This is a genomic window from Natronorubrum halophilum (assembly GCF_003670115.1).
GTDB lineage: Archaea > Halobacteriota > Halobacteria > Halobacteriales > Natrialbaceae > Natronorubrum > Natronorubrum halophilum.
In genome coordinates, this window is record NZ_QQTY01000005.1 from 1 (window position 1) to 57671 (window position 57671).

The 57671-nt window shown below is 63.9% G+C and carries 53 protein-coding genes (1 of these 53 running past the window's edge); 29 read left to right on the forward strand and 24 right to left on the reverse strand.

The genetic code is table 11. From position 1 onward, the window contains the following. Positions 1–126: 126 nt before the first annotated feature. A complete protein-coding gene (locus DWB23_RS18800; RefSeq protein ID WP_121744343.1) occupies positions 127–2064 on the reverse strand; it encodes a beta-CASP ribonuclease aCPSF1 in 1938 nt (645 codons plus the stop codon). Between the two features lie 329 nt (positions 2065–2393). Between DWB23_RS18800 and DWB23_RS18805 the strand changes: the two genes are divergently transcribed. After that, a complete protein-coding gene (locus tag DWB23_RS18805; protein ID WP_121744344.1) occupies positions 2394–2876 on the forward strand; it encodes a hypothetical protein in 483 nt (160 codons plus the stop codon). A gap of 14 nt (positions 2877–2890) precedes the next feature. Here DWB23_RS18805 and DWB23_RS18810 read toward each other — a convergent pair whose 3' ends face one another. After that, entirely contained in the window at positions 2891–3526 is a 636-nt protein-coding gene (locus DWB23_RS18810) for a hypothetical protein (RefSeq protein WP_121744345.1), read from the reverse strand. 146 nt (positions 3527–3672) lie between these two features. Between DWB23_RS18810 and nucS the strand changes: the two genes are divergently transcribed. Next, positions 3673–4443, forward strand: a complete 771-nt coding sequence (gene nucS / locus DWB23_RS18815) for an endonuclease NucS (protein WP_238717501.1) — start codon at positions 3673–3675, stop codon at positions 4441–4443. A gap of 227 nt (positions 4444–4670) precedes the next feature. Here nucS and mutS read toward each other — a convergent pair whose 3' ends face one another. From mutS to gvpA, 5 genes are all read right to left on the reverse strand, one after another. After that, positions 4671–7454 carry a DNA mismatch repair protein MutS gene (mutS, locus tag DWB23_RS18825; RefSeq protein WP_121744346.1) on the reverse strand — a complete coding sequence of 928 codons (2784 nt, stop codon included), beginning with the start codon at positions 7452–7454 and terminating at the stop codon, positions 4671–4673. Between the two features lie 168 nt (positions 7455–7622). Beyond that, complete coding sequence (locus DWB23_RS18830) at positions 7623–7961, reverse strand: CHY zinc finger protein (protein WP_121744347.1); 339 nt, start codon at positions 7959–7961, stop codon at positions 7623–7625. Positions 7962–8154: 193 nt separating this feature from the next. Next, a complete protein-coding gene (gene gvpO, locus DWB23_RS18835; protein WP_121744348.1) occupies positions 8155–8694 on the reverse strand; it encodes a gas vesicle protein GvpO, halophile-type in 540 nt (179 codons plus the stop codon). An 81-nt stretch (positions 8695–8775) separates the two neighbouring features. Beyond that, on the reverse strand, positions 8776–9813 hold the full coding sequence (gene gvpN / locus DWB23_RS18840) for a gas vesicle protein GvpN (RefSeq protein WP_121744349.1): 1038 nt from the start codon (positions 9811–9813) through the stop codon (positions 8776–8778). Between the two features lie 6 nt (positions 9814–9819). Next, entirely contained in the window at positions 9820–10107 is a 288-nt protein-coding gene (gvpA, locus tag DWB23_RS18845) for a gas vesicle protein GvpA (protein WP_121744350.1), read from the reverse strand. 376 nt (positions 10108–10483) lie between these two features. On the opposite strand from gvpA, the gene DWB23_RS18850 reads away from it, so the two are divergent. From DWB23_RS18850 to gvpM, 8 genes are all read left to right on the forward strand, one after another. Next, positions 10484–11107: a GvpL/GvpF family gas vesicle protein gene (locus tag DWB23_RS18850; protein WP_121744351.1), complete on the forward strand. Its 624-nt coding sequence runs from the start codon at positions 10484–10486 to the stop codon at positions 11105–11107. A gap of 2 nt (positions 11108–11109) precedes the next feature. Beyond that, entirely contained in the window at positions 11110–11364 is a 255-nt protein-coding gene (gene gvpF / locus DWB23_RS18855; protein WP_121744352.1) for a gas vesicle protein GvpF, read from the forward strand. After that, positions 11364–11939 (forward strand): Hsp20/alpha crystallin family protein, encoded by a 576-nt coding sequence (locus tag DWB23_RS18860; protein ID WP_121744353.1) that lies wholly within the window; start codon positions 11364–11366, stop codon positions 11937–11939. Before gvpF ends, DWB23_RS18860 begins: the two co-directional genes overlap by 1 nt. After that, the gene (locus DWB23_RS18865) at positions 11936–12841 is read left to right on the forward strand and encodes a hypothetical protein (protein ID WP_121744354.1); all 906 of its coding nucleotides are present in this window, start codon (positions 11936–11938) and stop codon (positions 12839–12841) included. Before DWB23_RS18860 ends, DWB23_RS18865 begins: the two co-directional genes overlap by 4 nt. An 83-nt stretch (positions 12842–12924) precedes the next feature. Next, positions 12925–13509, forward strand: coding sequence for a gas vesicle protein GvpJ (gvpJ, locus tag DWB23_RS18870; RefSeq protein WP_394341760.1), 585 nt, complete (start codon positions 12925–12927; stop codon positions 13507–13509). Then, a complete protein-coding gene (locus DWB23_RS18875; protein ID WP_121744355.1) occupies positions 13506–13850 on the forward strand; it encodes a gas vesicle protein K in 345 nt (114 codons plus the stop codon). The genes gvpJ and DWB23_RS18875 overlap by 4 nt, the downstream gene beginning before the upstream one ends. After that, positions 13847–14758, forward strand: coding sequence for a gas vesicle protein GvpL (gene gvpL / locus DWB23_RS18880; protein ID WP_121744356.1), 912 nt, complete (start codon positions 13847–13849; stop codon positions 14756–14758). The genes DWB23_RS18875 and gvpL overlap by 4 nt, the downstream gene beginning before the upstream one ends. Then, positions 14755–15114, forward strand: coding sequence for a gas vesicle protein GvpM (gvpM, locus tag DWB23_RS18885; RefSeq protein WP_121744357.1), 360 nt, complete (start codon positions 14755–14757; stop codon positions 15112–15114). The genes gvpL and gvpM overlap by 4 nt, the downstream gene beginning before the upstream one ends. Positions 15115–15202: 88 nt before the next feature. On the opposite strand, the gene DWB23_RS18890 is transcribed toward gvpM, so the two are convergent. The 3 genes from DWB23_RS18890 to DWB23_RS18900 all read right to left on the reverse strand — a co-directional run bounded on the left by DWB23_RS18890 (position 15203) and on the right by DWB23_RS18900 (position 18507). Next, positions 15203–15418, reverse strand: coding sequence for a hypothetical protein (locus DWB23_RS18890; protein WP_121744358.1), 216 nt, complete (start codon positions 15416–15418; stop codon positions 15203–15205). 373 nt (positions 15419–15791) lie between these two features. Then, on the reverse strand, positions 15792–16808 hold the full coding sequence (locus DWB23_RS18895; RefSeq protein WP_121744359.1) for a Gfo/Idh/MocA family protein: 1017 nt from the start codon (positions 16806–16808) through the stop codon (positions 15792–15794). A 637-nt stretch (positions 16809–17445) separates the two neighbouring features. After that, positions 17446–18507, reverse strand: a complete 1062-nt coding sequence (locus tag DWB23_RS18900; RefSeq protein WP_121744360.1) for a zinc-dependent alcohol dehydrogenase family protein — start codon at positions 18505–18507, stop codon at positions 17446–17448. Between the two features lie 236 nt (positions 18508–18743). Here DWB23_RS18900 and DWB23_RS18905 point away from each other — a divergent pair, with 236 nt between their 5' ends. The 3 genes from DWB23_RS18905 (at position 18744) to DWB23_RS23165 (ending at position 22950) form a co-directional block, all read left to right on the forward strand. Continuing rightward, complete coding sequence (locus DWB23_RS18905; protein ID WP_121744361.1) at positions 18744–20567, forward strand: aldehyde ferredoxin oxidoreductase family protein; 1824 nt, start codon at positions 18744–18746, stop codon at positions 20565–20567. A gap of 875 nt (positions 20568–21442) precedes the next feature. Next, complete coding sequence (locus DWB23_RS18910; RefSeq protein WP_121744362.1) at positions 21443–22693, forward strand: acyl-CoA dehydrogenase family protein; 1251 nt, start codon at positions 21443–21445, stop codon at positions 22691–22693. An 86-nt stretch (positions 22694–22779) separates the two neighbouring features. Beyond that, on the forward strand, positions 22780–22950 hold the full coding sequence (locus DWB23_RS23165; protein WP_162989870.1) for a hypothetical protein: 171 nt from the start codon (positions 22780–22782) through the stop codon (positions 22948–22950). A 129-nt stretch (positions 22951–23079) separates the two neighbouring features. Here DWB23_RS23165 and DWB23_RS18915 read toward each other — a convergent pair whose 3' ends face one another. Then, positions 23080–24249, reverse strand: coding sequence for a thiolase family protein (locus tag DWB23_RS18915; RefSeq protein ID WP_121744363.1), 1170 nt, complete (start codon positions 24247–24249; stop codon positions 23080–23082). Further along, complete coding sequence (locus DWB23_RS18920; RefSeq protein ID WP_121744364.1) at positions 24246–24455, reverse strand: hypothetical protein; 210 nt, start codon at positions 24453–24455, stop codon at positions 24246–24248. Before DWB23_RS18920 ends, DWB23_RS18915 begins: the two co-directional genes overlap by 4 nt. Between DWB23_RS18920 and DWB23_RS18925 the strand changes: the two genes are divergently transcribed. Further along, positions 24454–25251, forward strand: coding sequence for an enoyl-CoA hydratase/isomerase family protein (locus DWB23_RS18925; RefSeq protein ID WP_121744365.1), 798 nt, complete (start codon positions 24454–24456; stop codon positions 25249–25251). The two genes, DWB23_RS18920 and DWB23_RS18925, sit on opposite strands and share 2 nt — an antisense overlap. Positions 25252–25789: 538 nt before the next feature. Here the strand turns inward: DWB23_RS18925 and DWB23_RS18930 are convergent. The 3 genes from DWB23_RS18930 to DWB23_RS18940 all read right to left on the reverse strand — a co-directional run bounded on the left by DWB23_RS18930 (position 25790) and on the right by DWB23_RS18940 (position 29652). Continuing rightward, positions 25790–26524: a 3-hydroxyacyl-CoA dehydrogenase family protein gene (locus DWB23_RS18930; RefSeq protein ID WP_121744366.1), complete on the reverse strand. Its 735-nt coding sequence runs from the start codon at positions 26522–26524 to the stop codon at positions 25790–25792. Between the two features lie 43 nt (positions 26525–26567). Continuing rightward, the gene (locus DWB23_RS18935) at positions 26568–27857 is read right to left on the reverse strand and encodes an MFS transporter (RefSeq protein ID WP_121744367.1); all 1290 of its coding nucleotides are present in this window, start codon (positions 27855–27857) and stop codon (positions 26568–26570) included. Positions 27858–28029: 172 nt separating this feature from the next. After that, on the reverse strand, positions 28030–29652 hold the full coding sequence (locus tag DWB23_RS18940) for a class I adenylate-forming enzyme family protein (RefSeq protein WP_121744368.1): 1623 nt from the start codon (positions 29650–29652) through the stop codon (positions 28030–28032). A 388-nt stretch (positions 29653–30040) separates the two neighbouring features. Between DWB23_RS18940 and DWB23_RS18945 the strand changes: the two genes are divergently transcribed. The 4 genes from DWB23_RS18945 to DWB23_RS18960 all read left to right on the forward strand — a co-directional run bounded on the left by DWB23_RS18945 (position 30041) and on the right by DWB23_RS18960 (position 32356). Beyond that, the gene (locus tag DWB23_RS18945) at positions 30041–31027 is read left to right on the forward strand and encodes an FAS1-like dehydratase domain-containing protein (protein ID WP_238717532.1); all 987 of its coding nucleotides are present in this window, start codon (positions 30041–30043) and stop codon (positions 31025–31027) included. Between the two features lie 110 nt (positions 31028–31137). After that, positions 31138–31275 (forward strand): hypothetical protein, encoded by a 138-nt coding sequence (locus DWB23_RS18950; protein ID WP_162989871.1) that lies wholly within the window; start codon positions 31138–31140, stop codon positions 31273–31275. Positions 31276–31404: 129 nt separating this feature from the next. After that, entirely contained in the window at positions 31405–31686 is a 282-nt protein-coding gene (locus DWB23_RS18955) for a hypothetical protein (protein WP_121744370.1), read from the forward strand. A gap of 94 nt (positions 31687–31780) precedes the next feature. Further along, on the forward strand, positions 31781–32356 hold the full coding sequence (locus DWB23_RS18960; RefSeq protein ID WP_121744371.1) for an RDD family protein: 576 nt from the start codon (positions 31781–31783) through the stop codon (positions 32354–32356). A 16-nt stretch (positions 32357–32372) separates the two neighbouring features. Here DWB23_RS18960 and DWB23_RS18965 read toward each other — a convergent pair whose 3' ends face one another. The 4 genes from DWB23_RS18965 to DWB23_RS18980 form a co-directional block, all read right to left on the reverse strand. Then, complete coding sequence (locus tag DWB23_RS18965; RefSeq protein WP_121744372.1) at positions 32373–33458, reverse strand: ABC transporter ATP-binding protein; 1086 nt, start codon at positions 33456–33458, stop codon at positions 32373–32375. 46 nt (positions 33459–33504) lie between these two features. Next, positions 33505–34377, reverse strand: a complete 873-nt coding sequence (locus DWB23_RS18970; RefSeq protein WP_121744373.1) for a carbohydrate ABC transporter permease — start codon at positions 34375–34377, stop codon at positions 33505–33507. Next, the gene (locus DWB23_RS18975; RefSeq protein WP_121744374.1) at positions 34374–35327 is read right to left on the reverse strand and encodes a carbohydrate ABC transporter permease; all 954 of its coding nucleotides are present in this window, start codon (positions 35325–35327) and stop codon (positions 34374–34376) included. Before DWB23_RS18975 ends, DWB23_RS18970 begins: the two co-directional genes overlap by 4 nt. A 103-nt stretch (positions 35328–35430) precedes the next feature. Beyond that, positions 35431–36840: an ABC transporter substrate-binding protein gene (locus DWB23_RS18980; RefSeq protein ID WP_238717502.1), complete on the reverse strand. Its 1410-nt coding sequence runs from the start codon at positions 36838–36840 to the stop codon at positions 35431–35433. Between the two features lie 404 nt (positions 36841–37244). Between DWB23_RS18980 and DWB23_RS18985 the strand changes: the two genes are divergently transcribed. After that, positions 37245–38180 carry a D-2-hydroxyacid dehydrogenase gene (locus DWB23_RS18985; protein WP_121744375.1) on the forward strand — a complete coding sequence of 312 codons (936 nt, stop codon included), beginning with the start codon at positions 37245–37247 and terminating at the stop codon, positions 38178–38180. Between the two features lie 25 nt (positions 38181–38205). Here DWB23_RS18985 and DWB23_RS18990 read toward each other — a convergent pair whose 3' ends face one another. Continuing rightward, complete coding sequence (locus DWB23_RS18990) at positions 38206–39204, reverse strand: MBL fold metallo-hydrolase (protein ID WP_121744376.1); 999 nt, start codon at positions 39202–39204, stop codon at positions 38206–38208. Between the two features lie 4 nt (positions 39205–39208). Next, positions 39209–40456, reverse strand: a complete 1248-nt coding sequence (locus DWB23_RS18995; RefSeq protein WP_121744377.1) for an acyl-CoA dehydrogenase family protein — start codon at positions 40454–40456, stop codon at positions 39209–39211. A 146-nt stretch (positions 40457–40602) separates the two neighbouring features. Between DWB23_RS18995 and DWB23_RS19000 the strand changes: the two genes are divergently transcribed. The 3 genes from DWB23_RS19000 (at position 40603) to DWB23_RS19010 (ending at position 45767) form a co-directional block, all read left to right on the forward strand. Next, positions 40603–41379 (forward strand): IclR family transcriptional regulator, encoded by a 777-nt coding sequence (locus DWB23_RS19000; RefSeq protein ID WP_121744378.1) that lies wholly within the window; start codon positions 40603–40605, stop codon positions 41377–41379. Between the two features lie 1137 nt (positions 41380–42516). After that, positions 42517–44775 (forward strand): glycoside hydrolase family 3 N-terminal domain-containing protein, encoded by a 2259-nt coding sequence (locus DWB23_RS19005; protein WP_121744762.1) that lies wholly within the window; start codon positions 42517–42519, stop codon positions 44773–44775. A gap of 83 nt (positions 44776–44858) precedes the next feature. After that, the gene (locus DWB23_RS19010) at positions 44859–45767 is read left to right on the forward strand and encodes a HEAT repeat domain-containing protein (protein ID WP_238717504.1); all 909 of its coding nucleotides are present in this window, start codon (positions 44859–44861) and stop codon (positions 45765–45767) included. A gap of 74 nt (positions 45768–45841) precedes the next feature. On the opposite strand, the gene DWB23_RS19015 is transcribed toward DWB23_RS19010, so the two are convergent. Beyond that, positions 45842–46075 carry a hypothetical protein gene (locus tag DWB23_RS19015; protein ID WP_121744379.1) on the reverse strand — a complete coding sequence of 78 codons (234 nt, stop codon included), beginning with the start codon at positions 46073–46075 and terminating at the stop codon, positions 45842–45844. A gap of 53 nt (positions 46076–46128) precedes the next feature. Then, positions 46129–48198, reverse strand: a complete 2070-nt coding sequence (locus DWB23_RS19020) for an alpha-glucuronidase family glycosyl hydrolase (RefSeq protein WP_238717505.1) — start codon at positions 48196–48198, stop codon at positions 46129–46131. 254 nt (positions 48199–48452) lie between these two features. Here DWB23_RS19020 and DWB23_RS19025 point away from each other — a divergent pair, with 254 nt between their 5' ends. The 7 genes from DWB23_RS19025 (at position 48453) to DWB23_RS19055 (ending at position 57286) form a co-directional block, all read left to right on the forward strand. Beyond that, positions 48453–50132, forward strand: coding sequence for an ABC transporter substrate-binding protein (locus DWB23_RS19025; protein WP_121744381.1), 1680 nt, complete (start codon positions 48453–48455; stop codon positions 50130–50132). A gap of 34 nt (positions 50133–50166) precedes the next feature. Beyond that, positions 50167–51165, forward strand: a complete 999-nt coding sequence (locus DWB23_RS19030; RefSeq protein WP_121744382.1) for an ABC transporter permease — start codon at positions 50167–50169, stop codon at positions 51163–51165. After that, a complete protein-coding gene (locus tag DWB23_RS19035; protein ID WP_238717507.1) occupies positions 51155–52168 on the forward strand; it encodes an ABC transporter permease in 1014 nt (337 codons plus the stop codon). Before DWB23_RS19030 ends, DWB23_RS19035 begins: the two co-directional genes overlap by 11 nt. Then, positions 52168–54390: an ABC transporter ATP-binding protein gene (locus DWB23_RS19040; protein WP_121744384.1), complete on the forward strand. Its 2223-nt coding sequence runs from the start codon at positions 52168–52170 to the stop codon at positions 54388–54390. Before DWB23_RS19035 ends, DWB23_RS19040 begins: the two co-directional genes overlap by 1 nt. Positions 54391–54487: 97 nt before the next feature. Then, entirely contained in the window at positions 54488–54856 is a 369-nt protein-coding gene (locus DWB23_RS19045) for a hypothetical protein (RefSeq protein ID WP_121744385.1), read from the forward strand. A gap of 1274 nt (positions 54857–56130) precedes the next feature. Next, positions 56131–56802 (forward strand): peptide-methionine (S)-S-oxide reductase MsrA, encoded by a 672-nt coding sequence (msrA, locus tag DWB23_RS19050; RefSeq protein ID WP_121744386.1) that lies wholly within the window; start codon positions 56131–56133, stop codon positions 56800–56802. A gap of 76 nt (positions 56803–56878) precedes the next feature. Beyond that, a complete protein-coding gene (locus tag DWB23_RS19055) occupies positions 56879–57286 on the forward strand; it encodes a hypothetical protein (RefSeq protein WP_121744387.1) in 408 nt (135 codons plus the stop codon). A 64-nt stretch (positions 57287–57350) separates the two neighbouring features. Here the strand turns inward: DWB23_RS19055 and DWB23_RS19060 are convergent, their stop codons facing one another. Next, positions 57351–57671, reverse strand: the 3' portion of a protein-coding gene (locus tag DWB23_RS19060; protein ID WP_121744388.1) for a MaoC family dehydratase. It continues 129 nt past the right edge of the window; only the last 321 of its 450 coding nucleotides appear in the window; its start codon lies beyond the right edge, outside the window — the gene reads right to left on this strand; the stop codon is at positions 57351–57353.

Genomic DNA, 57671 nt, shown 5'->3' on the forward strand with positions numbered 1-57671 from the left:
GACCGGAGCGCTGCAGGCGCTCCGGTAGACCTGAAAAGGCCGATCGGTGCGAGGTCGCGAAGCGACCTCGAAGCGAAGCGGCGAAGCCGCGGAGCGAGGCCTGCCAGGGCTCACCGAGGGCTTTCTTTAGAGGAACCGGAACGTCTCGAGGTTCTTCGGCGCGAAGGTCCGCATGTCGAAGTCGTGGTACAGCGCGCTCGAGAGATCCTGCGTGGAGCGTTCGTCGCCGTGAACGCAGAGCACTTTCTCGGGGCGCGGGTTCATCGTTTTGACGAAGTTCTCGAGGCCGGCGCGGTCGGCGTGGCCGGAGAAACCGTCGACGGTTTCGACGTTCATGTTCAGCGAGAGGGTGCCGCGACCGTTGCTGTTAGAGCCCATCGCACCGACCTCGCTGGTCGGGATTTCGTCCCAGCCGTTCTGGATGCGTCGACCGAGGGTTCCCTGGGCCTGGTAGCCGACGAAGACGAGCGTCGAGTCCGGGTCGGGGCCGATGTGGCCGAGCCAGGACATGATCGGCCCGCCGGTGACCATCCCGGACGTCGAGAGGATGATACAGGGGTCGCCGTCGGCGACCTCCTGTCGCTCTTCCTCGCCGGCGTCGATGTGGTTGAACTCCTCGGCGAGGAACGGGTTCTCGTCCTCGTGGAAGATCCGGTCCCGGAGGTTGTCGCGGAGGTACTCTGGGTAGGTCGTGTGGATCGCAGTCGCCTCCCAGATCATGCCGTCGAGGTGGACCGGCATCTCGGGAATTTTACCGTTGCGCATCGCCTCCTCGAGGACGAGCATGATCTCCTGTGACCGACCGACGGCGAAGGCGGGAATAACGACCTTGCCGCCCCGATCGTAGGTCTCCTGAATGACCTTCGTCAAGTTCTTCTCGGAGTCTTTCTGGTCGGTCTGGTAATCGTTGCGACCGCCGTAGGTCGACTCGAGGACGAGGGTCTCGACGCGCGGGAAGTCGTTGACGGCACCGTTGAACAGGCGGGTATCGTCGTAGTGAATGTCGCCGGAGAACGCGACGTTGTAGAGGCCGTCCCCGATGTGGAAGTGCGAGACGGCCGAGCCGAGGATGTGGCCCGCGTTGTGGAAGGTGAGCTTGACGTCCGGCGCGATGTCCGTCACGTCGCCGTACTCGAGCGGGATGCAGTGTTTGATCGCCTCGCGAACCTGTTCTGACTCGTACGGTGGCGCGCGCCCTTCCTTGGCGGCGACGTCGAGGTAGTCGAGCGTGAGCAGGCCCATCAGGTCACGCGTCGGCTCGGTGCAGTATATGGGGCCGTCGTAGCCGTACTTGAACAGGAGCGGGATGAGCGCGGAGTGGTCCAGGTGGGCGTGGGTGAGCACGACCGCGTCGATCGTCTGGGGACCGGCACCGAGCGCTTCCGGTGCGTGGAGGTAGGGTACCTCGCCCTCTGCACCGGGCTTGTCACCGCAGTCGACGAGGATCCGCGTTTCCGGCGTCGAGAGGATAAACGAGGCGCGGCCGACCTCTCGGCAACAGCCCAGCGTGGTGATCCGGACGTACTCGTCGTCGGACATCTCCTCGCGGTGGATCTGCCGGCCGACCTTCTCCAAGATATCTCGCCGTTCGTCGCGTTCTTGCTTCAGGAAGCTCCGGACGTTCGAGACCGTCGAGGACTCGATCGGGGGCGTGCGGACGACTTCGGGCGTCCAGCCAACGTTTTTGGTAATATCACGGAGGGTCGAGCCGTGGCGGCCGATAACCATGCCGGGCTTTTCGGCCTCGATGACGACCTCGCCGGTGTCGGCGTGGAAGTCGAGGTCGGTCACCCCCGCTTCTTCGGGGATGACGCCCATAATCTCTTCGCGGGCCTCTTCGGGCCGCGAGAGGACGCTCGGGTCCGGTCGGACGGTGATCCGCTTGCGAAGTTTACTCGCGAGTTTCCGAATGAGATCGCCCTTCTGGGCGAACTTCTTCGGATCGCGCGTGTAGACCACCAGTTCGGGGCCTTCGTATTTCACCGAGGAGACCGAGATATCGCTCGGTAGCTCGCTCGTGATCTCTGCTTTCAAGTCGTCGAGTTGCTGCTCTACAGTACTCATAATCGCCAATTGTGGCTTGCGTGAACTCGCCGCCGAGGGGCGAAGACGTCCAGCCGACAGTCTGCGGTCGGATACCGAGTTCGAGATCCAAACGGCAGCGGTCGAATCTCGGTGGTAAAGGGCGATGTCTTCGTGAGACAACGCCAGTCAGATGTTGTCCAGTATCCCAGACCATTGCATCGTGCCGTATTGTGACGAACACGCCCCCAGGTCGGTTATCCTGGTTCGTGCGGGAAGATTCCAGGGAGAACCCGCTTATTCGACGCTATTCTTTGCGTCGTATATAAGCCTTCGCAAAAAGCAGGACCGTGGAGCACGAAGTGGGGGGTATGCAGCTAACACCAAACCGCGTCGTCACGGAGCGAAACTGGGTCGCAGAGCGATCTGAGACCGTCGTCCCGATAATCAACGGTGTTCGCGACGATCTCGGCGACATTTTCGACACCGACGTCGATCACGTTACCGAATCGCAGTATCTCGAGGAAGTCGATGCCGTCTTCGCCGACGGCGATGTGGCCGTCAACGTCGCCGCGATGGTCGCGATCCTCCGGACGCTCGACGTCGAGGGCGACTATCCGGGCTTCGTCGTCGACGAACTCCTCGGTCGAGAACTGGCCGCGACGATCGCCGGCACCCAGCCCCTGCGGACGCTCGGCGAGGCGACCTTCCACTACGCGGATCTGCAGGTACACGGGAGCGAAGACGAGAACGCGGGCGTCGACGACTGCGAGGCGGCGCTCGCGGCCGGTTTTCAGGAACGGCTCCCCGGATGGAACTGGACCGAGCGCGAGAGTCCGTTCAGCGTCGAGTGAGCGGCGGAGCCCGATCAGGCGCTCGAGTCGGTGTCGTTCGCAGACTCGGAATCGGTATCGTTCGCGGACGCGGAATCGCCGTCGTCGGATTCGGTGTCGTTTCCTTCCTCCGGCGGTTCGTCGTCCGGTTCGGGTTCAGCCTCGGGGGCAGGCTGCTCCTGTGCCTGAAGCGCCGCCGCGTACTCTTCGCCGGGAAGAAGCCCGTCTGCGTCGCCGTCTCGAAGCGTGTCGAGTAGTCTCCCGTCGTCTCCCTCGAGCAGGAATGCGCCCCGTTCGCCGATTCCGGCTTCGATCGAGATGTCGTCCTCGTCCGCTATTTTCGATTCGAACTCCACCGAATACGACATGAACAGGTCCCCCTGTCGCTCTCGCAACTCCGCCTGGGCTTCCTGCCGATCGAGCTCCTCGTTCTCGACTTCGGTCATGATTTCCTGCTCGATAGCGTCGAGCTCTTCCCGAGACGGCTGGACGAACGCCGTGATCCCGGCTTCGGGGTCGATGTCCGGCTCGGAACCCACGTCGAGTTCGTCGCTCGAGTCGCTGTTTGAGTTGCCGTCCGAAACGTCGAATTGGCCACAGCCGGCGAGCGACGCCGTGGCGCCGACACCGGTAAGCGTGAGAACGCGACGACGAGTTGGATCGGGGGTCATCGTACCCGTGATTCACGGACGGGCGCGAATAAATCCTCGTGATACACGCTCGGTTCTCGCAACGTACGATCGGTCGCAACCGATCGCAGGTCGCCGCGAACCTCGGTCCGGACCGCTTTTATTCGCCCGATGGCTATCTCGTCGCAGTGACGTCCGGCACACCATCCACGAACTCCTCGCAGGCCATTACCCTCGAGCAGCCATCCCTCGAGGACGCCCGCGAGGCCATCGCCGACGGAATCGAGCGCGAGGCGCTCGTCACGATTTTCGGCCGCTGTGCGGTCGACTACGAGGGGCGCGCCTCGAGCACCCTCGAGGCCGGCGACCGCCACGTCATGCTCAAACCCGACGGTGCGACGCTGGTCCACACCGACGAGGGCCAGCAGCCGGTCAACTGGCAGCCGCCGGGCTGTGAACACGACGTCTTCTGCGACGCGGCGGACGACGACGGCGAGCGCGCGCTGGTACTCGAGAGCGTTCGGTCGACGCCGGACGAGCGACTCCGCGTCCGTTTTCAGCGGATTCTGCAAGTCTCTACGTTCTCCGGCTCCGACGAGAACGACCTCGCGCTCTCGGGATCCGAGGAGGACCTTCGCCGACGGATCCTCGAGGACCCCGACCTGCTCGAGGCGGGGTTTACCCCGCTCGCGACGGAACGCGACACGGCCGCGGGTGCCATCGACATCTACGGCGAGGACGCGGCGGGGCGGACGGTCGTCGTCGAACTCAAGCGTCGCCGCGTCGGCCCCGACGCGGTAAGCCAGCTACGGCGGTACGTCGACGCCCTGGGGCGCGACCTCCACGCCGACGCGTCGGTGCGCGGGATTCTGGTCGCCCCCTCGGTGACCGACCGCGCCGACCGGCTGCTCGTCGACCACGGCTTAGAGTTCGTCCCGCTCGAGCCGATCGGTGAGTGACCGAGTCGGCCACTGGAACTTCGCTCACTGCCGGAACACCGACGACCCGAAGCGAACCAACAGCAACAGATCCACGTCCTGAAGAACGCCGCGCTGTTCGGTTCCGTCCTCGCGTTCCCGAAGATTGGCCGGCGCGAGGAACGAGCTGCCGTATCGGGTGCGGTTCTCTCGAGAAGTTCGCTGAGGGCGCGTGTCTCAGTGGTGCAATTCGTCGGTCCTCTTGGCGTTCACTCCTCGAGCAGCCGTTTCAGCCGATCCAGCTCCGTCAGGGCCTCGACGGGCGTGAGGTGTGCGAGGTCGAGCGCGCGAAGTTCGGCGGCGACGTCGGTCGGGGTATCCCCGCCGTCAGCGGTCGCTGGACCGGTGACCGCCGAATCGTCGGTTACGTTCGCGTCTCGCTCGCCGGCGGTATCGCCCCGAGACGGATCGTCCCCGGCGGCTCCGTCGACTAGTTCCCTCGAGCGTTCGACGACCGGTTCGGGAACCCCCGCGGCGGTCGCGACTTCGACGCCGTACGATCCCGTCGCCGCGCCGGGGACGATCTCGTGGTGGAAGACGACCTCCTCGTCCTCCTGTCCGACCTCGAAGTGGAGCGTGAACGCCGTCTCGAGGTCGTCCGCGAGTTCGGTCAGGGGGTGGTGGTGGGTCGCAAAGAGCGTCGTCGCGCCGACCCGATCGTGGATGTGTTCGATGATCGCTCGCGCGATCGCGAGGCCGTCGGCCGTCGAGGTTCCGCGGCCGACCTCGTCCAGCAGGACCAGCGAGCGTCCGTCGGCTTCCCGAAGGATGGTCGCGAGTTCGTCCATCTCGACCATGAACGTCGATCGCCCGCCCGCGATGTCGTCGCTCGCGCCGACACGGGTGAAGATCCGATCGACGGGCGTCAGCCTGGCCGAGCGAGCGGGGACAAAACTGCCGACCTGCGCGAGCAGGACGATCTGGGCCACCTGCCGCATGTACGTCGACTTCCCGGACATGTTCGGCCCCGTGATGACCGCCAGTCGTCGGTCGTCCGTCAACCGGGCGTCGTTGGGGACGAACGACTCCTGCGTTCGCTCGACGACGGGGTGGCGACCGCCCTTGATGTCGATCTCGAGGGAAGCGTCGCCGTCGGGACCGGCACCGCCGTTACGCCCATCGCGTTCGAGCATCTCGGGCCGACAGTAATCGTACTGCGCGGCGACGGTCGCGAGCGAGACGAGGGCGTCGAGCGTCGCGAGCGCCTCGGCGAGTCCCTGCACCCGCTCGACCTCCTCGGCGATGTCTCGTCGGACGTCACAGAAGAGTTCGTACTCGCGCTCGTCGGCCCGTTCCTCTGCACCGACGATCTCGTCCTCGCGCTCTTTGAGCTCCGGCGTGACGAACCGTTCGGAGTTTTTGAGGGTCTGTCGGCGCTCGTAGTCGTCCGGCACCGCCTCGAGGTTCGGGTTCGTCACCTCGATGTAGTAGCCGTGGACCGAGTTGTAGCCGACTTTTAGCGAGCCGACGCCGGTGCGCTCGCGCTCGCGATCCTCGAGATCGTCGATCCACCGTTTGCCGTCGCGGGCGGTCGTCCGGAGGGTGTCCAGATCGTCGTCGTAGCCTTCGGCGATGATCCCGCCCTCGGTGATCTCGATCGGCGGATCGGTCACGATCGCGTCCTCGATCAGTTCCCGGACGTCGACGAGCGGATCGAGGGCGGCGTGCAGTTCCCGAAGCCGCTCGCACTCGGCCCCGGAGAGTTGATCGCGAACGTCCGGAACGACGGCCAACGTTTCGCGAAGCGAGCGCAGGTCTCGCGCGTTCGCCCGCTCGCGAGAGATGCGACCGATCAGCCGCTCTAAGTCGTACACGTCTCGCAACAGATCGTGGAGTTCCTCCCGACGCTGCACGCCAGCCGTCAGTTCCTCGACGGCGTCGAGCCGGGACTCGATTCTGACCGGCTCGAGCAGCGGCCGCCGGATCCAGTCGCGGAGTTTCCGACTGCCCAGTGCACAGGCCGTCTCGTCGAGCACGCCGACGAGCGTCGCGTCTTCGCTCCCGGTGACGGCCCGCGGTTCGAACAACTCGAGGCTCCGCAGGGCGACGGCGTCGAGCAGGAGGTACTCGCGGGGATCGTAGCGGGTGAGGTGCGTGATGTACTCGAGGCGGGCACCGTCGCTGTCGGCTCCGGCTTCGTCGCGGTCGCCGCCCGTATCGATTTCGTCGCGGTCGCCGTCGAGCGTCGCGTCGCGCTCGCCTTCGTGCTCGCCGCCCCGGACGTACTCGGCGTAGGAGAGCAGCGCGCCACAGGCCCGAATCTCGGCGTCGCTGGCGAGCAGCGCGTCGGGATTGCGGAAGTATCGCGAGACCGTTTCGCCGGCGTGATCGCGATCGAACGCCGCCGCCTCGAACGGCGTCACCATACAGCGCTCGGGAAAGAGCGCTGCGGACGCGTTCGGGCCGACGACCGCCTCCGCGGGGTCGAACCGGCTCACCTCGTCGGCGATAGCCTCGCTCGAGGTCGAACTCGTCGCGAGGAAGTCGCCGGTCGAGACGTCGAGCAGGGCGAGCGCGAGTCCCGAGTCGTCGTCGGGTCCCGTCGTGGAGCCGTTCCCGCGGGCCACCGCGGCGACGAAGTTGTTGTCGTCGCTCGCCAGCAACTCGTCCTCGGTGAGCGTCCCGGGCGTGATCACGCGCGTGACCGCGCGCTCGACGACGCCGGACGACTCGCCGGGTTCTTCGACCTGATCCGCGACGGCGACTCGGTAGCCCGACTCGAGCAACGTCTGGATGTACGACTCGGCGTTGTCGATCGGAATCCCGGCCATCGGGTACTCGCCGGTGCTGTCCTCGCGACTGGTCAGCGCGATCTCGAGCAGCCGCGCGGTGCGTTCGGCGGCCCCGCAGAAGGTTTCGTAGAAGTCGCCCACCTGAAAGAGGACGATCGCGTCGTCGTAGCGGGCACAGAGGTCGTGGTACTGACGCATCATCGGCGTCAGCTCGTCGTGTCTCTCGGCCATCTTTTCGGGAGGGCCAAGCGCCGGATCCATATGCAGAACCCGCCGTCGAATGCGGAAATAGCTTGCTGGATCGACCGCGCCGAACCGCTCGAGCCGTCGGCATCAGCGCCGGCGGACGACTGAGGACGGTACGTTTTCGGCGTCGAATCGAAACGGATCCGGGAACGGTCTCCGTTTCCGTCGAAGCACGTACGGACGTTACTGCAGCGATTCGTCGGTTTCGTAGTACCGTTCGGCGTGCGCACGACAGCCGGGATTAAACGCAGCGTCACATGAGGGGCAGCGATACTCGGCCTCGAGGTATTCTGGGACGGTGAGTTCGGTTTCACAGGCGCCACACAGGACCGACGGCTCGTCGAAGCGGTCTCGAGGCCACGGACTCGCGTCGTGGTCCGTCACCGCCTCGTGACACCGATAACAGGGATAGTACTGCTCGCAGCAGGCGAATTTGAAGGCGACGACGTCGAGGTCGGTGTGGTAGTGAGCGCACCGAGTATCTGAACCGACGTCGACGCCGCGAACGGGCGTTTCGGACACGGTGAGTGGGTGAATCGACGGTCGGACGCCCCTTCGAGGTTGTGGTTCGGGACGGGAGCCGATCGTCGACAGAAGCGTCAGCGGGGCCAGCGGACGTGAGTGGCCTAATCCCGGCGGCCCCGTGAGTGAGACGGCCGCTCGCGTCGCGACTCGAGCGGCCGCGATCGGGCCGGTCGCGACACGGGTGCGTTCGCTACTCGAACGCCGCCGTGTCGCCGCGGCGGTAGCGGTCGAGTCGGCGGTAGCCGTGGACGGTCGCGCCGTCGTCCAGTTCGATCTCGTAGCGGCCGATGATGTCCTGGGTGTCGGGAACGGCTCGCCGTTCGACGACTTCGACAACCGCACGCCAGCCGTCCTCAGTCGGAGCGATTTCGCTGACGGCGTCGAACTCCCTGCCGATGAGTTCGCCCGCCGTCGACCGGACCCGTTGTCGAACGGCGAGGACGCCTTCGATCTCGTCGTGATCGGTTTCGACGTCCGCATCGACGTCGTCGGGGTCCGACTTCTCTTCGGCGGTCATGTCGGCCGAGAGGTCTCGGCTCCGGGTTTCGTCGGTCGCCTGTTCGTCTTGTTCTTGTTCGTTTTCGGCTGTTTGACTGTCACTCACGGTTGAATCACTCTCATCGTGTTGGTAGCAAAAGCCGTCGTCTCGGGCTGGCCGTGAACAGCGCTCGCCGTCCTCGGTAAGCGCCTTGCACTGCTCCGCTGATTGCTGTGTATCGGCTTCAGCCATTGGCTTGAATTGGAACCTGTTATCGTTTCGTCGCTGGATTGCTGTGCTGGTATCGCGTGGCTGGACTCTGTCTCGACCGCGTCAGAGCGAGTCGGCGATCTGCGTCCGTAGCTGGGAGACGTCTTCGGGACCTTCGCCGGCGATCTTCGGCGAGAGAACGTCCGTGAAGACGTCTGCCAGCAGTTCGTCGTCGAACTGTCCGCTCTCGTGATCGCCGTTTTGCGTCCCGTCGAAGACGGCGAGCCCCTTTGCGGCCGTGATCGCCGCTCGCGTCCCGACGACCACGTCGAGTTCGTCGCGAAGCGCTCGCGTCGTCTCGACGATCACCTCGATGTCTTCCGCCGACATATCGACGTGGGACCGAACGATCTCGCGTTCGGTCTCGCCGTCGTAGTAGTCGATGTGAACGCCGACGAACCGATCGAGTAGCGCATCCTGTTGTCGGTGGACGCCGGCGTACTCGACGTCGTTCGAGGTCAGTATCGCCCGAAACTCGGGGTGGACGTCGATCGATCGATCCTCGCCGCGCTTGCCCGGTCGCTCGAGGACGCCTTCCTCGAAGACCGAGAGCAAGACGTTGTGGGCGGAGGGATCGCTGCGCGAGAACTCGTTGTAGACGAGCGTCGCGCCCTCTCTGACGGCGACCGAGAGCGGGTTGTCGACCCAGCGCTCGCGGACGATCTCCGTCTGTTTGCTGACGCCGCCGACGAACTGGTCGTTTTCCTTGTATCGCTCCCCGCCGGCGTGGGCACCGACGAGCGCGGCCGTGTCGACGGACTCGTCTCCGTTGAGCCAGACGACCGGACGGCCGCGCTCGGCGGCTGCCGACAGCGCAAGCGCAGTCTTCCCACAGCCCGTCGGGCCGATCAGGTGGACCGGCTGATCCGCTTCGAGCCAGCCGTTGATCCGGTCTCGGAGCGACGCAACGGCATCCGTCTCGACGAACGGCTCCGGAGCGACCGCTTCCGGGGCGGAGAGTGGACTATCGCCGTTCTTCTCGCCCGTTTTCGACGTTTTTCGGGCCAGTTCTTTCTTCGCTCGTCGCCCCTCTTTCTCCGAACGGTCGGTCGTGATCTTTCTTCCTCTGACCTTGCGCTTGCGGGAAGAATCGTCGGCCATGAAGTGTTATTCGGCGGATTGCGGTGACGATTCCGGACGCGGTTCGACCTCGAGCTCTTCGAGTTCTTCGAGGTCGCCCTCGGCCGTCGCTTGCTCAATTTTTGCGATCTCCTCCGCGTAGTGGAGGAAGGTGTCGACCGAGGCGACGACGACGCGGGCCTCGATCGTCAGCAGTTCGATTCCGACGACCGAAACCCGGGCCCAGACGTCGATGACGACGCCTTTGTCGAGGATACGATCCAGTACCTCTGCGAGACTCGAGGAATCGGGTCTTCGTCCTGATGGTGCTGCCATGATACACTGGTGGATTTATTCCCACTTCGTAACACGGCTTGCGCTGCGATTGCAAGCCGCTCCCGTAACCCGGTGGGACGTCGCGGACTGCGCCTGCAAGCATCATCATAACCCGTCGCGCTGTGAAATCTTCAGTGACGAGTTCCTCGAGTATCCGCGGACGGTCCTCCGGGTCGGAAATCGGCTCGGATACCGCCGACGGTAATCGACAGTCAGTTCCAATGATATCCGTTCGATCGATACGTCTCGTGGCCAGTGACGAATCGCGCCCGCGTTCGCGGGCACAAACAGCGCCATCGCCGACTGAAGCCGTCGCCGTACTACGGGAGTCGAACGTCCCGCCGACGCGGGATGCCGGACTCGAGGTGGTCGGACGATGACGAACCGGTACGTCTACGGCGTCATGACCGACGAGCCGATCGAGTTCGAAACCGACGCCGTCGGCGGAGAAACGCAGGTCTACACGATCTCGCACCGTCGTCTCAGCGCCGTCGTCTCTGACATCGATACCACCGATCCCGAGGAAACCGACGAGGACGCTCAGCGCCACGACGACGTCCTTCGGGAGATCATGGACCGCGACGGCGGTCGCACCATCGTGCCGATGCAGTTCGGAATGGCCTTCGAGAGCGATCGAGCCCTGAAGAACGTCCTCCGCGGCGCCAGACCGGCGTTCCGGCGCGCGATAAACGATATCGAGGGCCGGATCGAGCTCGGTCTCAAGGTCGTTCGCGAGGAGGACGCCGACGTCGACGCGGACGCGATCGAAGAGGCCGTCGCGGACACGCTCGAGCCGATCGCCGCCCAGTCGGTGCCCAACGACCTGTTCAGCGATCGACTCGTGCTCAATCGTTCGTACCTCGTCGAACGCGACGAACGCGAGGCGTTCGACGACGCGGTCGCCGAACTCGAGGAAACGCACGACGACCTCATCTTCCGGTACACGGGACCGTTCGCCCCGTACAGCTTCGTCGACGTCAAAATCGGAGCCCAACGCTAACCATGTTCATCCTCGACGACCTCCTGATCCGGCCGTTCGTCGGCATCGTAGACACGCTGCACACGATGGCGATCAGTGAGATGTACGATATCGAGGCGCTCGAGGACGAACTCAAGGAGAACCAGTTGCTGTACGAACTCGGCGAACGCTCCGACGAGGAGTACCGGCGACGCAAGGACGAACTCGAGGCCGAGCTCGAGATCGCCCGCGACGTTCACGAACGACTCGCGAGCGGCCGCGTGGAGGTGAAAAGCTAATGATACCAGACGATTCCGAACCGAACGACCGACGGGACGAACCGGCCGACGAGAACCACTGGCTCTCGAGCCTCTTATCGGCCCTGCAGTGGCTCGAAGACGACTCGGTGTCGGGACGAAAGCGAACCGATCGGACGGTTCTCGATTACGATATCTCGGTTCGAACGGGGGAGTCCCTGGACGACCAGACGCAGTTCGACCGACGGTCGGATACCGGCGACGACCGCGACCGCATCGATCACGATCGCCCCCGAACGCGACGGTACCGGCCCTCGTCGACCGCGCCGTCGGATGATCATCACCTGACGACGCGAGAAGCCGACGACGAGATGCTCGTCACTGCCGACGTCACCGGCACCGATCCGGACGACGTCACCGTCGGGTTCGACGAGACGATGCTCGTCATCGCCGTCTCCGGTCGCGAAATCGATCGAGTCGACGTTCCGTGGCGCGATCGAACGGCCGAAGCGACGATCAAGAACGGGATACTCTCCGTCCGGGTCACTCCGAACGAAGACGACCCTGAAGGTGACGAAGCGGCGAACGCGGACCCCGACGCGGAGGACGACCGATGAGCGACGACAGCGCCGATTCCTTCGAAACGCTGCTCGAGGACGCGACGGAGAGTCTCGATCGACTCGAGGACTCCCTCGGCGGCGTCGAGCAACTCGACGACCTCGACGACAGTATCGTCGAGTCGGTGCTCGGTGACGTCGAGACGCTCGCGAACGTCCTCACGGAGACCGACGAGTTGCTCGAGGAGATCGATTTTAGCGATCTTCCCGACGCCGTCGACGGCGACGAACTCCTCGAGGCGATCGAAACCGGCGAGATTCCGGACGTACTCGCGGACGAAGACGCGGGTGCGACGGATCTCGTCGACTTCACGCAACTCTTTCGGGCGATCGATCTGCTCTCCGCCTGGGACGCGACGGATCTCACCGATCTGTGGCAGGAAACGCGCGAACTCGAGGACGCGGTCGACGACCTCGACGATGGGGAGGACGCGGGGATGGTCGAAGATGCGATCTCGGATGTCGCGGACGACGACGGCGACGGCGACTTGATCGGCGACGACGACGATGACCTGATCGAGATGGATGCGGCCGACGCGAAGGAGGCGCTCGGCGATATCGACGTCGCGGAGGATCCAGAGGCGTATCAGGTTGCCATCCAGCAGCAGGCGATGGAAGGAATCGACGCCTTCCGGGAGGCGCTGCTCGAGACCCACGAGAAGTTCGAACGGCTCTACGAGTTCAACCGCGAGAAGATGCGCCGGCAGGATACCAGCACGAGCTCGCGGAACCCGACCGCGGCGTCGACGATCCAGACCGATCGCCGCGACCTCGGTGGGGGGGGCCGTCACTCAACGGTGCCCCAGGAAGTCAAACTCTCGACGGCGCCCAGCCGAAAGCGCATCTACGGGCGTCGATTCGAGATCGAACGGGAGAAAAAACGGAGGTCCAACAATGAGTGATCCACTACAGCACACGGCCGAGCGACGCCGAGTGAGCCAGACGACCGATTCGATCGCGGAGCCGGGACGGGCCGGCAAGGGAGGTGATCGCCGTGGTCGATGACTTCCAGCCGAGCCGGCAGAAGGCCGACCTCGCGGAGGTCGTCGAGATGCTGCTCGACAAGGGTATCGTCATCAACGCCGACATCGCCGTCTCGATCGGCGACACGCAACTGCTCGGCGTCCAGGTCCGGGCTGCGATCGCCTCCTTCGAAACCGCGGCGAAGTACGGCCTCGAGTTCCCCGAGGGGACCGACATGCGACGCGTCGCCGCGGCGGTCGACGAGCCAGAACTCGCGGAGATAGACCGGCCGAAGCCGCCGATCGATCCGACGCGGGGCGTCAACGTCACGCCCGACGAACGGTACGCGGACGAGACGCGCGAGGAGTTTTCGGACGAGGACGGCGAGAGCGGTGACTCGAGCGAGAACGACGACCAGTCCGAGCGAGGAACCGAACACATCGGCGCACGGCCGAATCCGGATCGACCGACGAGCGGCGGATTCGACCTGCTCAGCGACGAGACGGAGTCCGCGGACGACAGTGCGGACGCGGGCGACGGGACCGACGCCGAGGACGACGAAAACAACGCCGGTGAAACCACGGACGCGGAGGTCGAGGACGAATGAGCCAGATCGACGTCGGCGACGGTGAGGACGCGCGACAGGGGCTGATCACCCTCGTCATCACCGTCGTCGAGATCCTGATCGACGCCCTCGAGCGCGAGGCGGTTCGGCGCATGGAGTCGGGGAACCTGGCCGACGAGGAGATCGAACGGCTCGGCCAGCAACTCGCGACGATCGAGGACGAGATCGAACAGCTCAAAGACGACGAGGGGATCGAGGACGGCGTCGACGACCTTCGCGGCGACCTGGACGGACTGGTCAACGACGCGATCGAACAACTCCACGGCGACCCGAACGTCACCCACGCGCCCGGGTACTCCGTCTTCGGAGGTGACGAGGAATGAGTTCCGATCAACTCGACGATATCGAGGACCTCGACGACATCGAAGACGCCGTCGATCAGGCGGACGTCCCCGAAATCGACGAGGGGCGATACCTCTACTGTATCGTTCGGGCCGACGCCGGCGACACGCTCGAGACGACCGGGGTCGACGGCGAACCCGTCTCGGTCGTCGTCGAGGACGGCATCGGCGCGGTCGTCCACGAATGCGACGGGATCTACGACTCGGCGGATCTCACGGAGATCAGACGCTGGCTCGTCCGCCACCAGGTGGTCGTCGACGAGGCCGGCGAGGCCTTCGGCACGCCGATCCCGTTCCAGTTCGATACGATCCTCCAGAGCGACGACGACGGCGTTCGCGAGTGGCTTCGATCGGAGTCCGGCATGCTCGAGCGAGCGCTATCGGGGCTCGCGGACCACTGGGAGTACCGCGTCGAGGTCGTCGAAACCGACCCGATCAGCGACGACGCGCTGATCGAACGCGACGAGCGACTGAGCGAACTCGACGATCGGATCGGCGACTCCGAGGAGGGGACGGCCTTCCTGCTCGAGAAGAAATTCGAGCAACGGCTCACGGAACTGCGGGCGGCGCGTCGCGAGTCAATCACGGCCGACCTTCAGGACCGTCTCGACGAGCACGCACGGGAGGTTCACTCCCTCGAGCGCTCACCCAGTGCGTCGCTCTCGGACGAGATGGCCAACGAGGCGGACGCGGCGAGCGACGGCGAAACGCTCTCCCGACTCACGCTGCTCGCTCACGAGGACGACGAAGGGGCGATCGGATCCGTGCTCGACGACGTGGCGGCACACGACGGACTGGAGGTCAGATTCACGGGCCCCTGGCCGCCGTACACGTTCGCACCGGAACTGGGCGGTGACGAGGAGTCAGCGGGCGCACAGACACAGTCATGAGACCACAAAAAAACGAAGAGACGTTCGTCGACGTACTCGACGTACTGCTCCGGGATGGGGCGATCTTGCGCGCGGACGTCATCGTCTCGGTCGCGGAGATACCGCTCGTGGGGGTCAAACTCACGGCGGCCATCGCCGGCATGGAGACGATGAACGAGTACGGCCTCTTCGAGGAGTGGGATATCGAACGCCGGCGGACGGCGATCACCCGTCGCCAGCACAACCAACCCGGTCAACGGGAGAAACGTCTCCGTCGGCAGCGAGAACGCGACCGGAATCGCGAGTTCGACGGTCTCGACGAGATCACGGTCGACCCCGATCGGGATCGAGACCAGGGCGACGAGAAGTCGGCGTGAACGGGCGGTTGAGAAACCAGCACACGGAACGAGGCGCTCGAGCGGGCGAATCGGCCTTTTCCTCAACTCTGTCGATACCGGCGTGCTGTCAAGCGAACTTCGGTCGTTCCGTCGTGAGTTCGACGTCGCCGGTGACGGTCTCCTTGTCCCGATCCTCGTCGTAGATGTACTGGCCGTCTCCTCCGCAGAGCGTACACTCGTAGGTCTCGGAGATCTCGTTGATCATCTCTCCATCCTCGAAGTAGACGCGGCTCTGGGTGATCTGCAAGAATTGGGCAGTCTCGCAGTTACAGCAGGTGATCATACTCGACCGGTGGCGACGATCGGTTGTAGTTATCCGGCTTGTAACCGAAAGCGCGAGTAGACTATGGATTTCTTACCGTTCAGCCGGTTCTCCGTGACGAATCGGGTTCTCGCGAGAGCGCGTTGTACCAGGGTACGGCAAAGACGGGCGGAGTAAACGGTACATAACCGCACGATAGCGTTCGAATGTTTCCGAGCCGTCAGTACCGGATTAGCCGCCGAAAAACGGCCGGCGGTTCGTCGGTTCGCCGCGTTATTCGCTCACTTCTCGCGGGGGAATCGCCCCGATTCGTCGTTCAAATCGAGCGCCGTTCGGGGTGGACGATCGATCACGTCTCGCGTCGAAACGTCCGCCTGCCAGCGCGATTGTACAGTCAGCTTTCGGGCGCGACTCGAACCCGGTCCCCGGTTCGAGCGGACTCGTACGCTGCCGCCGTCAGCGCCGTCACCCGGAGGGCGTCTCGAGCGGTCGCCGGCGGTTCGGTCCCCGTTTGAACGCTTTCGAGGAAGGCCTCGGCCCGGGACTGTTCGACGCGAAAGTCGACGTACGGGCTGTACTCGCCGGCGTCGGAATCGATCTCGAAGACCTCCCGCGGTCCCCACTGTGTCCCCTCGAGGTAGACGGCTCCGTCGTCGTCCCAGCAGTGGATGTGTTCGCGGACCGCCGGGGCGTCGCCGTGAAACGAGAACGTCCCGGTCGCCCCGTTCGTAAACCGGACGTCGAGGTGCGCTCGTCGGTCGACCCGCTCCTGGTCGTCGTGAAAGTCCATGCTGGCGGCGACGGACTCCGGCTCGAGCCCGGTCGTCCAGAGCACGCCGTCGAGGACGTGACTCCCGGTATCGAACAGAAATCCGCCCCCGGAGAGGTTGGGATCGAGTCGCCACGTTCCCCTCGAGTCGTCGATCCAATCCTGCGTGATCGACGCGGTCAGCCAGTTCGGCGACCCGTCGGTAAAGCGCTTCCTAGCGGTTCGAAACGCCGTTTGCAGGTGGCGCTGATAGCCAACCATCAGCGTCTGTTGGCTCCGTTCCGCCCGGTCAGTCAGGTCTCGTGCGTGCTCGAGATCGGTCGCGAGCGGCTTATCACAGTAGACGTGACAGTCGTGTTCGAGCGCGTCGACGACCTGCTCGTAGTGAAGCGTGTGGGGCGTTCCGACGAGGACGGCGTCGAGCGGTTCGTCCTCGAGCATCGCCGCGTAGTCGGTGTACTGGCGCTCACGCGTTACGCCGAACTCGGCACCCGCTTCCGCGAGTCGATCCGTCTCGAGATCACATATCGCCCGGACGGTCGCATCCGGATGCCGGTGAAACTGTCCGCCGACGGTCGTCCCGATGTATCCCAGTCCGACGATACCGATCTGTACTGACCGCTCGGAACTATCCTCGTGCATGAACTACTAGAGGAGAGACACGCCCATCACTGTGGGGGTGTCACAGGCAAGGCCTCGACCTGACACTTTCCGTGAACGACGATATCGAGTTCGGGCGGCCGCTGTCGATCGGATACTGTCAGTATCCGTCGTTGTGTGATTCGTCGCGAACGGTCCGACGAAGTACGTCACAGGCTACCACCCGACAGCTAGCGGTTCGAAGGGGGAACCAACCGGTCCTCAGCCACGCCCTGTCGTCGGGTTAGCGGCTGCCTGTCAGCGGTGGGCCGACGCTATCGCCGCCCAAACGGCTGCATAACAATGGGTGGGACGTGCATCGTTGCAGGTGCGGGGATCAAACGCCCCGTCGGGTACACGCTCCAATAGACCACGACGCGCTGATTGCGTGCGTTCGTGCCCGGATCGCTCGCAAGTGGACTCGCCCCCGCTTCGAGTTAGCTCATGTCTCTCACGCCAGGGCGGGCTCCCGCCCCCGCCCAGGTTATCAACCCTGACTCGTCCCCACATCGTGGCTGCAGTCCCTGTCAGGACGGGACGAGTCAGGTATCCTGTCACCGAATCGTCCGTCGCGAGCCCCGAGAGAGGGAAACACGCGTTCTACGGGTCGAATCGATCGAGCGCTGAGAGAGAGTGCCGATCAGAACTCGGTGATGACGGGAATGCCGACCGTCTCGTACTCGTCCATCGATCCCAGCGTCTCCGGCAGTTCGTCGAGCGAGAGCGTCTCGCCGATGATCTTGCCCGGCTCGAGCGTTCCCTGTGCGATCAGGTTGAACAGTTCCTCGTACCGGACGAGCGGCATGCCGAAGGAGCCGTGGAAGTCGATCTCCTGCATCGTCATGATATCGACGGGCAGGTCGACCTGCCCCCGTTCCTCGCCGGTCGTCAGGCCGACCTGAACGTGACTACCCCGTGTTCCGAGACTGTTGACCGAGTTCCGGCAGGTCTCGGCGATACCCAGCGCGTCGATCGAGACGTCAGCGCCGCCGCCGGTGATCGTTTTGACTTCCCGCGGGGCGCTGTCGACGTCGGCTCCGTTGATCGTCTCGACGGCACCGAGTTCCGCCGCTCGCTCGAGTTTGGCGTCGAGGACGTCGATCGCGATCGGGTGTGCGCCGAGCGCCTGCGCGATGTGGATCGCCGAGAGGCCGACGCCGCCACAGCCGTGGACAGCCACCCAGTCGCCGGGTCGGAGGTCGGCCCGGTCGGCCAGCGCGTGGTAGGCGGTCATGAACCGACAGCCGAGACCGGCCATCTCGGAAAAATCGACGTTTTCGGGCAGTTTGACGCAGTTGAAGTCGGCTTCGCGGACCGGGAACGCTTCCGCGAACGCGCCCTGGGAGTACTCCGAGAGGCCGAGCGGAAGAACCGACTCGCAGTTGTTCGCACGCCCCTCGCGACAGTGCGGACAGGTGCCGTCGCCGAGGTGGAACGGAACGGCGACCCGGTCGCCCTCCTCGAGCGTCTCGACGTCGTCACCGACTTCGGAGACGATTCCGGCGGGCTCGTGCCCGAGAATCTGTCCCTCCGGGACGCCCGCTCCGATCCAGCTCCAGTCACCCTGCCAGGCGTGCCAGTCGCTGCGACAGACCCCACACGCTTCGGTCTCCACGACGACCTGATCCGGCCCCGGCTCCGGATACGCCACGTCCTCGATCTCGAGCGGTTCTCCGTGTTCGTCGATGACGGCTGCTCGCATGTACCCGTGATTCCGCTGGCTGCTACAAAAGTTCATGAGATATAAGAGAGCAGGAAACGTGTAAGCGGTTTATTTCGGCTCGAGCGAGCAGGTCTCCGTCTCCGATCACGAGTTGCGTGTCCGTTCTCGAGCCGGGCGACGAGTCGCCGGTAACGCCTCCGCGCCGCCGATATCGACCTCAGCGACTATCGCACCGGGGAACCGTTAAAGGTCGCACACCGCGTACGCGATACCTAATGTCTCGGCAGTACCCGACGCGCGTTCTCCGGGCCGATCTCTCGTCCGGGACCGTCACCAGCGGGCGGGTTCCGGAGGCGTGGCTCGAGCGGTACGTCGGCGGAAAGGGGATCGGAGCCAGATTCCTCTACGAGGAACTCGAGGCCGGGACGGACCCGCTGTCGGCCGAGAACGTCCTGTGTTTCGCGGTCGGCCCGGTGACGGGGTCGATGCCGGGTGAAGCGAAATACGCGGCGATCACGAAGTCGCCGCTGACCGGGACCTTTCTCGACTCCTACAGCGGCGGGTCGTTCCCGAAGCGGCTCGCGGGATCGCTGGGGGATCACCTCGGCATCCTCGTCACGGGACGCGCCGACGAAGCGGTCGTCCTCTCGGTCGCCGACGGAAGTGCGACGATCGAATCCGCGGACGAACTTCGGGGTGCGGACGCCGAGACGACCTGCGAGGCGTTTCCCGACGCCGGGGTCGCCTGTATCGGCCCCGCCGGCGAGCACCAGGTCCAGTACGCGACCATCGCCGCCGACGGCGGGGCCCACCACGCCGGCCGGGGCGGTGCCGGCGCGGTCATGGGCTCGAAACGGCTCAAGGCGGTCGTCGCCCGCGGAGAGGGACCGACGGGACTCGAGGAGATCCGAGAACGCTACGAGCGGCGAGTAGCCGAGAGCGAGACCGGCCGCTGGCACGCCGCAAGCGCGACGGTGGAGACGATCGACTTCGCGGACGAAGTCGGCGTCCTCCCGACGCGGGGCTGGCAGGACGGGCGGTTCGACGGCGCGTCGGAACTCGGGATCGAAGCAGTTCGCGAACGGGCGTCCGAGCGCGAACGGAACGACGACGCCGTCCCCGGCGGCTTCCGCGTCGAGGGCGACGCGGGCGAGAGCGTCCCCCGCGGCGCGACGCCGATCGTGCTCGGGGCGGGGCTGGGGATCGACGATTTCGACGCCGTGGCCGCGCTCGGTGCGACCTGTGACCGACTCGGAATCGACGTGATCACCGCGGGCAACGCGGTGGCCTGGGCGGTCCGGGCGAGCCAGGAGGGGCTGCTCGAGCGAGCGCTCTCCTTCGGCGACGACGAGGCCGCTCGAGAGCTGATTCAGCAGATCGCGACCCGCGAGACGTCGCTCGGCGACGCGCTCGCCGACGGCATCGAGGCGGCGGCCGCCGCGTTCGGCGACGAGGACCTCATCCCGATGGTCAAAGGGATGGACTGCTCGTCGTACGATCCCCGCGGTGCCGAGACGATGGCGCTCGCGTACGCGACCAGCGACCGCGGCGCTTGCCATCGTCGCGCGCGCCCGGTCGAGTCCGAAGCACTCGGACGACCGTGGCCGAGCGACCGCGCCCGCGTCGCCGCCGTCGCGGGCGAGCAGAACCGACGGGCCGTCCTCTGGAGCCTGATCGCCGACGACGTCCTCGAGGACGCCCTCACGGACGATCTCGGTGCCGAGTGGCTCGCCGCGGTCGGCCGCGAGTACGACCGGTCCGAACTGGCGACCGTCGGCGAACGGATCTGGACCCTGGTTCGACTGTTCAACGTGCGCGAGGGGTTCACCCGAGAGGACGATGCGCTCCCCCCGGCGCTGCTCGAGCCACAGGCCGACGCCGACGGCACGGACAACGGACTCGATCCGGAACGCTTCGACGCGCTGCTCGACGCTTACTACCGATATCGGGGCTGGGACGAAGCGGGACGGCCGACTCGGGAGACGATTCGGCGACTCGGACTCGAGTCGGTCGTCGACGAGGAGACGCCGGTTCCCGAGGACGACGGTTCGACGGGCGGGACGCGACCCGGAGCCGCCCGCGGAGGTGACCGACGATGACTGACCGGCTCGATCTGGCCGTCGAGTCGCTCCCGGTGGTGCTCTCCGGATTCTCGTCGGGCACGGGACCAGACTAATCGACTTCTACAACTCCCGGTCGGTCGACGCGCCCTTCGTCGCCTCCCATGGCCTGCTCGAGACCGTCTTCGCGACGCCCTCTCGAGCGCCCGCGAATCACTCTGCATCGACCGGTGCCGGCTGGAGAGCGATCTGACAGGCAGAAAAATAACAAATCCTAGCCAGTGAAATTCTATAGACATAATTTGCCGTGCCGTAATGGATCACGTATCGAGAGATATTGCCGCTCGTTTTCCTATAGGGCGTAATTAGGCCGTTTCTGTGTGACATTGTTGGAGACGAATCAGTCTCCGATCGTCCCGATAGCTTAAAACTGATAACTGCCATTATCGGACTATATAGGGCTAAAGAACCATCTTCTGTATTCGAGATCTCTCGTGAACTGAGGGACGCCGAAAATATACGATTACTGTGTATTCCGGCTATATCAATACTACTTGATAATAGGTGGTCGGTCGATTCGGCCTTCGCTCTCGCCTCGAGTTCGTTCGCCCGGCTTACCGCTCGTGACCCGCCGCATCCCTGCTCTCGACTCGGCATGCGTTCACTCGCCCTCCGTTCTCACGCGCTCGACGATGTCGGAGCGAAACTACTCGGACCGATCCGCCGGATGATGGGTCGAGTGTCGATCGCTACTTCGCGCCCCTCGAGGCGCGAAACGTCGGGTCAATGCCGTCTCGAGAATCGACCGAGACGGTTCGCGAACCCGACGCGAAGCGACCAGATCACTTTCTTCCACAACGTTGTAGTCGACTGCTTTGTTGTACATTTACAATGTTGTATGTGAATGCCTCGATATGGAGTACCACGACTCCGAGAAAGCGAACGAGGTCGCCGGGCGCGTAGAGGATTTCCTGGAGGAAGTCGTCCTTCCCCGCGAACGCGAGGCGCTCGCGACGGGCGAGCGGATCACGATGGACGAGATCGAAGGCTTCTGGGAGGAAGCCAAAGAGCGCGACCTGTTCGCGCCGCAGGTTCCCGAGGAGTACGGCGGCCAGGGCCTCGACTTCAGCGACATGCTGCCGTCGTTCGAGCAGGTCGGCCGGTCGCTCATAGGCGCGCTCGCGATCCGCGCGAACGCCCCGCAGGAGGGGAACATGCACACCTTAGAGATGGTGGGTACCGAAGAGCAGAAAGAGGAGTACTTGCGCCCGCTCGTTCAGGGCGAGATCTCCTCGGCGTTCGCGATGACCGAGCCCAAACAGGGCGGCGGCTCGGATCCGAAGATGCTCCAGAGTACGGCCGTCAAAGACGGCGACGAGTGGGTCATCAACGCCCACAAGTGGTGGACGTCCGACGGCCTCGATGCCGATTTCTATCTGACGATGGTCCGGACCGATCTGGACGCCCACCCCTACTCCGGAACGTCGATCATCCTCGTCCCGGCCGACGCCGACGGCGTCGACGTCGTACGCAACATCCCCCACGTCGGCGGCCACGGCATCACCGAACGCGAGGGCGGTCACGCCGAGGTGAAGTTCGACGACGTCCGCGTCCCCGTCGAGAACACGATCGGCGAGGAAAACGACGGGTTCCAGATCGCACAGATGCGACTCGGCGGCGGCCGACTCACCCACTGCATGCGCTACTCGGGGATGGCCGAGCGGTCGCTCGACGTCGCGAAGGCCTACCTCAGCGAGCGCGAGGCCTTCGGCACGACGCTCGAGGAGAAACAGGCGCTGCGCCACCGGATCGCGGACGCCGAAACGCGCCTGCACGCGGCACGCTGTATGGTCCGTCACGCCGCGCGCGAACTCGACCGTAGCGACGCCCGCATCGAGGTCGCGATGGCCAAGATGTTCACCGCGAACGTCACCCAGGATACCATCGACCTCGCGCTGCAGTGTTGTGGCGGCAACGGCATCGGGAAGGATCTCCCGATCGCACACTTCTACGAGAACGTCCGCGCGTTCCGCATCGTCGACGGGGCCGACGAAGTCCACCGCCGCTCGATCGCCCGCTGGGCCTTCGAGGACGTCGACGAAACGGAGATCGAGAACGCGCTGCAGTTCGACGAGGGCCTGCGCATCGACGCGTTGGACGAGTAGCCTCGAGCCTCGAGCGGCGTTCTCCGGAGGTAACCAGTCCTTTGCATGCCGTGAAATTTTCCGTCCCTATACCTTCAGTATCATCTATGCCTGGATTGATTCAGCGAACGGCACGGGCGATCGATGATATGTGGCAGTCGATCTGGCACGGATCAAGTCGCGCCGAGAAAGTCGTAATCGCCATCGTACTTCTGGTCACCGGATTGGCCATTCCGGTGATCCCGATCGTCTGGATCGCCCGGATTATCGCCAACTAATACACGGCGCAGCGGGGCGAGATACGCGCTCAGCACGACCGGTGAAATCCATCTCCGTGTGAGGGTTTCGCCAAGGTCATCGTGTGTGAACTCGGACAGGTCGGAACGGCAACCCCGTCTCGCCCGACCCTACACTCGTTCGATGATCGTCGCGACGCCCTGCCCGAAGCCGACGCACATCGTCGAGAGCCCCCGGTCCTGCCCGCTCCGCTCGAGTTCGTGAGCCAACTTCGTTAGCAGCGCCGCGCCGGTTGCGCCCAGCGGATGGCCGTGGGCGATCGCGCCGCCGTTGACGTTGACGGCCTCCCAGGAGACGCCGGTCTCCTCGAGCCACGCGCCCACGACCGAGGCGAACGCCTCGTTGACCTCGAACAGATCGATCTCCTCGATATCTATGCCGGCCTTCTCGAGGACCCCCTCGGTCGCCGGAATCGGTCCCGTGAGCATCGTGACGGGGTCGACGCCGACGACTTCCGTTTGAACGATTCGGGCCATGGGCTCCCAGCCGTGTTCCTCGGCGGCCGCCTCGCTCGCGATCAGCAGCGCCGACGAGCCGTCGACGATCCCCGAGGAGTTGCCGGGATGGTGGACGCCCTCGCCTTCCTGGCGGAAGGACAGCGGAAGGTTCGACAGCGTCTCGAGGTCGGTAGCCGGCCGCGGGTGTTCGTCCTGCTCGACGCGCACCCGCTCCCCGTCGAATTCGGTTTCGACGGGAACGATCTGGTCGTCGTACCGATCCTCATCCCAGGCGTCGCCCCATCGGCGCTGGGAGTCGACGGCGAGTTCGTCGAGTTCCTCGCGCGTGAAGTCGTAGTTCTCGGCGATGCGTTCGGCCCCCTCTCCCTGGTGGGTCAACTCGTCGAAGTGCTCGAAGTAGGTGTCCGTAACGGCGCTCTTACCGTCCACGCCGTCGGCCCCGTCGGAGCCCATCGGGACGCGGGTCATGTGTTCGACCCCGCCCGCGATCAGCACGTCGTGTTGACCCGCCATCACGTTCGCCGCCGCGAAGTTGACCGCCTGCTGGCCGGAGCCACACATCCGGTTGAGCTGGACGCCGGGAACGGTATCGCCCCAGCCCGCGATCATCGGTGCGAGTCGGCCGATGTTGAGCCCCTGCTCGTCGATCGGCGTCACGCAGCCGTAGATAACGTCCTCGATCGTCTCGGGCTCGAAATCGGTGCGCGTTCGGAGCGCCTCGAGCGGTTTCGCCGCCAGATCCTGCGGGTGCGTGTCGCGGAACGAGCCGTCCCGCTTGCCGAAGGGCGTCCGGACCGCATCGACGATGACTGCGTTGTTCATGGGCCTCCTAAGACAACGAGCGTGATAGGATTTCTGCTCGAGCGCGCTCGACGGACGTCGCCGATCGAGAGACCGGCGAGGACGACGGTGGTAGGTAACGCGACGGTCAGCGCGCGGATCGGCTCGAGTTCGCGGTCACCGACGGCTCCCGATTCGCCGCCGCCGATCCAGACGTTATTTGGTGATCGATCGTGATCGTCAGCCATGGACGAAGATTTCGACACGGTCATGGTGGAATTCGACGACGAAACCGGCGTGGGAACGGTCACGATGAACCGCCCGGACGCGCTCAACGCGCTCAACGGCCAACTCAGGGACGATATCGTTGCGGGGCTCCGGCGACTCGAGGCCGAAAACGAAGCGGCGGAGGGCGTCGCCTTGCGAGCCGTCGTGCTCGAGGGGGCCGGTGAGAAAGCCTTCTGTGCCGGCGCGGACGTCGGCGGCTTCTCGTCGGATTCGGCCGGGGCGTCCTCCGAGCCGTCCCACTACGAGTTCATCAGGGAGTTTCCGGTGCCCGTGATCGCGAAGATCGACGGCTACTGTCTGGGCGGCGGCCTCGAGACCGCGCTCGCGTGTGACTTCCGGCTGGCGAGCGAGGGCAGCGCCGTCGGCTTTCCGGAAGTCAATCTGGGGATCTTCCCCGGTGCCGGCGGCGTCCAGTACGTCACGAAACTGGCCGGCCCCGCCGTCGCCAAGGAACTGGCGATGACCGGCGACCACATCTCGGCGGAGCGCGCCGCCGACGAGGGGATCATCAACCACGTCTACGCCGATGACGAGTTCGAAGACGCGGTCGACGAGTTCGTCACCGACCTCGCGGGACAGGCACCGCTGGCTATCCAGGCGATCAAACAGTCGGCCGCTATGGCCGTCCAGACGGGGCTGAACGAGGGAGTTGCCTACGACGGACAGCTCTTCGCGGAGCTCCTGCAGACCGACGATCACGCGGAAGGAGCCGCCGCGTTCGGCGAGGATCGAGATCCGGAGTTCCAGGGCAAGTAACCGCTCAGAACGGACGATCCACGGATTGCGTCGGGCCGGCGACTGGCCCGTCCGACCGATACGGGTCCTACTGGTCCACGTGAGGTGGCGCGCGCTGTCGATCGGAACCGAGCGAAAGCGAGGGACGATCGACGACACTGCGCGAGGGATGAGCGAGCGACTGGAAGGAGCGAGTGAATCGGCTGGGGAGGGCGTGGAGATTAATATTGCCGGCGCGAGTGGCGTGTAACAGACAGTTTGTTTATTCGCGCTGGCGGCTATGCATACCGCCTCCTCTCCAACCGATTCACTCGCACGTCATCGAACCGCGGTTCGGCGGTGACGAGCCACGGCACAGCGCGCGCCACCACACGCGGATCGGTCGTTCCACGCTCTGGCTCTCGACCGAGTGGACCGTCTCTCGGCCGGACGAATCAGCCGTCACGAGGCATCCCGAAGAAAGACCGGCGACGCCACGGTAACAACTGCAACGAGTTCCACACCGATCGCACAGCCATCGCGCGATCAAGTGTGCGGTGACTTGCAGCGGCTCCTCCAGTCACCACTCCTCGCCGACTCCGCGCAGCGAGAACGGGCCGACGGGGAGGTTGTACCCTTCCTCGAGCGCCGTATCGACCTGCTCTTCCGTCGCGATGCCTTCGTCGACGATCTGTTGGGCCTCCTCGCGCATCGCCGCGTGACACCGGTTGGCGATAAAGCCGTAGGAGCCCGGATCGTCGTCGATGGTGACGCTCGTCTTCCCGAGTTCGTCGACCAGTTCTTCGGCGCGCTCGACGACCGCCGCGTCGGTCTCGGGCGCTTGCACGATTTCGACCATCGACATGATCGGGACCGGGTTGAAAAAGTGCATCACCGCGACGCGGGAGGGATCCGAGACCGCGTTCGCGATCGAGGTTACCGAAAAACCGCTCGTGTTCGAGTACAGCGGCTGGTCGTCGGTCGCGTCGTCCAAGTCGCGGAACACCTGTCCCTTGATCGCGAGGGTTTCGGTGACCGCCTCGAGGACGAACTCGGTGCCGTCGGTCGCGGCGTCGAGATCCGTCGTGAACGACAGCCGCTCGAGCACCGCGTCTTTCTCCGCTTCGGAGAGGTAACCGCCCTCGACGGCGTCCTCGAGGCCGTAGTTTCCGGAGACGACCCGGTCGCGGGCCTCCGCGGCCAGCTCGTCGTTGAGTTCGCGAACGCGGACGTCGTAGCCGGCTCGCGCGAGGACCTGTGCAATTCCGGCACCCATAACGCCGCCGCCGACGACGGCTGCTGATCGCTGTGCCATGGACTCACAACTCACTCGGGATCCGATAATAGTTTCGATCGGCTCAGTCCGCCTTCGCGGCGGTTGTCGTGACGTCGGGGTTCCGCAACAGGGGAACGGAGACGATCAGCAGGCAGCTACAGACCAGCGCAGCGCAGAGAACGTAGGTCAGTCGGTAGCCGAACCAGATGTCGACGGCGGGAATCGCGATCAGCGGACCGAGGCTCAGTCCGATATCGCCCAGCACGTTGTAGACGCCGCCCATTCGCCCGAGTTCGTCCCCCGGCGTGAGATCACCCAGGATTGCGAGCATCGCGGGCGCAGCGGCACCCATCCCCACGCCGATCAACACGAGCGCGGCGAACAGTGCTTCGATCGTCGGAACGTACGCGATGAGCAAGAACCCCGCTGTCATCGACAGAAACGCGGGGACCGTCAGCAGGGTCCGGTCGCTGATCATATCCGAAACTCGCCCGGTGAGAACCGTCGTTCCGCCCATCGTGAGGACACCGACCCCCATCACGAGACCGCTGATACCGGCGGCCTCGAGGACGGAGAGTTCGAGCCCGTGGAAACTCGCGTAGCGTGCGAGCGTCGCCAGGATGATGCCGCCCCACAGAAATCGGACGGTGAAGTTCCCGAAGCCGATCAGGAGGACGGTCGGACGGCCGCGAAGCAGCATCGGGAGTTCTCGTAACTTCGCCGACTCAGTGTCGGCACCGCCGTGAACGTCCGGCAGGACGATGGTGGCGACGGTACCGGCGATCAGGGCGAGTATCCCGGCGGCGAAAAAGGCCGCCTGCATGCTCGCAATATCGGTCAACACGCCCCCGACGACGAGCCCCGTGGGAAAGCCAAGCGACTGACCCCCGCGCATGTAGCCGACCCAGCGGCCCCGATTGTTCGACGTCGTTACGTACGTGATCGTCGCGAACGCGCCGATAAACACGAACGCGCTCCCGATCCCCCAGAACAGCCGCGACAACACGAACACGAGACCCGGAAGCGATACCTCACCGAATCCGGGGATCGTTCCGAGGATGTGCGGCGGCGTGTGTAATCCGACGATGTACCCGAACGGTGCGAACGCCTGCGTGTAGAGTCCGACGATCATCGGCTTTCGCGCGCCGACGCGATCGATGATCGTCCCGGCCGGCGTGTTCATGAACAGCCGCGCGATACGGTTGGCCGAAAGGATCACGCTGAGCGTGATCGCACTGATCACCAGGGTCTCATCGAGAAGCGGCAGCGTTGGGAACGCGACGCCGGTCGCCACGCCGCCGAAGAAGATTCCGGCGATGACCGCGAGAGCGATGGTCCTAATTTCGCCGGGCGAATACGTGTCGTCGGTCATCGAAGGTGCCTATCCGTTTCGCTCGCTGCGTGTTCAACGTTCTGTTCGCCGTCCACAGTGCGTCTCGAGTTCGATCGAGTGGCTGCGGTATTTCCGCGAGCGAGATCAATACCAGCACTCGAGGTGAGACGGTGGTCTCCCGGACCACGACGACCTCCCCGTCGTCGGTTCGTCATTCAGACACGTACGCCTCCCGGAACTCGGCTTGTAACACCGTCTTCCGAACCTTCCCGCTCCCGGTTTTCGGGAGCTCCTCGCGAACCTCGACGTACCGCGGATGCTTGTACGGTGCGAGTTCGCCGAGGACGTACTCCTCGACGTCGCCCTCGCTGAGCGTCACCCCCGCTCTGGGAACGACGGCAGCGGCCACGGTTTCGCCGCGTCGTTCGTCAGGCACGCCGAAGACCGCCGCCTCGAGCACTGCCGAGTGGTCGTAAAGCGTATCCTCGATTTCGCGGGGATAGACGTTATACCCCGCCGTGAGGATCATTTCCTTCGACCGGCCCTTGATGTAGTGGTAGTTGTCCGCGTCGCGGGAGGCGATGTCTCCGGTCCGGAAGAACCTCCCGGAAGACGAGTCCTCCGTCCCCCCGCTCGCACTGCTCGCGGGGGCGTCCTCGGTGAACGCCGCCTCGTTCGCTTCGGGATTCTTGTAGTACCCTTTCATCACCTGCGGGCCGGCGACGAGGAGTTCACCTTCCTCACCGATATCGACTACCTCGCCCCGGTCGTCGACGATTTTCGATCGCGTATGGCCGATCGGCTGACCGATACTGCCGGGTCGATTGCCGAGCGTCGACCAGCGGACGGTGTGCGTCGCCGCCGTCGTCTCGGTGAGTCCGTACCCCTCCGAGAGCGACGCGTCGAACGTTTCCTCGAACTCCCGTTGAACCGGTCTCGGCAGTTTGTCACCGCCTTGGCCGGCACGGATCAACGTCTCGAGGTCGTACGCGTCGGCGTCGTAGGCCTCGAGCAAGTCACTGAACATGGTCGCAACGCCCACGAACGCGGGAATCTCGTGTTCGTCGAGCAGTTCGAGGACGCGCCCTGGGTCCCACTGGTCGGGCCGCAGCAGGTGCAGCGTTCGGCCAGCACACAGCGAGGACAGCATCTGAAGCAACCCGGTGATGTGGTACATTGGAAGGATGATGAGCGAATCGCCCCTCACGGGGCTCGCACTGTAACTCGAGACGCTGTTTGCGATCTGGACCCGGAAGTTGCGGTGGGTGAGAAGCACGCCCTTTGGGTCGCCGGTCGTTCCCGACGTGTACGGCTGGAGTAGGATGTCGTCGTCCGTCCGCTCAGCGAGTCCCCCGTCGCCATCGCTGGCGAGTGTGGGAAGCGACTCGTGGCTACTCTCGGCGGCGGTGGTGACGACCTCGGCCTCGAGGTCGGTGATCGCGCTCGTGACGTGTTCGTCGGCGTCGCCGGCGACGACGACGGCCTTCGAATCGGCGTGATCGACCTGGTACTCGATTTCGCGTCGTCGATAGGCCGGATTCAGCGGACTCGCGACGATGCCGCTTCGACAGCACGCCCAGATGACCGCACAGAAGTCGATGCTGTTCGGAATGTAGACGCAGACGCGGTCGCCGGCCTCGAGACCGTACCCGCGAAACCCGCGCACGTACTGGTCGACGAGGTCGTCGAACTCCCGGTACGTGACCGTCTCACCGGCGTGTTCGATCGCAACCTGCTCCGGCTGTTCGGCTATCGATCTGTCCAGCAACCGAGCGACGTTTCCGTCGTACGGCGGCTCGAAAAGCGTCTCCGCCGGGACGAGTTCGAGGTTCATACGGTCGATAATTTGTTGATAACCCTGAAAAGCGTATGGTTGCTGGTAACAACGCGCAATAGAGACGGGGCATCCGTGATGGAATTACTCCGGCCGTGGCGTTCCCGTGATCGTCATCGTCTCTCTGACAAAGTATTCGCTGATATCGCCGACTTCGACGAGTTCTACGGATCGAGGCCGTCGTTTCGCTGCCACCGTGGTTCTGATACCCGTTCTACGGGACACGAGAGCAACCGTGAGGAATACGCTTATGAAACTCGTCACGAAACCCTACCGGAAATGGATCGAAACCGGCCCGAAGGGAAACCCCGCGTGGGGACGGCGGATCGTCAGAACGGCTCATCGCGACGCTCGCTCGCCCGAGGTGAATCCCGTGCCGAATAAGCCGCTGGCCGAACTCGAGGGGATGATCGGCGACTCGCGGGTCACCGTCGAGGGATTTCGGATCGAGGCGGGCAAGGTCGAGGAGTTCGCCCGAGCGATCACCGATCCGAACCCGGTGTTCCGGGACGAAACCGTCGCTCGAGAACGCGGGTTCAATGACATCCCCGCGCCGCCGACGTATCCGCGCGTCAGTCGGTTCCCGCGGTATCGGCCCGACGACCTCGAGGGGTACGGCTTCGACCTCGGGTTTCAGCCCGAGTACGTCCTCCACGGCGAGCAGGCCTACGAGTACGAGCGTCCGCTGCAGGTCGGCGACGTCCTCACGGGCACGACCACGCTGGTCGAGGTCTTCCAGCGCGACGGCGGCCGCGGCGGGACGATGACCTTCGCCGTCTACGAGACGGCATACCGGGACGAGAGCGGTGACCTCGTGCTCACCGACCGTGCGACCGCCATCGAAACGTCCGGTGCCGTCCAGGACGACGAGGACGACAGCAGCGACTCGAGCGCCGACGCCGAGGAGGCAGATACCGCAGCCAACGGGGGGACGGTACCCATCGCCGAGGACGTCTCCACGGTCCGCTCCATCGACGAGGTCGAGGTCGGCGATACCGGACCAACGGTCGTCGTCAAGGACCTCGAGCGAAAGCACTTCGTCAAGTACGCCGGCGCAAGCGGGGACTTCAATCCGATCCACTACGACGAGCCCTACGCCCGCGCCACGGGCAATGAGAGCGTCTTCGGGCAGGGAATGTTCACGGCCGGCGTCGCGTCCCGGGTCGTCACCGACTGGTTCGAACTCGAGTCGATCGAGTCGTTCGGCGTCCGCTTCCGGTCGCAGGTCTTCCCCGGCGATTCGATCGTCGGAACGGGTGAGATCGTCGACGACGAGTCCGACGACGGACGCGTCGAAGTTGACCTCGAGGCGACGAACCAGCGCGGCGAGACGCTGCTCACCGGGTCGGCGACGGCGTCGCTGACCGACGACTGAGCGGGGGCTCGATCCCCTCGGTACGGGCGGTACTCCGTCCCAGGATGGGGGACCTCGAGCGATCGGTCTCGGCCGGGGCCGATACTGCGCGTCGAACCGTCGGCGATGCGATGGCGCGTGGACGAGCGGACGTCGTCGTCATCGCCGACACGTCCATAGAAGTCCTCGAACGGGGAACCGTCGATTTCGGCCTCCTCGAGCAGCGACGGCTCCTCGAGATCCGGATGCTCCGAGCGTCTGTTCGATGAGCGACCGGTTACGTCCGTGTGACGTATGCACAGGATATGTGAACGCTATCCGCGACGTCGTCCACGCGAGCGTCGATCTCGCTCCCGGCACCCATAGCTATTTACGCTGGGCGGTAACAACCGTTACATATGAGGGGAGAGACGACGAGGCAGGCCTCGGAGGATGCCAGTCTGAAAGATATCCGTACGGCGTCGGACGCGGTGGAGAAGCCCCCGATGTCGGTGGCCCTCGAGAAAATTCAAGAACGGTGGCAAACCGCCGGTTCCATCGTCGTGCTGGCAGTCACCAGCGTTCTGCTGTACCGCGTCGACGGCTACCTCTCGATCGACGCGCAAGTGTTCGGCGGGATCACCATCCTCCTGCTAATCTACTTCCTCGTGACGCTCCGATCGGACGTCCGCATGGAGTGAGCGCGGTCGAGGCCGACCCTCGGCGTCGGTGGAGGGCAGGTATTTTGTGCAGCCGTGTGAATGATTCCGCCATGAACGGCGGGGCGGTGACACCGTGATCGACTGGAAACTGGACGGGTTCCTGCCGACCCGAAGGCAACCGGCGCCGGAACTGGAGACCGCGAGCGACCGCGACGTGGTGCTCGCCCGCGGCGCTGCGGCGGCGATCGATCTGTTCATCTGTTACGTCCTGATCGAGTTTCCGGTGATCTACGCGTTGAGCACGGTGTTCAGCGAACCCTACGAGGCGCTCGGGGGGTACGTCGTCGCCCTGTCGCTGCTCGTGCTCCTGCCGATCTACGCCACCTACTCGTTCGTCCTCGAGTGGCGGTACGGCCGGACGCCGGGAAAGGTCAACCGCGGCCTGCTGGTCGTCATGGCGGACGGGCGTCCGTGCACCTACCGCGCCAGCGCCGTGCGAAACCTCTTTCTGTACGTCGATCTGCTCGGCGTCCCGCCGCTCGTGATCGGGTTCGCGGCGGCGCTGGCGACGGACGGCCGTCGCCTCGGCGACCACGTTGGCGGAACGATCGTCGTTCGCTCGACGGCACCGACGGATCGCGACGGGGCGGTCTCGGCCGATATGAACACGAATGCGGCCGCTCGAGCGGACGGCGCACGCGAAAACTAATCGTCGTGGTCGAAACTTAGGCGATCCTGACGCCGGTGTCGGCGTCGAACAGCCGAATGTACTCGGACTGAAAGACGAGCCCGTACGCTTCGCCGTTGCCCTCGAAGTCCGGGCCGGTGACGACGACGACCTCGCCGAACTCCGTCTCGAAGAAGCTGTGGGTCGCGTCGCCCAGGGGCTCGTCCAGCAGGTGCCTCGCCGGGATACCCGCCTCGGAGTCGTCGCTGACGGTGATGTACTGCGGTCGGAGGCCGACGCGGATGTCGTCGCCGTCCCACCCTTCGAGGCCCTCGCGGCCGAACTCGTACTCGTAACTACCGACCACCAGCTCGGCGGTCCCGTTGACGGCCCTCACGTTCCCGTCGAAGAACTGCGTCGACGGCTGGCCGATGAACTGGCTGACGAACTCCGAGCGCGGCTCGTCGTAAATCTCCTTCGGCGGGGCGACCTGGGCCAGTTTGCCGTCGTTGATGACCGCAACGCGGTCGGACATCGTCATCGCCTCCTCCTGGTCGTGGGTCACGTACAGCGTTGGACAGCCGATCTCGTCGGTCACCTTCTCGATGACCGGCCGTAGCTCGGCCTTGAGCTTGGCGTCCAGATCCGACATGGGTTCGTCGAACAGGAAGACCTCCGGATCGCGCACGAGCGAGCGGCCGAGCGCGACGCGCTGTTGTTGCCCGCCGGAGAGCTCGGAGGGCATCTTCTCGAGTTGGTCGGTTATCTGGAGCAACTCCGAAGCCTCTCGGACGCGGGCGATGCGCTCCTCTCGCGAGAACCCGACGATCTTGAGGCCGTAAGCCATGTTCTCCTGGACGCTCATGTGAGGGTAGAGCGCGATGTCCTGAAAGAGCAACGCGATGTTGCGCTCCTGAACCGGCGTCTCCGTTACGTCGCGGTCGCCGAAGTGGATCTTGCCGCTCGTCGGCGTGTTCAGCCCTGCGACGCACCGAAGCGTCGTCGTCTTTCCGCAGCCCGAAGGTCCCACCAGCGTCACGAACTCGCCGTCGGCGATGGTCAGGTTCACGTCGTCGACTGCAACGATTTCGTTACCCGATTCCTCGTACACTTTAGTCAGGTTCTGGATCTCGATGTCTGGCATATGTTGTTGTGTCTCGTGGGTGTTAGTTATCGTTCAGTATCCGATCTCAGAGGGCTCTGACCTGGAACCCCTTCAGCAGGTAGCTCTGCATGAAGTAGGCGAACAGCAGCGGTGGCAGCGTCATGGCCAGCGAGATCGCCATCAGGTAGGCGTCCGGCAGGAACTGGGCCTGTCCCATCGCCCGGAGGATGCCGGGTGCAAACGTCGTGGTGTCGGTCGACGGCAGGAGAATCTGTGCGAACGTAAAGTCGTTCCAGGCGAGTGCGAAGGCGAACAGGGCCGCGGCGATGATCGCCGGCCGGCACTGGGGTATGACGACGTCGCGAAAGCCCCGCCAGCGCGAGGCTCCGTCGACCCACGCGGCTTCCTCGTGGGCCTCTGGGATCGTCATAATGTACTTCCACATCAGCCACACCGCGAAGGGCATCGAGACGGCCGATAGTGCGATAATGAGCCCGACGCGGGTTCCGAGCAACCCGATGGACCGCCAGATCTGGTAGAGCGGAATGCCGATGACGATGGGACTGAACAGATACCCGATCAGGAGGATCCGCGCGAAGTGTTCCTTGTACGGGAAGTTCAGTCGCGCGAGGCCATAGCCGGCGATCAGCGAAACGATGACGACCGTCACGATGGTGCCGATGGCCACCACGACCGTATTGAACATGTAGGTGTACATCCGCGGGTCTGTTAGCACCGTGAAATTACCGAACGTGAATATTTCGGGGGTGGGGAAGACGGTAACGCCGTCCTCGACGACCCTGTACTCGGTGAAAGCGAGCTGGGTCATCCAGTAGATCGGCCAGGCACCGACGAGCACGATGATCGCGGTGCTGACGAGCTTTAGCCGCTCGAAAACTCGAGTTTCACCGTCGTAGGAGAGGCCGAACAGGCCGCCCGGTGGGTCGTTCTGGCTCATGCTGTCGTTTCCACCTCCTCGCTCGGGTTGAAGATCATGAAGTAGCCGATCGCCCCCGCGAGCAGGAACAGGAACATGACGATGGCGATCGCGTTGGCGAGCCCGTAGGCTTGATTGGTGTAGACGGTCTTGTAGGCCAGTACTGGGAGCGTGGTCGTCGAGTTACCGGGGCCGCCCTGCGTGAGCTGCCAGATGATATCGAACTTGTTGAACATGAAGATCGACCGGAGCAGGACGACGACCAGGATGATCCCGACGAGACGCGGGAGCGTGATGTCCCGGAACATCTGCCATCGGTTCGCACCGCACACCTTTGCCGCCTCGTAGAATCGATCGGGAATCGCGCGCAGCTGTGCGAGCGTGAAGATGGTGACGAAGACGCTGAACTTCCAGCTGCCGATCAGGATCAAAAACGGCATGGCCCACTCCCGGGACCCCAGCGGGGCCTCGCGAGCGCCCCACAGGCCGAACCACTCGGCACCCATCATCTGGAACACGCCACCAGCCGGGTCGAACACTCGTAGCGCCACCAGCGAGACGATGATCGTCGGGATCAGGTAGGCCGTAAAGACCACCGCAGTCAAGAGCTTCTGTCCGCGGGTGATGCGGTTGAGTACGACCGCCATCCAGAGGCCGACGGTGAGCTGAATGAGCGTGCTGCCGACCATGTAGACGAGTCCCCGCCACAGCGACCCCCAGAACGTGGTGATGTTCAGGACCTCGTAGTAGTTGTCGAGGCCGACCCACTCCCACTCCGGATTGAGCGTGTGGATGTCGTGTAACGACGCCCAGAACGCGAAGGCGATGGGGAGCACCGCGATGAGTAAGTACAGTATGACGACGGGGAGAACGGTCCCGATCCCGACGACGGTCTCTCGTTGTATGGGCAACTCGTCCCACGGGATGTACGCCGTGCGAGGTCGAAACGATTCTCTAGGTTCACCGGCCATGTATCGGTTCCTCGATAGCCATGTATGTTAATCCCACGGTCATTCGCAAACGGTTCGTTCCGCGCCGAACGCGGTCAAGTGGGGTCGTCGTGCCCGCAGTCGACTATCCGAACTGCTCCTGGGCGTTCGCAAACTCTTCCTCGAGCCGACCGAGTCCCCACTCGTAGGCTTCGTCCACGGTCATCGAATCGGTGACCACGTTGTTGACCATCTCGCCGTAGAACCACTGGCGTTGCATGTACAGCGACTCGGGCGAGGAGATGTTGGCCTCGTCGACGCTGCCGTAGTGGTTGCCCCAGATCTCGTCCTGGCAGTACTGAAGCTTCTCGAGCAGGTGGGGATGGGCCTGGAAGATGCCCTGATTCTGAAACGCGTCGGACGCCAGCACGTCGGCGTAGGTCGGCAGGAACCGACCCGGATCCGCCTCGTAGAATTGCACGGTCCGCTCCATGCTGTCGGCGTAGAGCCACTCGAACCACTCCGTGGCATCCGCCGTGTTGTCGCCGCCCGAGAAGATGTGGTAGCCGTCCGGGGCCGGGGCGCTCAGCCAGTTCTCGTCCGTGTCGATCCCGTCCCAGGTCGGGTACGCCTTGACCTGAGTAGCTTCGGCTAGCCCGCGCAGGGGATCGCTGTCCTGGGCCTCGGCCGTGAGCGCGGTGACGCCGACCGGCCAGGCGTTGAGGTGATAACACTGGGCGTACTGGCCCTGTACCCACTGGCTGAGCGACTCGGACCAGCCGATGCCGGTCGGGTCGGGCGAGTACTCGGAGAGATCTTTCATGTACTGCAGAACCGTCGTCACCTCCTCTTCGGGGAAGTGAACCTCGAGTTCTTCGCGCGCCTCCGAGTCCTTCCAGCGGAGACCGATGCCGGAGACGCCGGCACTCGCGAGGAGGACCAGGAATTCGTCCTGGCTCTTGCCCGTCGGCATCCCGGCTAGGCCATACCCTCGCGTATCGACGTCCGACTCGTCGATAACCCGGGCGTTGTCGAGAACGTCCTGGAACGTTTCCGGTTCCTCCAGCCCGAGCTCCTCGTAGACGTCCGCCCGATACTGGAAGTTCGAGACGTAGAGCCCGTGGGGGATCTGGTAAATATCGTCCCCCTCACCGAGGAAGGCGTCGGTATTGATCTCTCCGTTGACCTCCTCGATCGACCCGACGACGTCGTTGACGGTTTCGAGTTGGCCGGTTTCCCAGATGTCGGCCACCTGATCGAACGTCGAGGTGTTCGCATCCGGCGGGTCGCCCGCCTGGATCAGCCGAGCGAGACGACCTTCCTGCGTGCCGGACATCCCGCCCTCTTCGATGTTCATGCTGGCGTCGGTCTCGTCCTCGAACTCCGACTCGAGCTCTCCCCAGAGGGACTCCCACTGGTCGTTGTAGTAATCCGTGATGAAGTGGACGTCCTCGTCACTACCGCCGCCACCGCCGATACAGCCCGCTATCGCCGTCGCAATTCCCACACCGGTTCCCGTGAGTACCCGTCGTCTGCCGATAGCATTCCGTGTCATTCGTGATCAAGGCACACCGTACAGAATAAGAGGTTGGACCAACCATATAAATCTTCACCATTTTTCCAACGGTTTATCGGATCATCACCGATAGTTATCATACTGCGTCTCCACACGATGCATCGTCCCTCGGGACGGGACGACAGAACCGACCCCCCGAATCCAGTGACCCCTCGTGAGCAAACCGCGTCGTCGGTCACTCACGGGGCGGAAGAAGGCGAGCGGAGAATCACTCGCGAGTATCCCACTACGGAGCGGCGAATCGCCGCTCGAACGGTGATCGCGGACCGTACTGTTTTATCAGTATCGCCCCAAGGCATGCGTATGCTGCCTCGTATCCGCTGTCACCGACCGAGAATCGCTGCACGCGTCCGACGCGAACCCGAGTACGAGGATCGCAATCTATGACCGTTGTCGTAACGCCGTACGTTTTCGAGCAGGGCGGGCCGCTTCTGGTCGACGAGATTCGCCAGCGCCGTCCCGACATCGACCTCGAGCGCTCCGACGAGGAGGGCGTTCTCGAGGCGGTCGCCGACGCCGAAATCGTCGTGACCGGCAGACTCCCGGAGGACGTGCTGGCCGCCGCCGACGACCTGCGCTGGGTACAAGCGCTCAGCGCGGGAACGGACGCCTACGATCACGACGCGCTCGCCGAGCGCGGTGTGGCGCTAACGACCGTATCGGGCATCCACGCACGGCCGGTCGCCCAGCAGGTGATGGGATATCTGTTTCACTTCGAACGGCGGTTCGATCGCGCGATCGCCCAACGACGCAACCGAGAGTGGGAGCGCTACGTCGCCGGCGAACTCGGCGACCGGACGGTCGGCATCGTCGGCGTCGGTGCCATCGGCTCGCAGATCGCCGAATACTGCACCGCGTTCGGTGCCCGAACCGTCGGCGTCAAACGCGATCCGACCGATGCGCCGGCGACGCTGGACGCCGTCTACGGACCCGCGGATCTCGAGCGCGTTCTCGCTAAGAGCGATTACCTCGTACTCGCCTGTCCGTTGACCGACGAGACGCGGGGGTTGATCGACGCCGATGCGCTGGCGACAGTGTCCGATGAGTCGGTTCTCGTCAATATTTCACGTGGTGGCGTCGTCGACCAGCGAGCACTCGAGGTGGCGCTCGAGACAGACGAACTCCGCGGTGCTGCGCTGGACGTTTTCGAGGAGGAACCGCTCCCCGAGGACTCGCCGCTGTGGGATCACGACAACGTGCTCGTGACTCCCCACGTCGCCGGGGCGACGCCGCACTACTGGAGGCGGTGTGCCGACGTCTTCGTCCGGAACTACGATCGGTTTTTCGAGGGCGCGGACCTCGAGAACCGGGTCGTCTGAGACGGTCGGGTCGTCTCCCGTTCGATCACAGTGATGCCTTTCTGGCGGCGTACTCCCGGACGCCGTCGTGCTCCACGTACTCGATCCGCTCTCGTCGTTCTAACGTCCCGAGCGCGCCCAACGTATCGAGAAGCTGTGCCGGATGCCGAACCTCACCGACTCGATTGCGGGTGAGTTCCATCGGTGTCGCGGGGCCGATAGTCACGACGGCCTCGAGCGTGTCAGCCGTGAGGGACTGGAGTTCGTTGCGCGTGTGCTCGATGGCCCGCTCGGAGTCCGTAAAGACGGGGCCGTGACCCGGAAACACGCGATCGAACGAGCGGCCCTCGAGTCGGTCCATCGCCTCGTGGAACGCGTCTACGGCCTCGTAGGCACCGTAGTCGATCCCGACGTGGATCGCTCCGGGCCGAAACGGTTCGATGAGCGCGTCGCCGCTGAAGAGGATCCGCTGATCGCCGACCGTCACCGCGAGGCTGGCGTGGTGGATCTGATGGCCCGGCGTGTGGACGGGTTCGAACTCGAGCCCTGCGGCTTCGAACGAGTCGCCGAACTCGAAGCCGACGGCGTCGGTCGGTTCGAGCAGTTGCCGGTTTCGGCGCAGCGAGTCCTGCGCGCGTTCGATCTCGCGTTCGATCGCTTCGCCTCGGTAGCCCGCGGACACACCGATGTCGCGGACGCCGTTGGCTAGGTCGTCCGGATCGCGCTCGAGTTGTTCGAGCACCGCCGACGGTGCGTACACCGTCGCACCGGCCTCGCGAAGCAGCGGCACCTGCCCGATGTGGTCGCTGTGTGGGTGGGTGACGACGGCTGCGTTGACATCACCCAGTTCGTACCCCTGCACTGCCAGCCCGTCCCGGATCGTCGTCTCGGCTCGTTCGTCGGGGTTTCCGGTGTCGATGACGATCGGATCCGGGGTTTCAATCACGTACGCGGCGGCGTGTTTGGGCGGCCACTCGATGTCGAAGTCCAGGCGCGTGATCTGCACCGGGAGCGGTCCCGCTGCACGATCTGTCGGGTCGCTCATCGCTTCAGATGAGTTCCCGAGCGATCGTCCGCTTTTGGATCTCGTCGGTCCCCTCGAAGATGCGGAAGACGCGGGCCGAGCGGTAGTTGCGTTCGATCGGGAGCTCTTTCATGAAGCCGGCACCGCCGTGAACCTGCATCGCGACGTCGGCCGCGTCGTTGGCGAGTTGCGCGCCGCGGAGTTTCGCCATCGATTCCTCCTTGCGAGCGCGTTCGCCGTTGTCCATCTTCCAGGCCGCGTACCGGTAGAGCTGACGGACCTGCTCGATGTCCGTTGCCAGCTCCGCGAGCTGGAAGGAAACGCCCTGTCGGTGACCGATCGGTTTGTCGAACGTCTCCCGGTCGCGGGCGTACTCGACCGACATATCGAGCAAATGTTGTGCGGTCCCGACGGAGCCCGCGGCGATGTTGATCCGCCCGCCGCCGATCCAGCTCATCGCCGACTGGAAGCCCCGACCGACCTCGCCGAGTACCTGCTCTTCGCCGACTCGACAGTCGTTGAAGTAGAGTTCGGAGTGGGTTCCGGGAGTCATTCCCATCGCGCGGTGGATCTTCCCGACCTCGAAACCGGGATTGTCCGCGTCTACGAGGAAACAGGTGATCCCCTCGAGGTCGCCGTCCTCGCCACTCGTTCGCGCGAAAACCATGACGAAATCGGCGTACGGGCCGTTCGTGATGTACACCTTCTGGCCGTTAATAACCCACTCGTCGCCGTCCTCAGCGGCCGTGGTTTCCGAGGCGTCTGCCGGGCTCTGCTCGACTGAGTCCTTCTCCGCGCTGGTGTCCATGTAGTGGGCGTCACTGCCGTGACCCGGCTCGGTCAGCGCGAAGCAGGTCGTGATCTCGCCGTTCATCAACGGTTCGAGGTACTCCTCGCGTTGCTCCTCGTCACAGGCGAGCAGGATAGGGGTCGGTCCGCCGGCCCCGCCGAAGATGGCGCTGTGAAATCCCGGCGGCCGGTTCGACACGTGTTCGCCGACGATTGCGCGCGTGAGGATATCAACGTCGCCTCCGCCAACCTCCTCCGGCATCGTCATCCCGTAGAAGCCCGCTTCGACCGATTTCTGGCGGATCGTCTCGACGATATCGCGGTATTCGGGTACCTGTCGGTGGTCCTCGTCGACGATATTCTTCTCGTAATCCTCGTTGAGGAACTGTTCGTGCTCGTTCTCGAGCGGCGCGACTTCCTGGTCGATGAAGTCGTCGAGTGCCCGATTGATCTGTGCGGCTTCGGACGGTTCGCGAAAGTCCATAGCCTATATGACAGAACGCGACACATAAGTGTTACCGTACCTCACGGGCCTGCTGCGGAGCGGTATGCGCTCGTTCGCCGAAGCGTTCGGGACGACGCTGTTCAATAGAGCAGAACAATTATGACACTCTACCGGTAATCTGTCGTATGGCAACACCGGACACGGATGAAGCGGACAGGGTCCAGGCGGTAGTAAAGTCCCTCGACGTCCTCGAGGCGCTCTGGCAGGCGGAAGGCGCTGGGGTGACCGAGTTGACCGAGCGCACGGGACTGGCGAAGAGTACGGTCCACGCACACCTGACGACACTCCGTTCGAAGGGGTACGTCGTGCAAGACGGCGACGAATACCGACTGAGCCTTCGGTTTCTCTCGTTCGGTGAGCACGTGAAACACGCAGAGCCGCTATACGCGGCCGCAAAGGCCCCCATCGAGGATCTCGCAAATCAAACTGGCGAACGAGTACTCTGTTCAACCGAGCAGAACGGTCTCGGAACCGTTATTCGCGCCTGTGATGGTGATCGGTCGGTCACCTCGAGCATCGACGTCGGGACACCGACGTACCTTCACTGTTCGGCCGGCGGAAAGGCGATACTCGCTCACTTCGACGACGGGAAGATTGATCGGATCATCGCAAGTTGGGGGCTCCCCGCATTTACCGACGAAACGATCACGGACCGGGAGACGCTCATCGCGGAACTCGAGGAGATCCGCGAGACGGGAATCGCGTACAACCACGGCGAGTACTTGCCCGGAATCAGCGCCATCGGCGCACCGATACTCGACAACGATGGGGCCGTCTACGGTGCCGTCACTATCGTTGGCCCCCAACACCGTCTCGAAACCGAGTGGGAACACGACGAGTTGCAAAATCAACTCCTCTCCACCGCGAACACGATCGAAGTAAACCTGCTGTTCGCGGAGTAAGGGACTCGCGCGGGGCACTCGTTACTGCGTTCGGTCGGGCTGAACGGACGAATTCGTTCCGTCGGCGGATTATCTGTGCAATGCTCCGGCGAGACGGTGTTTCACCGCGATTTCGCGTGTTTGCAGACGCGGAACGGCGTTCGTATTACAAACATACGATTGTAAGGGGGTGGTTTCCGTCGATCGCTCGGCGGTGAGAGAGTCGCAGGGCGCTCGTTCATACCTCCAACGGGATCCGACCTTCGCGCCGGCGGGCGTACCGATTTATTACATTCGTATGTGTGTAACGGAAGCGTCGATGGATCTAGAGTTCTCCCGTCCTCCGGCACGAGGGGACGACACACCGAACGGATGTCGTCAGCGACGTTGACGACGAGATCCGCATTGCCAGCGACGTTGACTACAGCCCGTAACGTCGGTAGCTGCACCAGTGACGGATACGGGTTCCAGTGTGAGCCGAATCGAACGAGCGTCGGACTGAATCGAGTTCGACAGAGCATGACCAACTGGTAGCGACACCAGTCACCATTTCACACGGGTAGAACGATGTTATCTATTGGCGAACAATCCTTGTGATATACTCTCACTGTACAACTGAGTTTTACAAGCATACTTCTGTAAGCGCGGTTTCGATAACCGAAACGCCCTACTCGGCAAATTTCGTGCGTATCACGGTCCGAAACCGAGAGACTCGCTGGTAAACGGAGGCGAACCGTTTGCCGCGGGTAATCACCCGAGAACCGGTAGCTGTGGTGTGTGAACCCGACTCACTGCACGAGCCTCGATCAGTTCATTTGGTAGTGATATTACGGTAGCGTTCTCTATAAGCGAACATGTAGGTAGCAGTACAGACATGTAATTCGTCGATAGGGAACCGGTCGAGACCGGACATGGAGGGTGACCCGTCCTCGGACGGGTAGTGGAGGTCGTGACAGCGACGGTCTACTCGCCGCTCGAGCGAGCCCTACTGTCGACTCCGGGACCAGAGATCCGACGAGCGGAAGAGAACCGGCGTAGCGGACCCAGTCCGAATCATTAAGACTCTGGATTGTGAGGTGCCACTTGATGGAAACTAGTCCAAACCGCGGCGTCGCCGAGACGCCGGCCGAGCGGCGCGTAGCGAACCTCCTCGAGGAGATGACGCTCGAAGAGAAGGCGGCACAACTCGGTTCCGCGAACGCGAACAAACTCCTGGATAGCGACGGTGAACTCGACGAGGATGCCGTTAGAGAGCATCTTTCGACCGGTATCGGACACCTAACTCGCATCGGTGGAGAGGGGGGATTGTCCCCGTCAGAGGCGGCCGAACGGACGAACGAACTTCAGACGTATCTTCAGGAGGAAACGCGTCTCGGAATCCCAGCCGTTCCCCACGAGGAGTGCCTCAGCGGGTATATGGGACCGGAGGGCACGACGTTCCCGCAGATGATCGGAATGGCGAGCACGTGGTCGCCCGACCTCCTCGAAACGGTCACTGATACCATTCGCGACCAGTTAGCGGCCATCGGAACCACGCACGCGCTGTCTCCGGTCCTCGACGTCGCCCGCGACCTCCGGTGGGGCCGCGTCGAGGAGACGTTCGGCGAGGACCCGTATCTGGTCGCAGCGATGGCCTGTGGCTACGTCGACGGGCTTCAAAGAGACGCTGACGGCGTCACTGCCACACTCAAACACTTCGTCGGTCACAGCGCCGGTGAGGGCGGGAAGAACCGGAGTTCGGTCAACCTCGGACGGCGCGAACTCCGCGAGACGCACATGTTCCCCTTCGAAGCGGCGATCCGAACGGCGGACGCCGAGTCGGTCATGAACGCCTATCACGACATCGACGGAGTCCCGTGTGCCAGCGACGAGTGGCTCCTGACCGACGTGCTCCGTGGCGAGTGGGGGTTCGACGGGACGGTCGTCTCCGACTACTACAGCGTCGAGTTCCTCCGGAGCGAACACGGCGTCGCCGCGGACGAACGCGAGGCGGGCGTCGCGGCCCTCGAGGCCGGCATCGACGTCGAACTCCCCTACACGGACTGCTACGGCGAGCACCTCGTGGACGCCGTCGAGGCCGGCGAACTCGCCGAGGAGACGCTCGACGAGGCGGTTCGTCGCGTCCTCAGCGCCAAGGCACGGAACGGGCTTCTCGACGATCCGACGGTCGATCCCGATGCGGCGTCGGAGCCGTTCGGCACCGACGAGGCGCGGGACCTCACCACGCGCGCCGCCCGCGAGTCGATGACGCTCCTGAAAAACGACGACGAGTTGCTCCCGCTGATCGGCGAGGAGACGGACGCCGTCGCGGTCGTCGGTCCGAAAGCCGACGACGCCCAGGAGCTCATGGGCGACTACGCGTACCCCGCCCACTACCCCGAGGAGGAGGTCGAGTTCGAGGCGACGACGCCGCTTGACGCCGTCCGCGAGCGAAGTGACGAGTGCGGGTTCGAGGTGCTCCACGAGCGAGGCTGTACGACCACCGGCCCGGAGACGGACGAGTTCGACGCGGCCGCGGACGCCGCCGCAACTGCGGACGTCGCCCTCGCGTTCGTCGGCGCGCGCTCCGCCGTCGACTTCTCGGATTCGGACAAAGAGCGGATCAACAAGCCAAGCGTCGCCACCAGCGGTGAGGGCTGCGACGTGGTCGATCTGGGGCTCCCCGGCGTCCAGCGCGACCTCGTCGAACGCGTACACGAGACGGGGACGCCGGTCGTGGTCGTCGTCGTGAGCGGCAAACCCCACTCCCTCGAGTGGATCGCGCGGGAAGTTCCGGCCGTCGTGCAGGCGTGGCTCCCCGGCGAACGTGGCGGCGACGGCATCGCTGACGTCCTGTTCGGCGAACACAACCCCGGCGGGCACCTTCCCGTCTCCATCCCGCGAACGGTCGGACAGCTCCCGGTCCACTACAACCGGAAGCCCAACACCGCAAACGAGGAGTACGTCTACACGGAGAGCGCCCCGCTCTACCCCTTCGGCCACGGGCTGAGTTACACCGACTTCGAGTACGGCAATCTCTCGCTGTCGACCGACGAACTCCCGCCGGCCGGGACGATCACCGCGAACGTGACCGTCGAAAACACTGGCGACACTGCGGGCGACGACGTCGTTCAGCTGTACGCGAGTGCGGAGAACCCCGATCAGGCTCGCCCGGTTCAGGAACTCGTCGGGTTCGAACGCGTCTCCCTCGAGCCGGGCGAGGCGAAGCGGGTCAGTTTCGAGGTCGACGCCTCGCAACTCGCCTACCACGACCGGGACTTCGACCTGACCGTCGAAGAGGGACCCTACGAGTTCCGCGTCGGCCACTCGGCAGCCGACATCGCCGCGACCGCCGCCTTCGAGGTGGCCGGAACGAAGGAAGTACCGCGGACCAGCCGGACGTACTTCACCGAGACTGACGTCGCGAACGTCGAGTAACGACGCGGACTGTCGGTGTCCCTACCGGTACGTCTGGTAGCACAACCCGCACGTATTTACCCTCCGGTGCGTACCACACGTCCATGACGAAGGACTCGCCAGTGCCGCTCGACGGAGTCGCTCTCGAGTCGATAACCCGCGCTGACATCGACGACGCGGAGCTACGTGCGGCCCTCTCCTCATCGGACCCGCTGGTCCGACGGCGAGGCGTCGAAGTCTGTGAAACGCTCGCCGAGGAGGGGGTCGACGCCGTGCGCCCGGTCCTCGACGAGGTCGCGTCGCTCGCCAACGACGACAACGCCGCGATCGCGCTGCGTGCGATCACCGTCCTCAGGACCGTCGTCGAACGCGATCCGGCGGCGCTCGAGGGGCGGCTGACCACCCTTGTCAGCACTGCTGGCGCAGAGATCGTGGACGTACAGCTGACCGGCTCGAGCGTCCTTGCCACGCTCGTCGTCGAACGTCCCGATCTCGTTGCACCGTACGTACGGCGGGTGATCGAAGGGATTCGAGCCACCGAGCCCGATCCGGAGAGCGAAGACCTCAGCGACGTGGTAACCGACGAGGTGACCCGGCGCACGATACGGGATCACGAGGACGAAGAGCGCAAACGCCGAATCTCCGCCCGTCACACGCTGAGTAACGTCGTCGTTGCCGCTATCGAATCGGAGCCCCGGTCGGCGGTCGACGCCGTCGACGAACTCGTCACGCTGCTGGACGACGCGTATCCGGCCGTCTCCGGCGGCGCGATCGACGCGCTCGCCGAACTGGCGGCGGAGAAGCCGGAGGCCGTCGCCCCGGCGAGCGACCGGCTGGTCGACCGTCTCGACGACGATAGCGTCTCCGTGCGTGCGCGTGCCGTTCGAGCGCTCGGCCACCTCGGGGACGACGCCGCCGTGCCGAAGCTTCGAGAAGTCGCTGCGGCGGACGCCAACGAAGACGTTCGAGAGCTCGCGACCGAGACCGCGAACTTCCTCGCCGACGCGTCGTAATCACGACGCTTTACGAACGGCGCGAACGCGCCGTCTTCGGGTCCGGGTCGAGAACTGGCACCGAGCGAGCCGGCTCAGTCGTCCATCGCGCGTTTCGTGCAGTACCAGTACGTCACGCTGAAGAAGACGAACGCTCCGACCACGAGAACGATGTCGATGAGGAGGATGAGAAACGCCTCGTCGCCCGGTTCGACGAACGCGGCCGAGAGCGCGAGGAGGAGTCCCGACGCGATCAACAGCGCGAGGATGACCTTCATCTGCTCGCGCTGAGCGGCGACGAGGTCGAGCAGCGTCGAGGTTTTCGACATGGTGTGTGGATGGAGAACACACGTGAAAAATTTATCGATGATCGTAGAGCCGGCTACCCGTCTCGAGCGCGCCCGCGCTCGTCGGGGATGCCCGAGTGCTCGCGGAAGTACGCGGTGAGCACGTCCCGCCACCGCTCGGCCTGCGCGACCTGTTCGCCGAACCGCTCGGCGACGTGGCGGTACCGCCGCTCATCGACGCGTCCCTCGAGCGAGCGCCACCGTTCCCGGAGCCGCTCGACTTCTTCGACGCCCGCGAAGCAGTTGTCGTAGAGCCGCTGGACGACGGTCGTCCCGTCCTCGAGTTCGTGGTCCCAGGGGAGGTGGTGGAAGAAGAGAAGGAACTTCTCGGGGCACGTTTCCACGGAGCCGTAGCGCTCGGCGACCGGCTCGCGGTACTGCGTGACGTAGCCGCTCCCGCTTTCGGTTCGGTCGACGCCGATCCCGTCCTCGCTCGCGCCGTGATAGCCGGGCCACTCCGCCGGCGACGGGTAGTAGTGGTTCTCGAGGTACTCCTCGCCGTTGTGCATCATGTGCATGAGTCCGAGGCCCCCGGTCTCGTAGTCGACGCAGGCCTCCCACGAGTCGTGGAGGATCTCGGTGACGGTGTCGACGACGTCTGCGTCGTCGTCGAACGTCTGTCGGACCCACTCGCGGGTGATCGCCTCGGCGGAGCGGTCGGGGTCCCAGGCCGCGCGACCGAAGGCGTAGAGGTTCGACTGAGAGAGGTAGTGTCCGGTCCAGTTGTAGTCCTCACCGACGTTGCCGACGCCGACGACGCCCTCACCGTCGCCGTGGAAGAGCGAACTCACCGGGGTCCCCTCGCCGTCCGCGTGCGTGTCGAACTCGAGAACCTCTTTCCACATCGGGAGGTGGGAGGTCGCGTGGACGCCCTGTCCAGTGTACTCCTGGGTGATCTGTAACTCGAGTCCGAGGTCCGTCTCCGGCATCGCGCCGAACAGCGTCGACGCGGGCTCGCGGGGCTGGAAGTCGATCGGACCGTTCTTGATCTGGACGGTGACGTTGTCGGCGAACTCGCCGTCTAGCGGTTCGAACGTGTCGTAGGCCTGTACCGCCCGGTCCTCGTGCGAGCCGTAGACGAAGGCGCGCCACCAGACGCGCCCGCCGTGGGGCTCCACCGCCTGTGCGATCGCGTTCGCTCCGTCCACGTGATCGCGGTCGTAGTCGTAGGGACCGGGCTGTCCCTCCGAGTCGGCCTTGATCAGAAAGCCGCCGAAATCCGGAACGAGGTCGTAGATCTCGTCGGCTTTCGCCCGCCACCATTCGCGGACGCCTTCGTCTACCGGATCGGCGGTATCGAGGTCGCCGACGAGCATCGGAGACGCGAAGTTGACCGAGAGGTACGGCCGAATCCCGTACCGGCGAAACAGCGACGCGAGCCCGGTGAGGTCCTCGAGCCGCCGCGACTCGAGCAGTTGCCATCCCTCGAACGCGTCGAACGCGGCGTTCGCGCTCGCCCGCGGGGGTTTCGTCGTGTTGACGTTGTTGAGGACGATCCCGTTGATCCCGACGGAGGCCAACAAGCGGGCGTAGTCCTCGTATCGCGACCGGAGGTCGGGTAATCGTTCCCAGTCGAAGATCGACTCGCCGGCGTACCCCCGTTCGACGGATCGGTGAAAGGGCGTGTCCCACTGATTCAGCAGCCGGTTCGCGTACGCCGGCTCCTCGCGAACGTCGAGGTCGTCGATCGGTTCGCCGACGCTGAGCAGTCGGAGGAGGTGGAACGTGCCGTACACCAGCCCCCGATCAGTTGGCGCGGTGACGACGAGACAGTCCGTGCCGTTCCAGGTGACCGATCGGACGAGAAACCCCCCGGCCTCGAGATCGGCGACATCGTCGTCCGGAACCGACTCGGCGATCATCGCCATGTCGTCCGGCGTACCGATGGCGAGGAACCCGTCGACCGTCGTCGGCGGATGCTGCCAGAGGTGGGACTCCTCCGCGAGTAGTCCGGGCAGCGCCCGCCGGAGTTCGTCCCGGATCGCGCCGCACTTGGGTGACTTTTCGGCGACGTACGCGTGTCTACACCGTCGTCGGTATGAGGCGAGTCGGTCGTCGTCCGCGACGCGCTCGTACCGGAGCCAGCAGTCGTCGTACTGATTCATCGAGATACGCTCGAGTCGTCGCGGGCGACCGGTAAAACGGTAGTGGTCGATCGCGTGTCCGATCGTGGCTCGTACTCCGAACGACCACAGCGCGTAAGCCGAGCGATTAAAATTGTTTATCGCTCGGCTTGCTTTGATCTAACTAGTGACGAATATGTATCACAATGTTTATTAGCAACTATGGTTATGATTCCCACGTCATGGGATCTGATAGCGGCCCGAACGACTACAGCGATGTGCTCAGTCGTCGGGACATGTTAACGGTGGCAGGGGCATCCGGTATCGCCGCACTCGCCGGCTGTGTCGGTGGGAATACGTCGGAAGAGGGAACGTTCGTCAACGCGTACACCGGCAATCCGAACGATCTTCACTTCAACACGTCGGGAATCCAGAACTATCGATGGCCCGCGGGGCGATCGGTGTTCGCTCCGTTCCTGAAGTACTCGTTCAGCGAGGACGAGTTCCTCCTCGGGGCGCTCGACGACCTCGACTTGCAGGTCGAAGAACAGGAAGTGACGCTCACGTTCCGCGACGATCTGACGTGGGACGACGGGGACGAGTGGACGACCGACGACCTCGACGTCCAGCTCCAGTTGGCGGAGATGACCGGCAGTTCGATTTGGGGATATCTCGATGACTACGAGATCGTCGACGAGAAGACCGCACGCCTGCTGCTCTCCGGGCCGACGAACCCGCGGATCATCCAGTTCGAACTCACGAACTTCTTCGTCGATACGAAAGCGGACGTCCACGAACAGTTCCTGGACCAGGACGAGTCGGAGTTCCTCCGGTGGGCCTGGGAGGATCCCGTTGCCAGCGGGCCCTTCTCGTTCGTGAGCAAGGACCGACAGGCGTTCGAGTTCGAGCCAAATTCCGAGTTCTACAACGCTGATAACGTCAACATCGAGAAGTTCATGATCGAGGACTACGGCGGGAACAACGCCCAGCACCAGGCGCTCATCTCGGGTGAGGACGTCGACGCCGCACCGAGCCTGTTCGCACCGCCGGAGACCGTCGACCAGTTCCCGGACCACGTCGTCGAGGTCAAGATTCCGGCCAAGTGGGGCTACGGTATCGTGTTCAATCACGACGACCCACACTTCGGACAGCGAGCGGTGCGACAGGCGGTCGCACACGTCATCAACCGGCAGAATATCGTCGACAACGCCGGTCCGCGGTCGAAGTTCGTGACGCCGTCGCCCTGCGGTATCGCGCCCAAGGATCAGGAGTACTGGCTCGACGATTGGCAGGACGACTTCGAGACCTACGGCGCCGACGAGAGTCAGACGGACGAGGCGACCCAACTGCTCGAGGACGCCGGATACACGCTGGAAGGTGAAACCTGGCAGGACTCCGATGGCGACACCATCGGCGGGGATTATTACTCGCCCGCGGGATGGACGGACTGGAAGACCATGACGGACACCGTCGTCGATCAACTGAACGACTTCGGTTTCGACTTCTCGGTCAGCACGAGCTCGACGAACGACTGGTTCAATCAGTACTCCAATAGCAACTTCTCGATGGGGAGCCTCTACTGGCTGCCCGGCGGATCGCGGTCGTCGTTCCCGTACTTCCCGCTGCGCTACCAGCTATGGGAGGAGGAGATCGGCGGCGGTCACAACTACCGGGAGAAGGCCCAATCCGAGCAGACGATTCCCGGCAGAGATGGCGAAGAAATGTCGCTCACCCCGCTCGATGTGGTCGACCAGATCGCACAGCAACCGAACGACGAGGAGGCGCGGCCGTACGTCCAGGAGGCGGCGTGGCACAACCACATCGAACTTCCGTTCCTCGGACTCGTGTCCAAGCACGAGCAATCCTGGGTGACGGACGACGACTGGACGATCGCCGACGAGGACAGCCCCAACCGGCAGGTGAAGTGGCCACAGTTCTGGTGGCCCCACGAGGGCGAACTGCAGTACAACGGCTGAGCCACCGATACGATTCCGTTTTAATATCACTAAAATGAACTATTACTTCAAACGGACGCTACAAATTCCGTTGATTCTCGTCGCAGTGGCGACGCTCACCTTCGGACTGATCCGGCTGCTTCCCGGCGGTCCGTTCACGCAGTTGCGGATCGAACTCCTCCAGCAGGGGGTCCCCGCCGAGCAGGTCGACGCGCGTATCGAGGCACTGCAGAACATCAGACCTGACGCACCGCTCTGGCAACAGTACATCGATTATATGATCGGCGTCCTCCAGTTGGATCTGGGCCAGTCGATCTCGCTCAACGAACCGGTCATTTCAGTGATCGCTCGAGCGCTCCCCTGGACCGTCTTCCTCGTCGTGGTGTCCACAATACTGATGTTCATCGTCGGCGTGTTGCTCGGCGCAATCCAGGCGTACTGGGAAGGCTCGCGGTTCGACCAGATCGCATCGGGCGGCTCGATCTTCCTGATGTCGGTCCCCTACTACATCTTCGCCGTGATCTTCCTGTTCTTCCTGGCGTTCCAGCTTCGTTGGTTCCCGACCGGGAACGCCGTCGCTCGAGGTCTCGACGCCTCGCAGCCCCTCCAGTACTTCTCGAGCGTGCTCTACCACGCCGCGCTCCCGATCCTGGCGTTTACGATCGGTGGGATCGGATCGACGGCGCTCAACATGCGCGGGAACGGCATTCAGGTGCTCGGCGAGGAGTACGTCGAAGTCGCCAGACTGCGCGGTCTCTCCGACGGCCGGATCGCCACCCGGTACGTCGCCAAGAACGCCATCCTCCCGATGTATACGGGGCTCCTCCTGTTGATCGGGTTCCGACTCGGGGGGACCGTGGTGCTCGAGGAGATCTTCTCGTATCCCGGTCTGGGCTACTACATGATCGAGGCGGTCGAGGCGAACGATTACCCGCTGATGATGGGGTGCTTCCTGGTCATCACGGCTACGCTCGTCGTCGCGGTCTACATCGCGGACCTGACGTACGGATTGATCGATCCGCGTATCAGTGCAGGTGAGTCAGATGAGTACTGAACCCGATGCCGCCGACGGCATCGACTGGCGTTCGGAGACGTCGGACGTCGAGATGAGTCGCCGCGACCGACTGAACGAGTTCTACGAACAGAAGCTCTACGTGCCAGCCGCCGTCGCGTGGTCCGACAGGCGGACTCGTCTCGGGGTCCTCATCCTGAGCGTCTACCTCCTCATGGCGGTCGTCGATCTGCTCGGGCTCTGGCGCGATGCCAGTACGAATCAGGCCGAGCGGTTCCTCAGGCCGTTCGAGAACATGTCGTATCCGCTCGGGACGACCAACTCGGGGACGGATCTGCTGGCCCTGATCATCGACTCGACGCCGTTCATCCTCCAGATGGTGCTCGCGGGCGGGGTGTGGGCGACCACCCTCGCAGTCATAGTAGGCACCGTCTCGGGGTACAAGGGCGGCACGATAGACACCGTCATCACGGCAATCTCCGACTTCTTCATGGCGATCCCGGGCCTACCGCTCGTCATCGTCCTGGCCATCGCGTTGAGTCCGGAGAACCCGCTTCTCCTCGGGGTCGTCCTGACGATCAACTACTGGGCCGGGCTGGGTCGTTCGATCCGGTCACAGGTCCTCTCGATCCGAGAGGAGAGCTACATCGAAGCCTCCCGTACGATGGGCACGGGTTCGGTTCGTATCATCATCAAGGACGTGCTGCCGAACATCATGCCGTACGTGATGGTCAACTTCGTGCTGGCTGCACGCTACACGATCTTCGCGTCCGTCGGGTTGTACTTCATCGGCGTGTTGCCCTACACGGGACAGAATTGGGGCGTTACATTGAATAACGGGTACGAGCAAGGCGGCCTGTTCTCGATGGATGCCTTCCACTGGCTCCTCGTCCCGATCATCGCCATCGTCGGGCTGGCCTTCGGGCTCGTCCTGCTGAGCCAGGGAATGGACCGGATCTTCAACCCCCGCGTCCGGACCCGTCTCACCGGCGAATCCGAGTCCATCGAGGAGGAAGAAACCGACACGACGACGGAGATGATATAATGGCTACCGACAGCACACCCAGCGATCGAGTCGTATCACCGGAGACCGTCGAAGATCCGATCTTCGAGATCCGAAACACGAGCGTCACCTACAACGAGGGCAAAACGCGCGTCCTCGAGAACGTCAACGTCAGCATCGAGCGAAACGAAGTCCTCGGTATCGTCGGCGAGAGCGGGAGCGGCAAGTCGATGTTCGCCTCCGCACTGCTCGATGCCATTCCCGATCCCGGCGTCCTCACTGGGCAGATCACGTACAACCGGCAGGACGGATCGTCGGTCGACCTCCTCGAGTTGAGCGACGAGGAACTCAGACAGTTCCGCTGGGAGGAGGTGTCGATGGTGTTTCAGGGCGCGATGAGTTCGTTCAATCCGACGATGAAGGTCGGGGCTCACTTCACGGAGACGCTCAAGGCCCACGACAAGAACGTCCCGGAGGGACTCGAGTTCGCCCGCGAACTCCTCGAGAACCTCTATCTCGAGCCCGAGCGGGTTCTCGACGCGTATCCCCACGAACTCTCCGGCGGGATGCAACAGCGGGCCTTGATCGCGTTGAGTATGGTCCTGGATCCGGAGGTGCTGGTGATGGACGAGCCGACGGCCGCGCTCGACTTGCTGATGCAGCGGTCGATTCTGACGTTGCTCGACGACTTGCAGAGCGAGTACGATCTGACGATCGTCTTCATCACCCACGACCTGCCGCTGGTCGCGTCGCTCGCCGATCGAATGGCGATCATCTACGCGTTCCAGTTCGCCGAGATCGGGCCGCGCGACGACATCATCGGAAACTCCGCTCACCCGTACACGCGGAAGCTGTTGAACGCGACGCCGAACATCGATGCGCCGCTCGGGGAGATGCAGCCCATCCCGGGCGAAGGTCCCGCTCCGGTGAACCTCCCGTCCGGGTGCCGGTTCGAACCGCGGTGTCCGCTCGCAACGGAAGAGTGTCGGACTAACGATCCGCCGTTAGCCACGGTCGATGGGGACGACACCGCTCACCGGTCGGCGTGTCACCACCGGGAGCAAGCCCGCGAAGAGATCGAGCTCAATTTCGGCAAGACGAGCGACGACTTCGAGGATACCGCTCCCGCCGAACCGGCGGAACCGGCTGCGAGAACACGCCACGAAGAGCCGGTCGGGACGCCGCTCCTCTCGCTCACCGACGTCGAGGTCCACTTCGAGGAGCAACAGGGTCTGCTCGAGCGGTTCACCGAAGACCCCCGCGTCGTCCGAGCGGTCGACGGGGTCTCGCTCGATATCGAAGAACAGGATCTCGTCTGTCTCCTCGGCGAAAGCGGCTGCGGGAAGACGACGCTGGGGAAGACGATGATCGGCCTCCAGCAGCCGACCGGCGGCTCGATCGAGTACCGCGGCCAGGATATCTGGGAGGCGAAAGAAGGTGGCGGCGAGATTCCGTACGACGACATCCGGTCGGCGCTCCAGATCATCCACCAGGATCCGGGGAGCGCGCTTAACCCCAACCGGCGCATCGTCAACATTCTCACGGAGCCGCTGCGGCACACTCATCCGAACATCAACCAGACCGAACGCCGGAGTCGGATGCACTCCCTGCTCGAGCGCATCGGCATGACCCCGGCCGACGAGTTCCTCGATCGGTACCCTCATCAGCTCTCGGGCGGCGAGAAGCAACGCGTTGCCCTCGCTCGCGCATTGCTGATGAATCCGGACGCGATCCTCGCCGACGAGGCTATCAGCGCGGTCGACGTCTCGTTGCGTATCGAGATCATGGACCTGATGTTGGAACTGCAGGAGGAGTTCGAAACCTCGTTCCTCTTCATCTCCCACGACCTCTCGAACGCGCGGTACTTCGCCGAACACGGCGACGGTCGGATCGCCGTGATGTACCTCGGTGAGATCGTCGAGATCGGTACCGCGGAGCGGCTCATTCACGACCCTCGCCATCCGTACACCGAGGTGCTCCGATGGGCGACGCCGGATCTGGACCTCGACTCGACGGAGGCCAGCGAGCCGCCGCTCAGAGAGGTCGACGTTCCTAACCCGGTCGATCCGCCCTCGGGCTGCCGGTTCCACACGCGCTGTCCGGTCGCCCGCGAGGCCTGTCGAGAGGAGCACCCGACGCTTCGAGAGGTCGACGACGCGGACGGGAAGGCCGCGTGCTTCCGCGAGGATCCGAACCACGAGTACTGGGACAGCGATCCCCTCGACGGGGCCGTCGAGACGCGCGAAGAGATCGCGGAAACCTGAGCGCCGCCGCTCGCTCGGATCGATACGCCTGCGGATCGCGAGGACGCTCCGGCCCGCGACAACACTATTATTACGCGAGCGACTGTAATCTGCACTGATGACACGATACACGCCGGAATGTGCGAACGGAACGCTCTTTCTCGTCGCCGAGGGCGATCGATTCGAGGTCGGAGCGGTCGACGACATCGTGGACGCGGTCGGCGGCGACGTGCACTCGATCGAGTACGATCAGAAACAGCAGACGCAGCCGTGGCTGGAAACCGAGGACGGGGTGCTCGAGATCGACGTTCGCGAGGTGGTGACGACGCTGCCCCACACCGGAGAGCTCGTGTCGGAGCTCCGCGAGTACGATACGGAAACCGACCGGTACGGGCTCCCCAGACGATCGGTCGAGTTCGCTGATCGGCTCGTCGATATCCTCGAGCAACAGGGGACGCAAACGTCGGCTAACGGCGGACAACAGTAACTGGCGCCGGAGCGGCTCGCCGAGGATTATGCTCGTCGGCGGCGAGTTCGCACATCGGTTAGACCTGCGGAACGGTCCGCCGTCGGTAGGCGACTGTCGCGAGAATCCTCGCGCCTGATTCGTCGCTCGTGGTGGTCTCACTCGGCAATCGTCTACTTGCAGATCGAGGCCATTACAGGCGTATACTTGTAATGCTTGATCGATCGTGATCGACGATCGGTCCCTCGCCGGGCCACGACTTCCGCGTTCGTTGGATCGGGTCCGAACCCGGACCCGTACACGTACGCCGCCGAAATTCACCCCGTCCTCGTTTCAGTACCGGCGTCCGGTCTCGGCGCTACTTGCACTCTCGATTGCGCGCGCGTTCGATCGTCCAATCGAGACGGTTGTGGATGGACGGTGATATCGGGAACCAATAAGTCAATAGTATGTCTTATCTGATTTCATCCCCATAATACGTCATACTATCCTTCGGAATAATACTCGACTATATTGGTCGGACCGCTATTTGAGCGATTGATCTTTGAGGAGCTTTCTGTGTTCGTACACGGGCGATTTGATACAGATCGATTCTGGATTCAGGTAGTGGCGAACGGCATCGTGGGGACGAATACGGCATCTCGAAATCACTCTCGAAACCCGCTTATAAACGCTGATATCGTCGCTTTGTGGGAGATAAAACTGAGTTTATAGTAGCTGCCCACCTACCACTCGAATTTTCGAACATACCAGTATTGAATATTGCATTCAAAACAGAGATATATTGGTTGGAAGTGTACAATGAGCATCGTCGAGCCGACAGCGTGGATAGTACTCGACTGAAAGATATCGGCGCCGCGATCAGCATCAAGAACCCGTCCCGACCCATACTATCGCGGCGGACGAAGCGGTCGATTCAGTTCGAACGACGACCCGAATCGTGAGATTTCCGTCTCTCGCACGGACGAGTTTGTGGCCGCGATTGTCTCCAGCCCCGTTAATTCGCGCACAATGCTGGCAATTCGATTAATGTCCGTCTGTCCCTAACGAATCGATCGATGGGGGTAGTTACTCGGCTCCGACTGCTCGTGGGTGACGACGGGGAGCTCTACGAGTGTCGAAACTGCGGCGGTAAATTCGACCATGACTGCGAGGCGTGTCCGACCTGTGGCTCGAGTGAAATCGCACACTACGAATTCTGAACCGGGCTCTCCCCGCGAACGACTCGCTGCGTTCGCGCGTCTCTCGAGCGGTCGGAGCGAAGCACGCATCCCTCGGCGGACCGTCGTTCGGGTATGGGACACTCGGATCGAGACGTCGCGGAGCCATCGGTGCTCGAACGCAGTGCGAACGGCGTCCCGCCGAGCGAAACGGAGACGGCGACGTTCGGCATGGGCTGTTTCTGGGGTCCCGACGCGCGCTTCGGCGCGATGGAGGGGGTGGTTCGAACCCGCGTCGGCTACGCCGGCGGGACGGCGTCGGATCCGAGTTACTACTCGCTCGGGGACCACACCGAGGTCGTACAGGTCGAGTACGATCCGAGCGAACTGAGCTACGACGATCTGCTCGAGGTCTGCTGGGCGAACCACGACTGGGCGTCCGCGGCACCGAAGCGGCAGTATCGCAGCGTCGTCCTCGCGCACGACGAGCACCAGCGCGTGGCTGCCGAGCGCCATCGAACGGCACTCGAGGAACGGACTGGCCGGTCGGCCGCGACCGATATCGAACCGCTCGACCGATTTTTCCTCGCCGAAGACTTCCACCAGAAGTACGAGCTCCGCTCGACGCCGGTCGTCGGCGACGAACTCGAGGACCGGTACGGGAACGACTTCGTGGACTCGACCGTCGTCGCACGGCTCAACGGCTTCGCGGCCGGCCACGGGGAGCCGACCCAGCGAAACGAGGTGCTGGCAGCGCTGGAACTCCCACCGATGGTGCTCTCGGAACTTCAACGGCGCTTCTGTTGACGGTGGTGTCTGCCGAGAGACGGTCGGCGACTCGCCACCGATTGCCCTTATTGTCCTTCGCCCTCGAAGGTCGGGTATGGCTGACGATAGTCGATACAAGCTATTCGGCGTGTACGTTTCGGAGCCAGTTACCGACGCGCTCGAGGAGTACCTGTACGATACGGCCGGCGTCGTCGATCTGGAGGGCTACTTCGACACGACGTCGGATCTAGTGCCCGTCGGTGATCCGGGTGCCGACGCGACCGACGAACTCGTTGCGGACGTACTCGAGGAGTTCGCGGCTCTGTACGATCGGGCCGACTTCGATGCCGCCGAGCGAGTCGCCCCCGACGCGTTCGATCTCGTTCACCTCGCCGCGAGACCACAGCAGGTGAGCGACATCCGCGAACGCTTCCGAGCCGCCAGCACGATTCAGGAGACGGACTCGCGAACGGTTCAGACCGCGATTCTGGCCGCGTACTTCGAGACTGACGTCGACGACTAGCGATCGCCCACTCTCGCGATAACGGGCTGCGCCACGCTCGAGCCGGTCGACTATCGCACGCCCGCTACGTCTCGGCGGTTCGCCGTTCGATCATCCCGAGTCCGATCCACGAAATGACGACGTCTCCGTGCTGGTTGACTCCCTCGAGGAGACTGTCGACGTAGCCTCTCCTCGAGTCGCTCTTGGAGACGCGCTTGTTCACGACTTCGGTTCGAATAGAGAGCGTATCGCCGGGTTTGACGGGTTGTTTCCAGCGGAGTTCGTCCACACCGCGGGCACCCATGCTGGCCCGGTCCTGAATCGGACCGTCGGTGAGCAGCCGCATACAGATCGACGCGGTGTGCCAGCCGGATGCGACGAGTTCGCCGAACGCGGAGTCCTCGGC

Excerpts from the sequence above, each read along its gene's own strand:
- DWB23_RS19010 (WP_238717504.1), top strand. The coding sequence starts at position 44,859 with ATGACGAAGGACTCGCCAGTGCCGCTCGACGGAGTCGCTCTCGAGTCG.
- DWB23_RS18985 (WP_121744375.1), top strand. The coding sequence starts at position 37,245 with ATGACCGTTGTCGTAACGCCGTACGTTTTCGAGCAGGGCGGGCCGCTT.
- DWB23_RS19030 (WP_121744382.1), top strand. The coding sequence starts at position 50,167 with ATGAACTATTACTTCAAACGGACGCTACAAATTCCGTTGATTCTCGTC.
- gvpN (WP_121744349.1), bottom strand. The coding sequence starts at position 9,813 with ATGGCCGACGATTCTTCCCGCAAGCGCAAGGTCAGAGGAAGAAAGATC.
- gvpF (WP_121744352.1), top strand. The coding sequence starts at position 11,110 with ATGTTCATCCTCGACGACCTCCTGATCCGGCCGTTCGTCGGCATCGTA.
- DWB23_RS23165 (WP_162989870.1), top strand. The coding sequence starts at position 22,780 with ATGCCTGGATTGATTCAGCGAACGGCACGGGCGATCGATGATATGTGG.
- DWB23_RS18955 (WP_121744370.1), top strand. The coding sequence starts at position 31,405 with ATGAGGGGAGAGACGACGAGGCAGGCCTCGGAGGATGCCAGTCTGAAA.
- DWB23_RS18800 (WP_121744343.1), bottom strand. The coding sequence starts at position 2,064 with ATGAGTACTGTAGAGCAGCAACTCGACGACTTGAAAGCAGAGATCACG.
- DWB23_RS18900 (WP_121744360.1), bottom strand. The coding sequence starts at position 18,507 with ATGCGAGCAGCCGTCATCGACGAACACGGAGAACCGCTCGAGATCGAG.
- DWB23_RS18910 (WP_121744362.1), top strand. The coding sequence starts at position 21,443 with ATGGAGTACCACGACTCCGAGAAAGCGAACGAGGTCGCCGGGCGCGTA.
- DWB23_RS19005 (WP_121744762.1), top strand. The coding sequence starts at position 42,517 with ATGACGCTCGAAGAGAAGGCGGCACAACTCGGTTCCGCGAACGCGAAC.
- gvpA (WP_121744350.1), bottom strand. The coding sequence starts at position 10,107 with ATGGCAGCACCATCAGGACGAAGACCCGATTCCTCGAGTCTCGCAGAG.
- DWB23_RS18805 (WP_121744344.1), top strand. The coding sequence starts at position 2,394 with ATGCAGCTAACACCAAACCGCGTCGTCACGGAGCGAAACTGGGTCGCA.
- DWB23_RS19045 (WP_121744385.1), top strand. The coding sequence starts at position 54,488 with ATGACACGATACACGCCGGAATGTGCGAACGGAACGCTCTTTCTCGTC.
- DWB23_RS18970 (WP_121744373.1), bottom strand. The coding sequence starts at position 34,377 with ATGAGCCAGAACGACCCACCGGGCGGCCTGTTCGGCCTCTCCTACGAC.
- DWB23_RS18850 (WP_121744351.1), top strand. The coding sequence starts at position 10,484 with ATGACGAACCGGTACGTCTACGGCGTCATGACCGACGAGCCGATCGAG.
- gvpL (WP_121744356.1), top strand. The coding sequence starts at position 13,847 with ATGAGTTCCGATCAACTCGACGATATCGAGGACCTCGACGACATCGAA.
- DWB23_RS18950 (WP_162989871.1), top strand. The coding sequence starts at position 31,138 with ATGGCGCGTGGACGAGCGGACGTCGTCGTCATCGCCGACACGTCCATA.
- DWB23_RS18920 (WP_121744364.1), bottom strand. The coding sequence starts at position 24,455 with ATGGCTGACGATCACGATCGATCACCAAATAACGTCTGGATCGGCGGC.
- DWB23_RS19055 (WP_121744387.1), top strand. The coding sequence starts at position 56,879 with ATGGCTGACGATAGTCGATACAAGCTATTCGGCGTGTACGTTTCGGAG.
- DWB23_RS18995 (WP_121744377.1), bottom strand. The coding sequence starts at position 40,456 with ATGGACTTTCGCGAACCGTCCGAAGCCGCACAGATCAATCGGGCACTC.
- DWB23_RS19040 (WP_121744384.1), top strand. The coding sequence starts at position 52,168 with ATGGCTACCGACAGCACACCCAGCGATCGAGTCGTATCACCGGAGACC.
- DWB23_RS18895 (WP_121744359.1), bottom strand. The coding sequence starts at position 16,808 with ATGCACGAGGATAGTTCCGAGCGGTCAGTACAGATCGGTATCGTCGGA.
- DWB23_RS19025 (WP_121744381.1), top strand. The coding sequence starts at position 48,453 with ATGTTAACGGTGGCAGGGGCATCCGGTATCGCCGCACTCGCCGGCTGT.
- DWB23_RS18990 (WP_121744376.1), bottom strand. The coding sequence starts at position 39,204 with ATGAGCGACCCGACAGATCGTGCAGCGGGACCGCTCCCGGTGCAGATC.
- DWB23_RS19035 (WP_238717507.1), top strand. The coding sequence starts at position 51,155 with ATGAGTACTGAACCCGATGCCGCCGACGGCATCGACTGGCGTTCGGAG.
- DWB23_RS18860 (WP_121744353.1), top strand. The coding sequence starts at position 11,364 with ATGATACCAGACGATTCCGAACCGAACGACCGACGGGACGAACCGGCC.
- DWB23_RS18925 (WP_121744365.1), top strand. The coding sequence starts at position 24,454 with ATGGACGAAGATTTCGACACGGTCATGGTGGAATTCGACGACGAAACC.
- DWB23_RS18965 (WP_121744372.1), bottom strand. The coding sequence starts at position 33,458 with ATGCCAGACATCGAGATCCAGAACCTGACTAAAGTGTACGAGGAATCG.
- DWB23_RS19000 (WP_121744378.1), top strand. The coding sequence starts at position 40,603 with ATGGCAACACCGGACACGGATGAAGCGGACAGGGTCCAGGCGGTAGTA.
- DWB23_RS18980 (WP_238717502.1), bottom strand. The coding sequence starts at position 36,840 with ATGACACGGAATGCTATCGGCAGACGACGGGTACTCACGGGAACCGGT.
- DWB23_RS19020 (WP_238717505.1), bottom strand. The coding sequence starts at position 48,198 with ATGAATCAGTACGACGACTGCTGGCTCCGGTACGAGCGCGTCGCGGAC.
- gvpO (WP_121744348.1), bottom strand. The coding sequence starts at position 8,694 with ATGGCTGAAGCCGATACACAGCAATCAGCGGAGCAGTGCAAGGCGCTT.
- DWB23_RS19015 (WP_121744379.1), bottom strand. The coding sequence starts at position 46,075 with ATGTCGAAAACCTCGACGCTGCTCGACCTCGTCGCCGCTCAGCGCGAG.
- DWB23_RS18915 (WP_121744363.1), bottom strand. The coding sequence starts at position 24,249 with ATGAACAACGCAGTCATCGTCGATGCGGTCCGGACGCCCTTCGGCAAG.
- DWB23_RS18890 (WP_121744358.1), bottom strand. The coding sequence starts at position 15,418 with ATGATCACCTGCTGTAACTGCGAGACTGCCCAATTCTTGCAGATCACC.
- DWB23_RS18935 (WP_121744367.1), bottom strand. The coding sequence starts at position 27,857 with ATGACCGACGACACGTATTCGCCCGGCGAAATTAGGACCATCGCTCTC.
- DWB23_RS18940 (WP_121744368.1), bottom strand. The coding sequence starts at position 29,652 with ATGAACCTCGAACTCGTCCCGGCGGAGACGCTTTTCGAGCCGCCGTAC.
- DWB23_RS18905 (WP_121744361.1), top strand. The coding sequence starts at position 18,744 with ATGTCTCGGCAGTACCCGACGCGCGTTCTCCGGGCCGATCTCTCGTCC.
- DWB23_RS18810 (WP_121744345.1), bottom strand. The coding sequence starts at position 3,526 with ATGACCCCCGATCCAACTCGTCGTCGCGTTCTCACGCTTACCGGTGTC.
- gvpM (WP_121744357.1), top strand. The coding sequence starts at position 14,755 with ATGAGACCACAAAAAAACGAAGAGACGTTCGTCGACGTACTCGACGTA.
- DWB23_RS18875 (WP_121744355.1), top strand. The coding sequence starts at position 13,506 with ATGAGCCAGATCGACGTCGGCGACGGTGAGGACGCGCGACAGGGGCTG.
- DWB23_RS18930 (WP_121744366.1), bottom strand. The coding sequence starts at position 26,524 with ATGGCACAGCGATCAGCAGCCGTCGTCGGCGGCGGCGTTATGGGTGCC.
- DWB23_RS18975 (WP_121744374.1), bottom strand. The coding sequence starts at position 35,327 with ATGGCCGGTGAACCTAGAGAATCGTTTCGACCTCGCACGGCGTACATC.
- msrA (WP_121744386.1), top strand. The coding sequence starts at position 56,131 with ATGGGACACTCGGATCGAGACGTCGCGGAGCCATCGGTGCTCGAACGC.
- mutS (WP_121744346.1), bottom strand. The coding sequence starts at position 7,454 with ATGGATCCGGCGCTTGGCCCTCCCGAAAAGATGGCCGAGAGACACGAC.
- DWB23_RS18865 (WP_121744354.1), top strand. The coding sequence starts at position 11,936 with ATGAGCGACGACAGCGCCGATTCCTTCGAAACGCTGCTCGAGGACGCG.